At 34.6% G+C, this 57,671-nt stretch carries 49 protein-coding genes (1 of these 49 cut by a window edge); 30 read left to right on the forward strand and 19 right to left on the reverse strand.

Features of this window, described 5'->3' with window-relative positions:
• Positions 1-170 precede the first annotated feature (170 nt).
• Positions 171-1,178, reverse strand: a complete 1,008-nt coding sequence (locus tag LV89_RS14615) for a glycosyltransferase family 2 protein (protein ID WP_109743654.1) — start codon at positions 1,176-1,178, stop codon at positions 171-173.
• 367 nt (positions 1,179-1,545) lie between these two features.
• Between LV89_RS14615 and LV89_RS14620 the strand changes: the two genes are divergently transcribed.
• The 9 genes from LV89_RS14620 (at position 1,546) to mce (ending at position 15,392) form a co-directional block, all read left to right on the forward strand.
• Positions 1,546-3,192: an amino acid permease gene (locus LV89_RS14620; RefSeq protein WP_109743655.1), complete on the forward strand. Its 1,647-nt coding sequence runs from the start codon at positions 1,546-1,548 to the stop codon at positions 3,190-3,192.
• A gap of 341 nt (positions 3,193-3,533) precedes the next feature.
• Positions 3,534-5,279, forward strand: a complete 1,746-nt coding sequence (locus LV89_RS14625; RefSeq protein ID WP_109743656.1) for a GMC oxidoreductase — start codon at positions 3,534-3,536, stop codon at positions 5,277-5,279.
• Between the two features lie 137 nt (positions 5,280-5,416).
• On the forward strand, positions 5,417-6,067 hold the full coding sequence (locus tag LV89_RS14630) for a gluconate 2-dehydrogenase subunit 3 family protein (RefSeq protein ID WP_109743657.1): 651 nt from the start codon (positions 5,417-5,419) through the stop codon (positions 6,065-6,067).
• A 316-nt stretch (positions 6,068-6,383) separates the two neighbouring features.
• Positions 6,384-8,345 carry a glycoside hydrolase family 88 protein gene (locus tag LV89_RS14635; protein WP_109743658.1) on the forward strand — a complete coding sequence of 654 codons (1,962 nt, stop codon included), beginning with the start codon at positions 6,384-6,386 and terminating at the stop codon, positions 8,343-8,345.
• Between the two features lie 94 nt (positions 8,346-8,439).
• Positions 8,440-9,378: a glycoside hydrolase family 43 protein gene (locus LV89_RS14640; RefSeq protein ID WP_109743659.1), complete on the forward strand. Its 939-nt coding sequence runs from the start codon at positions 8,440-8,442 to the stop codon at positions 9,376-9,378.
• An 892-nt stretch (positions 9,379-10,270) separates the two neighbouring features.
• Positions 10,271-10,732, forward strand: coding sequence for an IS200/IS605 family transposase (tnpA, locus tag LV89_RS14645; RefSeq protein ID WP_109743660.1), 462 nt, complete (start codon positions 10,271-10,273; stop codon positions 10,730-10,732).
• Between the two features lie 51 nt (positions 10,733-10,783).
• Positions 10,784-12,460: a GH39 family glycosyl hydrolase gene (locus LV89_RS14650; protein WP_109743661.1), complete on the forward strand. Its 1,677-nt coding sequence runs from the start codon at positions 10,784-10,786 to the stop codon at positions 12,458-12,460.
• A 173-nt stretch (positions 12,461-12,633) separates the two neighbouring features.
• Entirely contained in the window at positions 12,634-14,772 is a 2,139-nt protein-coding gene (locus LV89_RS14655; RefSeq protein ID WP_109743662.1) for a hypothetical protein, read from the forward strand.
• Between the two features lie 221 nt (positions 14,773-14,993).
• Entirely contained in the window at positions 14,994-15,392 is a 399-nt protein-coding gene (mce, locus tag LV89_RS14660; protein WP_109743663.1) for a methylmalonyl-CoA epimerase, read from the forward strand.
• A 58-nt stretch (positions 15,393-15,450) separates the two neighbouring features.
• On the opposite strand, the gene LV89_RS14665 is transcribed toward mce, so the two are convergent.
• The 3 genes from LV89_RS14665 to LV89_RS14675 all read right to left on the reverse strand — a co-directional run bounded on the left by LV89_RS14665 (position 15,451) and on the right by LV89_RS14675 (position 18,029).
• Positions 15,451-16,428: a toast rack family protein gene (locus LV89_RS14665; RefSeq protein WP_109743664.1), complete on the reverse strand. Its 978-nt coding sequence runs from the start codon at positions 16,426-16,428 to the stop codon at positions 15,451-15,453.
• 192 nt (positions 16,429-16,620) lie between these two features.
• Positions 16,621-17,070, reverse strand: a complete 450-nt coding sequence (locus tag LV89_RS14670; protein WP_109743665.1) for a PspC domain-containing protein — start codon at positions 17,068-17,070, stop codon at positions 16,621-16,623.
• 281 nt (positions 17,071-17,351) lie between these two features.
• Complete coding sequence (locus tag LV89_RS14675; RefSeq protein ID WP_109743666.1) at positions 17,352-18,029, reverse strand: hypothetical protein; 678 nt, start codon at positions 18,027-18,029, stop codon at positions 17,352-17,354.
• A 109-nt stretch (positions 18,030-18,138) separates the two neighbouring features.
• Here LV89_RS14675 and LV89_RS14680 point away from each other — a divergent pair, with 109 nt between their 5' ends.
• Positions 18,139-18,720: a nucleotidyltransferase family protein gene (locus LV89_RS14680; protein ID WP_109743667.1), complete on the forward strand. Its 582-nt coding sequence runs from the start codon at positions 18,139-18,141 to the stop codon at positions 18,718-18,720.
• Positions 18,721-19,151: 431 nt separating this feature from the next.
• Positions 19,152-19,955, forward strand: a complete 804-nt coding sequence (locus tag LV89_RS14685; protein WP_109743668.1) for a response regulator transcription factor — start codon at positions 19,152-19,154, stop codon at positions 19,953-19,955.
• Positions 19,956-20,304: 349 nt separating this feature from the next.
• On the opposite strand, the gene LV89_RS14690 is transcribed toward LV89_RS14685, so the two are convergent.
• From LV89_RS14690 to LV89_RS14710, 5 genes are all read right to left on the reverse strand, one after another.
• Positions 20,305-21,630, reverse strand: coding sequence for an ABC transporter permease (locus LV89_RS14690; protein WP_109743669.1), 1,326 nt, complete (start codon positions 21,628-21,630; stop codon positions 20,305-20,307).
• A gap of 61 nt (positions 21,631-21,691) precedes the next feature.
• Positions 21,692-22,615: an ABC transporter ATP-binding protein gene (locus tag LV89_RS14695; protein ID WP_109743670.1), complete on the reverse strand. Its 924-nt coding sequence runs from the start codon at positions 22,613-22,615 to the stop codon at positions 21,692-21,694.
• Between the two features lie 131 nt (positions 22,616-22,746).
• Positions 22,747-23,142: a hypothetical protein gene (locus LV89_RS14700; protein WP_109743671.1), complete on the reverse strand. Its 396-nt coding sequence runs from the start codon at positions 23,140-23,142 to the stop codon at positions 22,747-22,749.
• A gap of 537 nt (positions 23,143-23,679) precedes the next feature.
• The gene (locus LV89_RS14705; protein WP_109743672.1) at positions 23,680-24,216 is read right to left on the reverse strand and encodes an RNA methyltransferase; all 537 of its coding nucleotides are present in this window, start codon (positions 24,214-24,216) and stop codon (positions 23,680-23,682) included.
• Positions 24,217-24,227: 11 nt separating this feature from the next.
• Positions 24,228-25,325 (reverse strand): hypothetical protein, encoded by a 1,098-nt coding sequence (locus LV89_RS14710; RefSeq protein ID WP_146199167.1) that lies wholly within the window; start codon positions 25,323-25,325, stop codon positions 24,228-24,230.
• A 78-nt stretch (positions 25,326-25,403) separates the two neighbouring features.
• On the opposite strand from LV89_RS14710, the gene LV89_RS14715 reads away from it, so the two are divergent.
• The 4 genes from LV89_RS14715 to LV89_RS14730 all read left to right on the forward strand — a co-directional run bounded on the left by LV89_RS14715 (position 25,404) and on the right by LV89_RS14730 (position 28,261).
• Positions 25,404-25,592, forward strand: coding sequence for a hypothetical protein (locus LV89_RS14715; RefSeq protein WP_109743674.1), 189 nt, complete (start codon positions 25,404-25,406; stop codon positions 25,590-25,592).
• Positions 25,593-25,864: 272 nt separating this feature from the next.
• On the forward strand, positions 25,865-26,143 hold the full coding sequence (locus LV89_RS14720) for a DUF2934 domain-containing protein (RefSeq protein ID WP_109743675.1): 279 nt from the start codon (positions 25,865-25,867) through the stop codon (positions 26,141-26,143).
• Between the two features lie 41 nt (positions 26,144-26,184).
• On the forward strand, positions 26,185-27,216 hold the full coding sequence (locus tag LV89_RS14725; RefSeq protein WP_109743676.1) for a thioredoxin family protein: 1,032 nt from the start codon (positions 26,185-26,187) through the stop codon (positions 27,214-27,216).
• A 145-nt stretch (positions 27,217-27,361) separates the two neighbouring features.
• On the forward strand, positions 27,362-28,261 hold the full coding sequence (locus LV89_RS14730; protein ID WP_109743677.1) for an ROK family protein: 900 nt from the start codon (positions 27,362-27,364) through the stop codon (positions 28,259-28,261).
• Between the two features lie 53 nt (positions 28,262-28,314).
• Here the strand turns inward: LV89_RS14730 and LV89_RS14735 are convergent, their stop codons facing one another.
• Positions 28,315-29,535, reverse strand: a complete 1,221-nt coding sequence (locus LV89_RS14735) for an ABC transporter permease (protein WP_109743678.1) — start codon at positions 29,533-29,535, stop codon at positions 28,315-28,317.
• Positions 29,536-29,598: 63 nt separating this feature from the next.
• Between LV89_RS14735 and LV89_RS14740 the strand changes: the two genes are divergently transcribed.
• From LV89_RS14740 to LV89_RS14770, 7 genes are all read left to right on the forward strand, one after another.
• Positions 29,599-29,904, forward strand: coding sequence for a hypothetical protein (locus tag LV89_RS14740; RefSeq protein WP_109743679.1), 306 nt, complete (start codon positions 29,599-29,601; stop codon positions 29,902-29,904).
• Positions 29,901-31,082, forward strand: coding sequence for an exo-beta-N-acetylmuramidase NamZ family protein (locus LV89_RS14745; RefSeq protein ID WP_109743680.1), 1,182 nt, complete (start codon positions 29,901-29,903; stop codon positions 31,080-31,082). Before LV89_RS14740 ends, LV89_RS14745 begins: the two co-directional genes overlap by 4 nt.
• A 48-nt stretch (positions 31,083-31,130) precedes the next feature.
• Positions 31,131-32,084, forward strand: a complete 954-nt coding sequence (locus tag LV89_RS14750; protein ID WP_109743681.1) for a hypothetical protein — start codon at positions 31,131-31,133, stop codon at positions 32,082-32,084.
• A gap of 144 nt (positions 32,085-32,228) precedes the next feature.
• Positions 32,229-33,113, forward strand: a complete 885-nt coding sequence (locus LV89_RS14755; protein WP_146199168.1) for a hypothetical protein — start codon at positions 32,229-32,231, stop codon at positions 33,111-33,113.
• A gap of 4 nt (positions 33,114-33,117) precedes the next feature.
• Positions 33,118-34,593 (forward strand): MBOAT family O-acyltransferase, encoded by a 1,476-nt coding sequence (locus tag LV89_RS14760; RefSeq protein WP_109743683.1) that lies wholly within the window; start codon positions 33,118-33,120, stop codon positions 34,591-34,593.
• 97 nt (positions 34,594-34,690) lie between these two features.
• Entirely contained in the window at positions 34,691-36,247 is a 1,557-nt protein-coding gene (locus tag LV89_RS14765) for a sodium:solute symporter family protein (RefSeq protein ID WP_109743684.1), read from the forward strand.
• A gap of 23 nt (positions 36,248-36,270) precedes the next feature.
• Positions 36,271-37,203 carry a dihydrodipicolinate synthase family protein gene (locus LV89_RS14770; protein ID WP_109743685.1) on the forward strand — a complete coding sequence of 311 codons (933 nt, stop codon included), beginning with the start codon at positions 36,271-36,273 and terminating at the stop codon, positions 37,201-37,203.
• A gap of 308 nt (positions 37,204-37,511) precedes the next feature.
• Here LV89_RS14770 and LV89_RS14775 read toward each other — a convergent pair whose 3' ends face one another.
• The 3 genes from LV89_RS14775 to LV89_RS14785 all read right to left on the reverse strand — a co-directional run bounded on the left by LV89_RS14775 (position 37,512) and on the right by LV89_RS14785 (position 42,120).
• Positions 37,512-37,883, reverse strand: coding sequence for a glyoxalase (locus LV89_RS14775; protein ID WP_109743686.1), 372 nt, complete (start codon positions 37,881-37,883; stop codon positions 37,512-37,514).
• Positions 37,884-38,077: 194 nt separating this feature from the next.
• Complete coding sequence (locus LV89_RS14780) at positions 38,078-40,330, reverse strand: carbohydrate binding family 9 domain-containing protein (RefSeq protein WP_109743687.1); 2,253 nt, start codon at positions 40,328-40,330, stop codon at positions 38,078-38,080.
• Between the two features lie 164 nt (positions 40,331-40,494).
• Positions 40,495-42,120, reverse strand: coding sequence for a sodium:solute symporter family transporter (locus tag LV89_RS14785; RefSeq protein ID WP_109743729.1), 1,626 nt, complete (start codon positions 42,118-42,120; stop codon positions 40,495-40,497).
• 243 nt (positions 42,121-42,363) lie between these two features.
• Between LV89_RS14785 and LV89_RS14790 the strand changes: the two genes are divergently transcribed.
• Together LV89_RS14790 and LV89_RS14795 are read left to right on the forward strand one after the other, a co-directional pair.
• The gene (locus tag LV89_RS14790; protein WP_109743688.1) at positions 42,364-42,972 is read left to right on the forward strand and encodes a DUF4230 domain-containing protein; all 609 of its coding nucleotides are present in this window, start codon (positions 42,364-42,366) and stop codon (positions 42,970-42,972) included.
• 106 nt (positions 42,973-43,078) lie between these two features.
• Complete coding sequence (locus tag LV89_RS14795; protein ID WP_158279591.1) at positions 43,079-43,723, forward strand: transposase; 645 nt, start codon at positions 43,079-43,081, stop codon at positions 43,721-43,723.
• 54 nt (positions 43,724-43,777) lie between these two features.
• Here the strand turns inward: LV89_RS14795 and LV89_RS14800 are convergent, their stop codons facing one another.
• The 3 genes from LV89_RS14800 to coaBC form a co-directional block, all read right to left on the reverse strand.
• On the reverse strand, positions 43,778-45,325 hold the full coding sequence (locus LV89_RS14800) for an NFACT RNA binding domain-containing protein (RefSeq protein ID WP_109743690.1): 1,548 nt from the start codon (positions 45,323-45,325) through the stop codon (positions 43,778-43,780).
• Positions 45,326-45,533: 208 nt separating this feature from the next.
• Positions 45,534-46,463 (reverse strand): type IX secretion system protein PorD, encoded by a 930-nt coding sequence (gene porD / locus LV89_RS14805; RefSeq protein ID WP_109743691.1) that lies wholly within the window; start codon positions 46,461-46,463, stop codon positions 45,534-45,536.
• A gap of 68 nt (positions 46,464-46,531) precedes the next feature.
• Entirely contained in the window at positions 46,532-47,743 is a 1,212-nt protein-coding gene (gene coaBC, locus LV89_RS14810) for a bifunctional phosphopantothenoylcysteine decarboxylase/phosphopantothenate--cysteine ligase CoaBC (RefSeq protein WP_109743692.1), read from the reverse strand.
• A gap of 511 nt (positions 47,744-48,254) precedes the next feature.
• Between coaBC and LV89_RS14815 the strand changes: the two genes are divergently transcribed.
• On the forward strand, positions 48,255-49,028 hold the full coding sequence (locus LV89_RS14815) for a sensor histidine kinase (RefSeq protein WP_211321212.1): 774 nt from the start codon (positions 48,255-48,257) through the stop codon (positions 49,026-49,028).
• A gap of 99 nt (positions 49,029-49,127) precedes the next feature.
• On the opposite strand, the gene LV89_RS14820 is transcribed toward LV89_RS14815, so the two are convergent.
• Complete coding sequence (locus LV89_RS14820; protein WP_109743694.1) at positions 49,128-51,032, reverse strand: beta-N-acetylhexosaminidase; 1,905 nt, start codon at positions 51,030-51,032, stop codon at positions 49,128-49,130.
• Between the two features lie 237 nt (positions 51,033-51,269).
• On the opposite strand from LV89_RS14820, the gene LV89_RS14825 reads away from it, so the two are divergent.
• A complete protein-coding gene (locus LV89_RS14825; RefSeq protein WP_158279593.1) occupies positions 51,270-51,833 on the forward strand; it encodes a methyltransferase family protein in 564 nt (187 codons plus the stop codon).
• A 62-nt stretch (positions 51,834-51,895) separates the two neighbouring features.
• On the opposite strand, the gene LV89_RS14830 is transcribed toward LV89_RS14825, so the two are convergent.
• Positions 51,896-52,534 (reverse strand): T9SS type A sorting domain-containing protein, encoded by a 639-nt coding sequence (locus tag LV89_RS14830; RefSeq protein WP_109743696.1) that lies wholly within the window; start codon positions 52,532-52,534, stop codon positions 51,896-51,898.
• A 269-nt stretch (positions 52,535-52,803) separates the two neighbouring features.
• Positions 52,804-54,459 (reverse strand): OstA-like protein, encoded by a 1,656-nt coding sequence (locus LV89_RS14835; RefSeq protein WP_158279594.1) that lies wholly within the window; start codon positions 54,457-54,459, stop codon positions 52,804-52,806.
• A 142-nt stretch (positions 54,460-54,601) separates the two neighbouring features.
• Between LV89_RS14835 and tilS the strand changes: the two genes are divergently transcribed.
• The 4 genes from tilS to LV89_RS14855 form a co-directional block, all read left to right on the forward strand.
• Positions 54,602-55,933 carry a tRNA lysidine(34) synthetase TilS gene (tilS, locus tag LV89_RS14840; RefSeq protein WP_109743730.1) on the forward strand — a complete coding sequence of 444 codons (1,332 nt, stop codon included), beginning with the start codon at positions 54,602-54,604 and terminating at the stop codon, positions 55,931-55,933.
• Between the two features lie 267 nt (positions 55,934-56,200).
• Positions 56,201-56,701 carry an RNA polymerase sigma factor gene (locus tag LV89_RS14845; protein ID WP_109743698.1) on the forward strand — a complete coding sequence of 167 codons (501 nt, stop codon included), beginning with the start codon at positions 56,201-56,203 and terminating at the stop codon, positions 56,699-56,701.
• Positions 56,702-56,805: 104 nt separating this feature from the next.
• Complete coding sequence (locus LV89_RS14850; RefSeq protein WP_109743699.1) at positions 56,806-57,399, forward strand: hypothetical protein; 594 nt, start codon at positions 56,806-56,808, stop codon at positions 57,397-57,399.
• Positions 57,400-57,424: 25 nt separating this feature from the next.
• A protein-coding gene (locus LV89_RS14855) for a TraB/GumN family protein (RefSeq protein ID WP_109743700.1) crosses the window boundary here: on the forward strand, positions 57,425-57,671 show its start. 629 nt of this gene lie beyond the right edge of the window; only the first 247 of its 876 coding nucleotides appear in the window; it begins with the start codon at positions 57,425-57,427; its stop codon lies off the right edge, out of view.

Raw genomic sequence — 57,671 nt, forward strand, 5'->3', positions numbered from 1 at the left:
AGTTAAGAGTTAAGAGTTAAGAGTTAAGAGTTAAGAGTTAAGAAAGAGTGTGATTTTGCAACTTTAGTTCCTCAAAAACAATTTATTTTTGATTTTTTATTAACTTTTTCTGAAATCCACCCCTATTATTTTTTCTCTATCATCTATTCTCTATCATCTATTCTCTATTCTCACATTTCATCAAATCTTTCTTTTCCTTTAATAAAATGTTGCCAAACGATGTTGTGAGCAAATATTTGCCCTAAATTATCTCGCTTTTTTATCTTCTGACGCTTTTTGTACCATGAGCCAAAATTGGCGTAAAAATTAAAATGGGCTCTGGCTACTGCCCAACAGTCTTCCCAAGTATCAAAAAGTAAGAATTTCACTCCTGCAACACCATCTAAAATCAACCTTGTCAATATCGTTTTAAAAAGCCCTTTGTCTGGATGATTTTTATAGAGCATTGCCAAACCATTTCTAAAATTCAAAAATGTTTTGTGTGGATTTGTCTTATGTAACGTTCCTCCTCCCACATGAAAAACTTCTGATTGTCCACAGGTATAAATCTGATAACCAGCGTGTTTCATTCTCCAACAAAGGTCAATTTCTTCCATGTGAGCAAAGAAATCGCCATCAAAACCATCTAATTCGTGAAAAACATCTGCTCTTACAAACATACACGCACCCGTTGCCCAAAAAACTTCTACATTGTCGTTATACTGCTCTAAATCCTCTTCCAAAGAAAGAAAGACTCTTCCTCTACAAAAAGGATAACCCAAACGGTCAATGTATCCACCTGCTGCTCCAGCGTATTCAAAATGTGTTTTTTCGTGATAAGCTTTTATTTTAGGTTGACAAGCAGCAATGTTTGAATTACTTTTCATCAACTGTAACACAGGTTCAATCCAATTGGGCGGTACTTCTACGTCTGAATTCAACAAAACATAATATTTATACTGACCTTTAATATGTTCCAATGCTTCATTATAACCTTGTGCAAAACCAAAATTTTGATTCAATTTGATAATTTTCACTTGCGGAAACTGGCTTTCAAGAATGGCAATAGAATCATCTTTTGAAGCATTGTCTGCCACATAAATAGCTGCACCAGAAGAATTACTAATGACAGATGGCAAGAAGTCGGATAAGTATTTTTGACCGTTGTAGTTCAGAATAACTACTGCTGTATGATTCATGTGTAAGGATTAAATGAGCTAATGAAGGAATGAGTGCAAAATGCTCATTCTAATCAAGGCAGTCAAAACATTTTTATTGGTTAAGTCTATAATTTGTAAAGTTAATTTGATTTTTCCGAAAATTAAACAAATACAAGCGTTTCGCTTTATTTGAAGTTTTTCAGTAAATTAGCTTTTTAAGTTATAAATTATGAATGATGGGATAAGTAGGGATTGGGATTTAGGCATTAGGATTTACTATTAATCAACCCATGACTGCATAATCAAGCATGACCTGATTTTGCAGACAACTTATATGTAAAATTACAAACAAACTCATTGCTTATTATTCATAATTTATTAACTCATCACTCATAACTCAAACTAAATGCCAAACAATTCTATTTTTAGACAAAAATCTATTTCTAATGTCTTAAAGCAAAGTGAAGACTCGCATGGGTCGGGCTTGGTCAAGATATTAGGAGTACGAGACTTAACTTCATTTGGTATTGCTGCTATTATTGGAGCAGGAATATTCAGTACAATCGGACGAGCAAGTTTTGAAGGAGGTCCTGCGGTTTCGCTCTTATTCGTTTTTGTATCAATTGCCTGTATTTTCACGGCTTTATGCTACGCACAATTTGCTTCAATGGTTCCTGTATCGGGTAGTGCTTATACTTATGCTTATGTTTCTTTCGGAGAAATTTTTGCGTGGATAATCGGGTGGGCATTAATATTAGAATATGCCGTTTCAAATATGGTAGTGGCTATTTCATGGTCAGAATATTTCGTTTCTATGCTTGAAGGTTTTGGTATTCATTTTCCAGACTATTTAACTTTTGACTACGGAACTGCTCACAAAGCCTTTTTAGCCAATCAAGATGGAAAAGCCGTTGGGGGGGATTTAGCTGCTGCCCAAGCTTATGAACACGCTCCTATTATTGCGGGTATAAAATTCTTGATAGATTTGCCTGCTGGCGTTATTACGATGTTGGTAACTTCATTGGTTTATATTGGTATTAAGGAATCAAGAACGGCGAGTAATTTCTTGGTTGTTCTGAAATTAGTAGTTATTTTCTTGGTGATTTCGGTAGGTGCATTTTATGTAAAACCTGAAAACTGGTCGCCATTTGCTCCAAATGGTGCGAAGGGCGTTTTGGGAGGTGTAGCTTCGGTTTTCTTTGCCTTTATTGGTTTTGATTCTATTTCAACAACGGCTGAAGAATGTAAAAATCCACAAAGAGATTTACCACGAGCGATGATTTACTGCTTGGTAATTTGTGCCGTTTTATATGTCTGTATTACATTGGTTTTGACAGGAATGGTAAATTACACCGAATTGAAAGTTGACGACCCATTGGCGTATGTTTTCCAAAAAATCAACCTTGATTTTATGGCTGGGGTCATTTCAGTTTCGGCGGTTGTGGCTATTACGAGTGCCTTATTGGTATATCAAATGGGACAACCCCGTATCTGGATGTCAATGAGTCGTGACGGTTTACTTTGGAAAAAATTCTCAGATATTCACCCAAAATACAAAACACCAAGTTTTGCCACTATCATTACAGGTATTGTGGTTGCAGTTCCATCGTTGTTTTTGGATATGGGTTTTTTTGTGGATTTAACGAGTGTAGGAACATTCTTTGCCTTTATTTTAGTTTGTGGAGGCGTTTTATATTTAGATTATAAAGGAATGTCGAAAGATGCAAAGTTTAAAATTCCGTATCTGAATGGACAATATTTAGTTGGGGGATTATTAATTATCGCTTTGGCTTATTCGGTTTCACAAGGTTTTTTCTTTTCTGAAATTTCTGACAAACCCCTTTTAGTAGTTTTTTGGTTAGTTTGGGGAGCATTAGCTGTTATGGCTTTTAAATTTAAGTTTTCAATGTTGCCAGTTTTGGGTATTCTGACAAACCTTTATTTAATGACAGAATTAGGCATAACCAACTGGACAATTTTTATCATTTGGTTGGCTATCGGATTAGTCATTTATTTCTCTTACGGTTATAAACATAGCAAATTGAGTAAATAATGTTTGAATAAAATATTGGAGGTCAGTCTTGAAAAAGGCTGACTTTTTTTGTTTTTTAACCGATATTAAAAAGTAGGTGATGTTTTCAAAATGATATTCAGTTTCTCTAAAAATAATTAATTAAAAGTAGGATAATAAAGGATATATTTGAGTAACAAAATAAGGAACTTTGATTTTAATCAGGAACTCTCTTAAAGCTAATCCATTAAGAATTTAATCAATTTCTAATCAAAATATATTCAATTTTATTCAAAAATTTAGACATTGATTAATCAGTAATTTTTTAAGTTTATATTACATTTCTTAATAAACGAATATCCTTTAATTTAACCTAAAACACAATGCTTGATTTTCAGATAAAAGAACAGTCAACCGAGTATGATGTAGTCATTATCGGCTCTGGTGCTGGTGGTGGTATGGCTGCATACGAACTCACTAAGGCTGGGGCAAAAGTTTGCGTATTAGAAGCAGGACAGTATTATGACCCTGCCGACCCAAAATATATTACTCAATTAAAAGCTCCTTGGGAATCTCCTCGTCGTGGAGCAAGTTCAACTCGTGCTTTTGGTGACTTTGATGCTGCTTATGGAGGTTGGGACATCGACGGTGAGCCATATACCACTACAAAAGGTACTCAATTTCACTGGTTTCGTTCAAGAATGTTGGGAGGGCGTACCAACCACTGGGGACGTATTTCGCTACGTTTTGGACCAGATGATTTCAAGCGTAAATCTATTGATGGCTTAGGTGATGACTGGCCTATTGGTTATGATGACATCAAACCATATTACGATTATGTTGATAAATTAATCGGTGTTTTCGGGACAAATGAGGGGATGCACAACAATCCTGATGGATACTTTTTGCCTCCTCCCAAACAGCGTTTACATGAATTGATGCTCCAGAGAAGTAATAAGAAATTGGGGATTCCAACCATTCCTTCTCGTTTATCAATTCTTACAAAACCTGTCAATAAAGAGCGTGGACAATGTTTTTATTGTAGTCAATGTAGTAGAGCGTGTCAGGCGTATGCCGATTTTTCTTCGTCGTCGGTTTTGATGATTCCTGCAATGAAAACAGGAAATTGCCATCTGATTACCTACGCAATGGCTCGTGAAGTATTGACAGACCCAACTACGGGCTTGGCAACGGGTGTATCTTATGTGGATACCCAAACGATGACTGAAAAAGTAGTGAAAGGGAAAGTGGTTATTTTAGCAGCAAGTGCGGGAGAAACGGCTCGTTTGTTATTAAACTCAAAATCTGCTCGCTTCCCGAATGGTTTAGCCAATTCAAGCGGTATCGTTGGTCGTTATATCAATGACTCAACGGGGGCTTCTCGTGCAGGTATTATTCCAGCATTATTTGACAGAAAACGTTATAATGAAGACGGTGTTGGCGGTATGCACGTTTATACGCCTTGGTGGTTGGATAACAAAAAATTAGACTTCCCAAGAGGTTATCACATTGAATACGGTGGAGGTATGGGAATGCCAGCTTATGGTTTTGGTTGGGGTATTGAAGGAATCAACGAAAAATATCCAACTCGTGAGGGTATCAAAAAAGCAGCAGGTGGTTACGGAGCATCTTTAAAAGAAGATTACCGTCGTTTCTATGGTGCTTATATTCACATGGCGGGACGTGGAGAACCTGTACCTGACTATAACAATTATTGTGAAATTGACCCGAATGTGGTTGATAAATATGGTATTCCTGTGTTGAGATTCAACTATAATTGGTCAGATTATGAAATTAAGCAGGCAAAACACATGCAAGATACTTTCGAGCAAATTATTCATGAAATTGGTGGTGTGCCATTAGGAGGAAAACCTGACGCTAAAAGCAATTATGGCTTAGCTGAACCTGGAAAAATCATCCACGAAGTAGGTACAGCTCGTATGGGTAACGACCCTAAAACGTCGGTATTGAACAGTAATTGCCAAGCTCACGATGTGAAAAACTTATTTGTAGCCGATGCCGCTCCATTTGTTTCACAAGGAGATAAAAATGCCACTTGGACGATTTTGGCGTTATCAGCACGTACTTCAAATTATATCATTGAACAAAAGAAAAAAGGCTCACTTTAAGCTGATGGAACACGGATTTTACGGATTAGACACGGATTATAACAAATTTTATTTTTCAGAAAAGTTATAGCAATCATTTAATCAAAAAAGAAGAAATCCGTGTCCAATCCGTTCAATCTGTGTGCAATAAAATCATTATGAAAAAGAGAGATTTTCTTAAAAATATAGGACTTTCATCGCTTGGATTGGCGGTAGTTAGTCAAGATGCGTTGGCAGGTGAAATGTTAGATGGTCCAAAGCCGAAACCAAAAGCAGCAGCAGCTCCTACCACAACGCCAAAATACAATTATGGTAGAACAAAAGACGAAATGGCAAGAGACGCCAAACTCTTAGCCGAAAAGTTTTATACAGACCATGAAATGAAAACCATTACCGTTTTGTCAGATATTATTATTCCTGCTGATAAATTCTCGGGAAGTGCTTCTCAGGCGGGTGTTCCTGCTTTTATTGAGTTCATCACGAAAGACAAACCAGAATTCAAAACGCCTATGCGTGGTGGTTTACGTTGGTTAGATTCTACGGCAATCAAGCGTTTCGGGAAAGATTTTGTGGCTTGTACTGCTAAAGAACAAATCAATATTGTTGATGATATTGCGTATCCAGAACAGGCGAAAAAAGAATTTTCACAAGGTGTAAATTTCTTTACATTAATGAGAAATTTAACTGCATCAGGTTTTTATTCTTCTGAAATGGGACATAAAGACATGGATTATCAAGGAAACCGTCCTAACAATTGGGAAGGCGTTCCAGACGATGTTTTGAAACAATATGGATTGAGTTATTCGTAGTTTTGGGCTGTATGCCATAGGCAATAGGCTAATTTTACGAATAGGATTAGAAAAGAGTCGGTAGGAAAAAATTTCTTATCGACTCTTTTTTGCATTGAGGAAGAAGCAGATACGAACGCAGGCAGTGTTGAATCCTGCCTGCATTATAAATTATAGAAGAACATATTTTAAATAGATTCAATACCATAGACCTCGTGCAACTTACTTTTCGTTTACATATACATCATCAATGAGTAAATAAACGCCTGCCTTGTCTTTTCCATACAACTCCCAAAATTGAGTTTTTTACTTTCATTTCCTTAACAAATCCTCATATATGAACCCTAAAAAGTCTATATTATTTCTTCTGCTTTTAGCAAGCCCTTCGCTTTTTGCACAACGCAATTATGCAGAAAAACTGGCAGAAACTATCATGAAAACCTATCAAGATTCGATGGTGGTGATGAAATACGCCAGTCATTTAGAACAAGATAAACAAATTCCTGCGGGTATGACGGTTGAACAAGCACAAAAAGCTCGTCCTGCCAACTGGAACTATGAAATGGGTGTAGTATTAGAAGGAATGGAACGTTTATGGCGTACTTCTGGAGATGCTCGTTATCTTCAATATATGCGTAGAATTGTTGATAAATTTATCTTGCCAGATGGTAACATTCGTACCTTCAAAATGGATGATTATAATTTGGATAATATTCCATCGGGACGTCAATTATTGACACTTTATCAAACTTTCCACGACAATAAATATAAACTTGCCGCTGATTTATTATACAAGCAATTAGGAGTTCAACCACGTAATAAAGTAGGCGGTTTTTGGCATAAATTAAAATATCCATCGCAAATGTGGTTGGATGGACTTTACATGGCTGAACCTTTTTACGCTGAATATTCATTGATGACAGGTAAAAAAGAAAACTTCGATGACATTGTAAATCAATTTGTTTGGATGGAACGCTACGCACGTGATGAAAAAACAGGTTTACTTTATCATGGTTGGGACGAAAGTCGTCAGCAAAAATGGGCGAATCCGCAGAATGGAAAATCTCCAGAATTTTGGAGTCGTGCAATGGGTTGGTACATCATGGGTTTAGTAGATGTTTTGGATTATTTACCAAAAGACCACCCTCGTCGTGCTGAATTAATTGCCGTTTTAGAACGTACCTCAGCAGGAATCGTAAAATATCAAGACCCAGCTTCGGGTGTTTGGTGGCAAGTAACCGACAAAGGAGGTCAAGCAGGCAATTACCTTGAATCTTCTGGTTCATCCATGTTTATCTATGGATTAGCAAAAGCCGCTCGTATGGGTTACATCAGTGATTCTTATTTACCTGCTATCAAAAAAGGATATGATGGTTTAATAAAAACCTTCATTGAAACCGATGCACAAGGAAATACTCACTTAACAAAAGCAGTTGGTGGTGCAGGTTTAGGTGGCACGCCATACCGTGACGGAACGTATGATTATTACGTAAAAGAACCAACAAGAACAGATGATTTGAAGGCAGCAGGACCTTTTATGGAAGCTTGTATTGAGGCAGAATTATTAAGTTCATTAACGGTTGGAAAAGGAAAAACGGTTATGCTTGATAACTATTTCAATAACGAATACAGAAAAGATAACGGTTTGAAATTTCACTATACTTGGGAAGACCGTTTCGACTCTGGTTTTGCTTGGTTTGGAAGTGTTTTCAATGATTTTGGTGCAAAAACTTCAACTTTGACTTCTGCTCCAACCGCTCAAAATTTAAAATCAGCAAATGTTTACATTATCGTTGACCCAGATTCTAAGAAAGAAACGGCTTCTCCAAATTATATGAGTGCGAAGGATGTTCAAGAAATTAGCAATTGGGTAAAAGCGGGTGGAACATTGGTTATGATGGCAAATGATACGTCAAATTGTGAAATTCCAAAATTTAACCAATTAGCTCAGGCGTTCGGAATTGAATTTACTACTAAAAATAGAAATATGGTTCAAGGAGTTCAGTTTGAACAAGGTCGTTTGGATATTCCTGCAAACAATTTGATTTTCAAAAATACGAAATCAATTTATGTGAAAGAATTGGCAACACTTGCTTTAAAAGTTCCTGCTCAGTCAGTTTTAACAGACAAAGGCGATGTTATTATGGCAGTTGCCAATGTTGGAAAAGGACGAGTTTTTGCTATTGGCGACCCTTGGTTGTACAATGAATATGTAAATGCACATAAAATTCCGATGAGTTTTGAAAACTTCAACGCTGCAAAAGACTTAGCAAAATGGTTGCTTGAAGCTAAAAAGTAATTCATTGACTATTTTCAATTATTAAGAATCTAATGGGATGTCGGTACTTAAATCGGCATCCTATTATTTATTAATCTCAAAACTAAATCTATCAATGAAAAACACATTTCATAAAACATTATTTCTCTTCATTTTATTGGTTGCCAATAGCAGTTTGGGACAACAAAAAGACGTTTATTTATTCTCTTATTTTACCAATAACGGACAAGACGGGCTACATTTTGCGTACAGCAAAGACGGGCTTTCTTGGGAAACCGTAAAAGATGGCAAGTCATATTTAAAACCCGAAATTGGCAAAGACAAACTCATGCGTGACCCATGTTTGATACAAGCCAATGATGGCACATTCCACATGGTTTGGACGAGTGGTTGGTATGATAAAATCATTGGTTATGCTTCTTCAAAAGACCTAATCAATTGGTCAGAACAAAAAGCAATTCCTGTAATGGAACACGAACCAACTGCCAAAAACTCTTGGGCTCCCGAAGTTTTTTATGATGATAAGAAAAAAGAATATCTTATTTTTTGGGCAACTACCATTCCGGGAAGACACGGCGATGTAGCAGAATCTGAGAAAGAAAAAGGCTTAAATCACAGAATTTATTATACAAAAACCAAAGATTTTAAGACTTTCAGTAAAACAGAAATGTTTTTTAACCCAGATTTTAGTGCAATTGATGCAACGATTCTGAAAGATGGAAAATCGTATTTTATGTTTGTCAAAAATGAAAATCCGAATCCTCCACAAAAGAACATTCGAGTGATAGAATCTAAAAAGGCAAGTTCGTTTTCTACTAATGTTTCTGCTCCAATTACAGGTAATTATTGGGCAGAAGGTCCAACTTCCATTAGAATTGGCGAATATGTTTATGTGTATTTCGACAAATACCGTGACCACAAATACGGAGCAATTCGCTCAAAAGACTTAAAAACATGGGAAGATATTTCGGACAAAGTTAGTTTTCCGAAGGGTTTACGTCACGGAACAGTTTTGAAAGTTTCGGAGGCGGTTTTTGAGGGGTTGGGGAAATGAAATTTTGAATGAATTAAAATTTCAAAATTTCGGTAGATTAAAATCTACCGCTACAAAATGCTCCGAGCCGACGGCTCTTGTAAAAAACCAAGCTCAACAAGTTCCGTAGGAACGGACAATTGGGTAAAAACGGATTTTAATCCGTTGAATATTTAACATTTCGGTAGATTAAAATCTACCGCTACAAAATGCTCCGAGCCGACGGCTCTTGTAAAAAACCAAGCTCAACAAGTTCCGTAGGAACGGACAATTGGGTAAAAACGGATTTTAATCCGTTGAATATTTAACATTTCGGTAGATTAAAATCTACCGCTACAAAATGCTCCGAGCCTAAGGCTCTTGAAAAATTATGAATAGCAGACCAACAAGTTCCGTAGGAACGGACAATTTGGTAGCAACGGATTTTAATCCGTTGACGATTATAAAATCAGCAGACCAACAAGTTCCGTAGGAACGGACAATTGGGTAACAACGGATTTTAATCCGTTGGTAATTATAAAATAAGCAGCCCTACAAGTTCCGTAGGAACGGACAATTGGGTACCAACGGATTTTAATCCGTTGGTAATTATAAAATAAGCAGCCCTACAAGTTCCATAGGAACGGACAATTGGGTAACAACGGATTTTAATCCGTTGGTAATTATAAAATAAGCAGCCCTACAAGTTCCGTAGGAACGGACAATTGGGTACCAACGGATTTTAATCCGTTGGTAATTATAAAATAAGCAGCCCTACAAGTTCCATAGGAACGGACAATTGGGTAACAACGGATTTTAATCCGTTGACGATTATAAATTAGAATTCCAACGGACAATTTGGTAACAACGGATTTTAATCCGTTGATTGACGATGCAATACATTACAACTCTTCACACTTAATAAAATTAAAAAATGGCAAATACCTATCATCAAATCTATCTACAAACAGTTTTTGCAGTAAAATATCGAAACGCAGTAATTGACAAATCTTGGCAAAGCGAATTATTTGCTGTCATTGGAAATTTAATAAATGAAACAGGATGTAAAACAATCATTGTTAACGGCGTAGAAGACCATGTTCATTGTTTTTTGGGATTAAAACCAGTTGTTTCCGTTTCAGAATTAATGAAAACGGTCAAAGCTAAATCATCAAAACATATAAATGACCATTCCTTAACACCAGAAAGATTTGAATGGCAAGAAGGTTACGGTGTATTTTCTTATGGACAATCACAAATTGACAATGTTTATAAATACATTCAAAATCAAGAAGAGCATCATAAAAAGCAAACCTTTGAACAGGAGTATCTAAATTTTCTTAACAAATTCAATGTGCCTTATGATGAACAATATATTTTTAAAGAATTAGCATAAATATCTTACAGAACTACGGAAGGTTTCAATTTATCATCTAAACAAAACGCTATGAAAAAAATAACCTTAATCTTATTCGCATTGATTGGTAGTTATCAATCTTTTGCTCAAAAAACAAGCACTATCAATGTTGATTTCAATAAAAACATTGGCGAAATGTATCCATTTTGGGCATTTTTTGGAGCAGACGAACCCAATTATGCCTACATGAAAGACGGCAAAAAGTTGCTTTCCGAATTATCGACATTAAGTCCCGTTCCTGTTTATTTTCGAGCTCATAATCTGTTAACTTCTGGACATGATACACTCACTTTAAAATGGGGTTCAACCAATGTTTATACCGAAGATGCCAAAGGAAACCCCATTTATGACTGGACGATTGTTGATAAAATCTTTGATACGTATTTACAAAGAGGTATAAAACCAGTGGCTCAATTTAGTTTTATGCCCGAAGTTTTATCAACCAAACCACAACCTTACGAACATCATTGGCAACCCGGAATGCCTTATAATGATATTTATAAAGGTTGGACTTACCCGCCAAAAGATTATAAAAAATGGGCAAATTTAGTCTATGAATGGGTAAAACACTCTGTGGCACGATACGGAAAAGCGGAGGTTGAAACGTGGTATTGGGAGCTTTGGAATGAACCCAATATTGGCTATTGGAGCGGAACAGTTCAAGAATATTGTAAATTGTACGACTATACTGCCGACGCCGCCAAACGTGCCTTGCCAACTATTAGAATGGGAGGTCCAGAAACCACAGGACCAAGCTGGAATAAAGCCGCTGATTTCTTAAATATTTTTCTAAAACACTGTGTGTCGGATACGAATTATGTAACAGGTAAAATCGGTTCTCCTTTAGATTTTATCTCTTTTCATGCCAAAGGTGCTCCCAAAATTGTGGATGGACACGTGCAAATGAACATGGGAACGCAATTGCGTGATATTTCGGAAGGTTTCAGAATTGTAACTTCTTATCCAACGCTTAAAAACTTGCCCATCATCATTGGCGAGTCTGACCCAGAAGGTTGTGCGGCTTGTGGTATGAAAACGAACCCACAAAATGCTTACCGAAATGGCACCATGTATTCAAGTTATACGGCCGCTTCTTTTGCCCGAAAATATGCCCTTGCCGACTTCCACAAAGCCAATCTTTTAGGAGCAGTCAGTTGGTCTTTCGAGTTTGAAAATCAGCCTTATTTCTACGGATTCCGTGATTTGGCGACCAATGGCATTGATAAACCTGTGTTGAATGTGTTCCGAATGTTCGGAATGATGTCGGGAAAAAGAGTAGAAGTTAAAGGCAATCAAAACTATAATTTCACGATGGTCAGAGATTCAAGCGTTCGAGGTAAAAACGCTGATATTGACGCTCTTGCCAGTAAAGATGCACATTCGGCAGCAGTTATGCTTTGGCATTATCATGATGATGACGTGCAAGCTCCTAATGCAAATATTGAGGTAAATTTGAAGGGATTTCCAGCTAAACAAGTCAATTTTCACCATTACAGAATTGACAACGAAAACAGTAATTCTTACGAAGTTTGGAAGAAAATGGGTTCACCCGAAAACCCAACGAAAGAGCAAATTGCAATCTTAGAGAAAGCGGGACAATTAACTTTATTGACTTCGCCAAGCTACGTAAAAACACAAAATGGCGAACTAAAAATGACTATTTCTTTACCAAGACAAGGCGTTTCATTGTTGAAATTTGACTGGTAAATATCAATAATGTAAGTACCAACAATAAATATTTAATAGTATTGATTTCGTTTATTTGGTAGTGGCGTATAGCATACGCCAATGTTATGGCGATGTTGGCGTATGCTATACGCCACTACCAAATGTCAAATAATATATTGCTAATATTTATCCTAAAATAAAAATCTATTTTAATGAAGAAAAACATTTTCAAAGCACTTGCTTATTCAGCTTTTTTATATTTCCCCCTGTCCATTTCTGCTCAAAAAATTGACAGAAAAGCAGTTGTAGAACGCCATCAAGTTCATGTCAATAAACTTGATACTTTGTCATCTTTATCCGTTGGAAATGGCGGTTTTGCGTTCACGGTTGATGCTACGGGTTTACAAACTTTTCCTGATTTTTATGCCAATGGAATGTCACTCGGCACACAGTCGGAATGGGGTTGGCATAAATTCCCAAATGTGGGTAATTACAAAATCGAAGAAACACTAAAAGACCTTGAATCTCACGGACGAAAAGTGCCTTATGCTGCACAATGGAATGAACCTAAACGTAAAAAAGAGGCTTCTGATTTTCTTCGTCAAAATCCGCATCGTTTGCAATTAGGAAATCTTGGTTTTGAGTTATTCAAAAAAGACAATTCAAAAGGTCAACCTTCTGATATTCAAAATGTTTCACAAACATTAAATCCATTTACGGGAGAAATAAAAAGTCATTTTACTTTTGATGGTGAAGCAGTTGATGTTCAAACTTTTTGTCATCAGCAAAAGGATATTATTGCGGTAAAGGTAAAGTCTAATTTAGTGAAAACAGGACAGTTGAAAATTCGTTTACGCCTGCCCTACCCTACCGATAAATTTGTAGATGCAGGAAATAATTGGAAGAATTCGGAGAAACATAGTTCAAAAATTACGGCTTATTCTCAAACCCAAGCAACGGTTAATCATACTTTAGACCAAGACCAATATTTCGTTCATTTATCGTGGAACAATAGCGGAAAATTACAAGAGACAGAACCTCATTATTTTGTATTTGAGCCGTCAAAATCTTCGGATATTTTGATGTTAAATTGTCAGTTTTCAGAAAAGAATATTGCTCAAAAAATCAATTTTAGTGCTGTTCAAAACAATAGTATTTTCAGTTGGTTTAACTTCTGGAATTCGGGCGGAGCAATTGACTTTACAGGAAGCACCGACCCACGAGCGAATGAATTGGAACGTCAAATTATCCTTTCTGAATATCTTACTAAAATACAATGTGCAGGTTCTGCTCCTCCGCAAGAAACTGGGCTAACTTATAATTCATGGTTTGGAAAACCGCACCTCGAAATGCACTGGTGGCATGGGGTACATTTTGCCCTTTGGGGACGAGTAGATTTATTAGAAAAAAGTTTAGCTTGGTATAAAAAAGCATTGCCAACTGCCCGAACAATAGCCAAAAGACAAGGTTTTGCAGGAGCAAGATGGGCTAAAATGACGGATAATGACGGCGGAGAAACATCGTCGTCGGTGGGTTCTTATTTGATTTGGCAAGAACCACATATTATTACGTTTTCAGAATTGGTTTATCGTCAGAAACCCAACCGCCAAACCTTAGAAAAATACAAACAGGTTGTTTTTGAAACCGCTGATTTTATGGCTTCATTTGCGTATTTTGATAAAGATAAGGGAAAGTATATTTTAGGAAAAGGGATTATTTCGGCTCAAGAAAGATTTAAACCTGAGGATACTTTTAACCCAACTTATGAGTTAAACTATTGGTATCAGACTTTAACAATTGCCCAAAATTGGCGTAAAAGATTAGGCTTGAAACCTAATGAAAACTGGCAAAAAGTGATTGACAATTTATCGCCGTTACCCACTAAAGACGGCGTTTATTTAGCCACTGAAAACGCTCAGGATTCTTATACAAATCCTAAATATTTGACTGACCACCCAGCGGTTTTATGTACACTCGGAATGTTGCCAGAAACGCCAATGCTTGACAAGCCAACGATGAAAAGAACTTTTGAAAAAGTTTGGGAAATATGGGATTGGCAAGACACTTGGGGCTGGGACTTCCCAATGGTTGCTATGACTGCCACACGTTTGGATATGCCCGAAAAAGCTATCGACGGATTGATGATGAAAATTAGAACAAATACGTATTTAGCAAATGGTCATAATTTTCAAGATGGTCGTTTACGTCTTTATTTACCGGGAAATGGGGGACTTTTAACCGCCGTTGCCTTGATGTGTGCAGGTTATGACGACTGCAAAACACAAAATCCCGGTTTTCCAAAAGATGGTTCTTGGAAGGTTAAATGGGAAGGTTTGGAGAAGTTTTTTTAGAATTAAAAGGTCTTAGGTTTTAGGGATTAGTTGTTAGTAAAAAACGCATGATTCATAAAAACACTAACATAAATTACTAAAACCTAAAACCCAACCCCTAAAACCCAACCCCTAAAACCTCAAAATATACTCTTTTACAAAATTTACATGAACAAATATTCTTTGTGATAAATCGGGCGTAAAGTTTTATATAACTTTATGAAAATATAGCAAACAAAACCATGCAACACGTAGAACATATTGGCATTGCCGTTAAGAGTTTAGCATTTTCAAACGATTTATTCACGAAATTATTAGGCGTTGCTCCGTACAAGCAAGAAGGCGTTGAATCGGAAGGAGTTATGACTTCTTTTTTTCAGACGGGACAAACCAAAATTGAGCTTTTAGAAGCCACAAATCCTGATAGTCCCATTGCAAAATTTATTGAGAAAAAAGGGGAAGGCATCCATCATATTGCCTTTGAGGTAGCAGATATAATTTCGGAAATGGCAAGGTTAAAATCAGAGGGTTTTACGCTTTTGAACGAAACGCCTAAACCTGGAGCAGATAATAAATTAGTGTGTTTCCTGCACCCTAAAGGTACAAATTCGGTTTTGATAGAACTTTGTCAGGGAATGTAACACGATGCTTCCGCATCGAAACTTTAATAAGTTCGATGCGGAAGCATCGTGTTACATTTTAATATCTTCTAACTTTCAAAGACTGTAAACCGCCTTCAAATTTTAGGTTGATTTTCTTGGTTGACTTGTCAAAATTTGGTGTTTCCCAATGACCATTTTTCTGAATAAATCCGTCAAAATCTTTGTCATTCAAACCTCCATCAATATCAATTCTACAACCAACAGATTCTGGAACTTGAAATTCAATATCGGTCAAACCTGATTCAATTTTAACGTCTAAATTATCCGTTTTATCACCCAATTTCACGTCCGTTTCAGTCAAACCTGTTTTGATAGAGAGATTTTTGATTTTATACTGACTTAAATCAAAATCTGCTTTCCCTGCTCCAAATTCAAAATTCATATCCCAAATTACTTCAGGATTCAATTTCAAATTTACCTTGTTGTGGTTATCTTCATCAATATTGATGTTATTGGTTTTTCCTTTCAAGGCAAAATCTACTTTCGGACTATCGGCATCACCTGTTTTTTTCAAAGAAATATTGCCAAAATTAAGCTCTGCATCTGCTTCAACTAAATCTTTTGACGTTTCTTTAATATCAAACTCAGCAGCCCCACCCGAGAAATTCAAAGTTGCACTTTTAATGCTTGCATTCATGGGTTCTACCAAATTTTGTTTAGAACCTTTAAAGGCATAATCTTTATCATCATCGTCATCGTCGTTATTGTCATGGTCATCATCGTCGTCATCCATGTCAATGTGGATTCCGTTATGGTCAAAAGCATCACCAACTTTTTCTTGACAACTTCTCACAATAACCGTTGGAATGGCAATACATAAAAGCACAATAGTAATAACTGTTGCCGAACGATTTGTCTTTCCTAACAAAGCTACCAAACCAAGATATATCAACAATAAAGGCCATAATCGAGAGATTTCGTGCCAATTGATATGAAACCAGCCCCATTCTTTACCCAAGAACAAGATACCGAGCAGAATCAAAAATCCACCCGCAAAAATATTTTTAGAGTTCATGTTATTTCAGTGAACAGTTAGCAATTAACAGTGAACAATTAACAGGTACGTAATCACAAAAGATAGAATAAGCTGAAAAGGATACAACAGTTTGATACATAACGAGTTTCAATACTAAATACCCAAAACTTAACTCTTACTTTAAAGTATGACGAATATCTGTTAATTGTTCACTGATAACTGTCAACTGATTTAGAGGTTACTATTATTACTATCGTTATGAAAATCAATTTTGTCTTTATCCTTGAAGATGATATAACCACCTACTCCGATTAAAATTAGCGGCCAAAATTTACCAAAATCAAAATCTGGAATCCATTCATCTAAAAGGAAAATTGTACCGAGGATGATTAAGACAATCCCCCAAACTTTGCTTGAATCTTTTTTCATGTTTGTTAGTGTTTCGTTAAAAGTAAATTCGTTAGAGGCATCTGCTCCGTTAGCGGTTTGCCATTGTTCTTGTACGGGTAATGTTGCCCACAAGATAATATAAATCCAGAAAAAAATACCGTGTGTAAATATTAATCCGAGAAACAAAATGATTCTCATCACTGCGATGTCAATGCCAAAACGTTCTGCTAATCCTGCGGCAACACCTCCTAATTGTCCTTTTGAAGGTATGCGATATAAGTTCTGATTCATGGTTACTGTTGTTTAAAATTTGAATAATCAATTGATTTAGAGAAATTCATTTCTTAAAACTTGATGCTAATATCTGAAAGTTTTCGCTACTTTACAATACATAGTACCTTGTTTTATGTCCGAAAGGTATCATGACTTTTACAAACGGCAACTTGGAATTAAATAAACGGTAACGTAGAATTAAGAATGGATTAATTTTCATTTGAGATTAAGAACCTGTTTAAACAAAAAAGGGTTAAAAGGACTTATATCCTCTTAACCCTTTCCTTTTACTTCTTCTACTACTGTTTAGGAACTTTTGCTTTTGCTTCTTCTACTTTCTTCAGTTGTACATTAGTATTTTCTCCTGCCGAAATTTGGTCTTTTTTATTTTGCTCAACATCAGTCAAAAGTTTCTCTAATTCTACCTTATTCTCTTCAATTTTCTTTAAAAGCTTTTCTTTCTCTCTTTTATTGTCTTCAATGGCACGGACTAACTTATCTCCTGTTTTGATAACTTTAGTCTGCTTGTCCTTCACATCTTCTAAATTTTTCTCTTCCACTCTTACTCCTTCTTGAAGATTAATTACCTCCACAAAATCATTCAAAATCTTTTCTGCCGAAGCATATTTTGGGTGAGTTGCTCCTACATAAGCCTCATCGCCTAAGCCTAAAGATAAAAATATTTTTGTGCGTCCTTTCTCAGATGAAATACGACTTACCAACATTACAGGGTCACCAGAGATAGTCGGCATATTAGCTCCTGTTACTTTATAAGCACCACTTTTCCCAGATTCCACTTTACCATATTTGGCCAATTCTGCTTGCCAAGCTTGTTTTACATATTTATCATCAATGGCAACTGATGTGTAAAGTCCTTCTTTATTTGCTTTCTCTACTTCCTGAGTTCCTGAGAATACCTGAGCGTTAACTGACTGTAAACCAGCCAATAGCATAGCGGCTAATAATAGCTTTTTCATAAATTTCTTTTAAATTTTAGATTTAATGACTCAAAATTGATTTATTGCAAGTTAAATAACAATACTATGACTGCCAAAGGTTTCAAAAGTAACTTAATCAACATTTAAAATGACATTTTCCATTCTTATTCTCGCCGCTGGTAATTCCAGTCGTTTAGGGCAACCCAAACAACTCATAGAATTTCAAGGTGAAACTTTAATCCGAAGAATTACAAAAACGGCATTAACCATTTCAAAGGATGTTTTGATAGTATTAGGAGCAAATGCAGAATTGATTGAAGCGAATTTGAAACCATTTACAGGACAAGTAAAAACGGTCTTTAATCCTGATTGGCAAGAAGGTATGGGAACTTCCATTAACATTGGGGTTCAACAATTAGCTAACAATACTGATGCTATTATGGTTTTATTGTGCGACCAACCTTTTGTTACTGCTGAAAAACTACAAGAAATCTTGCAAAGATTTGCAAACTTTCATCAGCCAATTATAGCTTGCCAATATAAAAACCAATTGGGCGTACCCATGATATTTGATAAAACAATCTTTCCTGAACTACTAAAGCTAAAAGGAGATAGAGGTGCAAGAGCATTTTTGCATAAATATGAAGGTAAAATTGGAGTTATCGATTTTCAAGAAGGCAGTTTTGATATAGATACCTTAGAAGATTTAAAGCAACTAAATACGTTTTAAAGCAAAAAAACCGAAAGAAATTCTTTCGGTTTTTTGCTTATTAACTTTTGATTATTGAAATGGCGGTTTCACAAAAACTAATAACTGATAAAGTAATGTATAAATTGTGGTTAAGTATTCCGAAAACTGTGTGATTAGTAATATTTCAAATTTCGAAATAATGTAATAACATATAATATATCTTGCAAAAGACACATTTGTTACTTTGCAAATATCTGCATAACCCCAACAAAAAGAAATAGCCAATTTGTCTATTTTATAAGTAAAATCACCTTATATTTGAAAACCACTCGCACATTCCATAAAAAATTATACAAATCTCCGAACCCTCATCAGTAATCCTACACAGTACGCAATTTTTAACAGGTAAAACTCAAAAAAAACAAGCAATCGTATTAACCAATCACTATCAATATATTTTAGTTTATTTTATGCACAATATTCCTACTTACACGTTAGAGCAACTTTATCGTAAATGTTTGGAAGCTGTTAATCATATTTCTGGGGTAGCTTCTGAAAAATCAATAGAAAAGTATTTACAAGAAATGGGGTTTTTCAATAAAGATACTACTTATCTAAATGCAGTTTATGGCATTATGGATATGAGTAATCTGTCTTTTAGGTACATTGCTAATACAGAAATCTCTTTGGGAATTTCCGAAGAAGATTTTATGCAGAAAGGGTTTAGCCAGTTTTTAAAAACAATGACTCCTGAGATGAAAAATATCTCTGCAATTCCTACGCTTTTTAGTTATATGATTGATTCCATTAAAGAAGCTCCTAAAGAAATCCAACAAAATTTTGTTGCCTACGGATACGGAATGAAACATTTTAGACCAAGCGGAAAAGCTTTCCATACAATGGTGCAAATATTTGGTTTAGAATATGACAGCAATGGTTTTCCTACTTTATGCTTTATTGTTGACCAAGATATTGACCATCTTATCAAACCTACCGACCAATATTGGGGAAGAATCAGTTTTAATAATGGCGACTTTATAACCACCTTTTCTTCAAAAGAAATGGAGATGAAAAAACAAGATATTTTTTCAAAAAGAGAATTGGATGTTCTTAAATTATTACTGAAAGGGCAAGAATCTAAACAAATTGCAGACAAACTTTTTATCAGCCCAAATACGGTGGATAATCATCGAAAAAATATGATTCGGAAATTGGACGCCCGAGATACTACGGCATTGGTACAATTAACAAAGCAATTAGGAATTTTGAGGTGAGTTGTGAGTTGTGAGTTGTGAGTTGTGAGTTGTGAGTTGTGAGTTGTGAGTTGTGAGTTGTGAGTTGTGAGTTAAAAAAAATGGCTTTTCTGGAAATGAGTTCCTGAAAAGCCATTTAAACTTATAAATTATTTGACATTATGTTTGATGTATGCTACGCCACTACAAATCAATGACATTAATATTATTAAATAATTTATTCTTGGTACTTAATACACTGTTTAATAAGTTTTCTAAATAATTTTTATCCTAAAATCTTTGATTGTGGGAACTTCCCGAAAGTTTAACCCACAATGGAATTGTTTCGGGAAGTTGAAATAACTTATTAAACAGTGTACTTAATTTCACCTTAGCCTTTATAAAAAACCCATTTTGAGATTTCTTTCCAAGATGGCTTTTTACCGTACATTAAAATACCTACACGATATACTTTTCCAGCTAACCAAGTTGTTCCTAAAAAACCAAGAATGAGCAAGGTTAAAGAGAGTGCAATTTGCCAATTGGGAACGCCAAATGGTAAGCGAACCATCATGTCAATTGGTGATGTAAGTGGAAACATAGATGCCCAAAATGCCAACTGACTATCTGGTTCTTGGATAATTACTTGTCCTAAAACAAAAGATAAAATAATGGGAATGGTGACGGGAAACATGAATTGCTGAGCCTCGGATGCGTTTTCTACGGCTGAACCAATCGCTGCAAATAGCGAGCTATAAATCATGTAGCCACCAATATAAAACATTAAGAAACAGAAAATCAATTTTGCTAATGAGATATTTTCTACTGTTTGGGAAATACCCGAAAGTGGATTTTTTTCTTTAAAGTCTTTTTTGAACTTTGTAATTTCTTCCTGCGACTTTCCTGTTTTCTGCATGGTTTGTACTTTCTCCTCAATCTTGCCCGACATTAATTTGGTCGTTGCCGTCGAAGCCGTGAAAGTCAGAATACCCCAAAGAAGAAACTGCGTAATACCCACCAAACCAACGCCAATAATTTTGCCCATCATCAACTGAAATGGTCTTACCGACGAAATCATTACTTCAATAATACGGTTGCTTTTCTCTTCAATAACACCATTCATTACTTGAGAACCGTACAAAAGTGCCGAAATATAAAGAATCATTCCGAAAACTCCTGCCAAAATCATTGCTCCGATAGAATTGCTACTTTGTTCTTTTCCATCTTCCTGCAAAGTATAAGTTTCAGCATTGACACTAACTTTATTATCTTCCAAAACTTTTAAGTCAATATTGGCTTTTTCAAGTTTAATATTGCGTAATTCACTTTGAATTGCCCCTTGAATATCCATTTGAGTACCCATTCCAATACTCTTTTTACCAACCATTTTTACCCCATTGGGGTCTGAAATAATATCTTTCGGAATGTTTACCAAAATATCTGCATCACTTTTCAAAAGCCCTTTTTTAGCTTGTGCAAAAGGTTGATTAATAAATTGATACACAATGTCTTTATCAGACTTTATTCTATTTTTAAACATCCCGCTTTCATCAACAATTTCAACGGTTTTGGTATCATTAGAATTAAGAATAAAATAAAGCGGAATTGCATAAACACCTGCTATCAAAAATGGTACAACGATAGAGGCAATCCAGAATGATTTTTTACGTACCCGTGTAAGGTATTCTCTTTGTATAATTAGTAATATTTTGTTCATGGTTATAGCCCGATGTTTCGACATCGGATAAAATGTTTATGACCAATTTAGAAGCGTCAATTTATAATAAGGCATTGGCTTCTCCGCCAACAACTTTAATGAAAATATCGTTAAAAGAAGGAATATTCTCATTAAATGCTTTCAACTCTACTTGTTGAATCAAATTCCCAATCAATTGATTTACAGGCAATTCATTGATATTTCGAATATGAGCTTTCGTAATTCCGTCTTCTAAAGGATAGGTATCTAAAAGTTCAAAAACTCCCTCTGTATTGGTTAAATTTCCAGTAAATTCTACGGTATAAGAATTGTCTTTGAAACGATTTTTCACTTCTTTTTTTGCACCATGAAGCACTACTTGCGACTTGTTTATGAGAGCAATATGGTCGCAAAGTTCTTCTACCGATTCCATTCTGTGAGTAGAAAAAATAATGGTTGTGCCACGTTCTTTCAACTCCAAAATTTCGTCTTTCAACAAATTAGCATTGATAGGGTCAAAACCAGAAAAAGGTTCATCTAAAATTATCAGTTTAGGTTCATGAACGATGGTTGCGATAAACTGTGTTTTTTGTTGCATACCTTTTGAAAGGTCTTCCACATTTTTATCCCACCAATCTTTAATATTGAACTTAATAAACCACTTTTTTAGCTTTTCAAGAGCTTCGGCTTTGTTCATTCCTTTGAGCTGAGCAAGATACAAAAGTTGTTCGCCTACTTTCATTTTCTTGTAAAGCCCACGTTCTTCGGGTAAATACCCGATGTCTTCAATGTGTTTGGGTTGTAGTTTTTCACCAGCCAAGATAATTTGTCCTTCGTCGGGAGCTGTAATTTGATTGATGATACGGATAAGAGAGGTTTTGCCAGCACCATTTGGACCTAACAGTCCAAAAATTGAACCCTGAGGAACTTCAATACTGACATCATTGAGTGCAGTATGCCCAGCGTATTTTTTCACAACGTGCTGAGCTTCTAAAATATTGGACATAATTTAAAGGTTTTGGTTTATGTAACCTCTGAGCGTATGCGAGTTACATTTCGCTACAAAACAAAAAGAGTTTGTCAAAAATGATATTTATTTTTGACAAACTCTCTATTTGATTGATAATCGGTAGTTTTTTATGCTTTCGTTTCTTCTGCAGTTGCAACTTTAGCTGTTTCGGCAGTTTTTTTAGCAGATGTCGCTTTCGGAGCTACTACTTTTGGCGTTTCTTCTGCTCTGTCATTAGTAACAATTGCAATTTTAGCATCTAAAGCTGCTTTTTCTGTGGCTTTTTCTTTTGCTTTTGCTACTTTTTTAGCTTTTTCAGCAGCTTTTTTTAATGCTTTTTTAGCATCTTTTTCCTGCACATCTGCTTCATCTTTCTGTAATTTTGCAAATTTCTTTACAATATCTTTCGATGCTTCATCAACTGCTTTAACTAATTTCTTAGCACTTTTAGCATTTAAGCCATGTAATTTTCCTAAAACTACAGATGATATTTCGTTGGCGAGGCTCTTGTTATCTGATTTCATATCGAGGATTAATTTAATATTAACAAATTGTTATGTTTATGCAACGAAAGTATGAAGAAGCATTTACTCTAAAAAATTTTTCGTGTTAAGTTTTCAATAAGAATGAGGAAAGTCAGGGAAATGAGGGGATGAGGATTTGAGTTTATGAGGATATGAGTGATGAGTCTATGAGTCTATGAGTCTATGAGTCTATGAGTCTATGAGTATGTGAGGATATGAGTGATGAGTATATGAGTCTATGAGTATTTGAGTGATGAGGATATGAGTATATGAGTATATGAGTGATGAGTATATGAGGATATGAGTGATGAGTATATGAGGATATGAGTGATGAGTATATGAGTATATGAGTATATGAGTGATGACCTCCTCCATCACCCCTTAATCCTTAATCCATAAACTCAAATCCTCACATACTCAAATCATCAAATCATCACATACTCAAATCATCACATACTCAAATCCTCATAGACTCACATACTCAAATCTTCAAATACTCAAATCATCAAATACTCAAATCATCAAATCCTCATAGACTCACATCCTCCCTAAAACCTTACTCACAAAATCCCAAGAAACGACACCTGCCGTTACCGAAATATTTAATGAATGCTTTGTGCCATATTGAGGAATTTCTAAACAAAAATCTGATTGCTCAACTACACTTTGATTTACGCCAAAAACCTCATTCCCAAATACAAAAGCATATTTTTTATTAGCTTCGGGCTGAAAATCAAGTAATGAAACGCTATTTTCTACCTGTTCAACGGCTGCGACAGTATAACCTTCTGATTGTAAGTTTTTCACTAATTGTAAAACATCTTCAACGTGTTCCCAAGCTACGGTTTCGTCTGCTCCGAGTGCCGTTTTTTGAATTTCTCGATGTGGTGGCGTTGCCGTAATTCCACACAAATACACTTTTTCAACCTTAAAAGCATCACTCGTTCTGAAAACTGAACCGATATTATTCATACTTCGTATATCATCTAAAACAAGTACATAAGGAAATTTATCCGATTCTTTAAACTCTTCAACTGAAAGACGATTCAATTCGTCCATTGATAATTTTTTCATTTATATTTAATTTATCTAATTCCTAAATTTCGCATTTCTTCCATCGTTTTATTTTGCCATTTCTGCTGACTAAAAGTATTTATGCTATGGTTGCTTTCATCATCATATTCTTTCTGAACACGATTCATTTCTCGGTACATTTCGATAAATAGCATTTGTAGTTCGCTATCATAATTATCGACCGTAAGAATTTGTTTTGCCTTCTCTTTAAAGCGTTCAGCGATAAGTTTTGTCAAATCAAAATGCAGTTGTTCATGAGCTATACTATAATCAGAAAGGCTCGTGGAAGAAGTCCAAGAAGCACTTTTCAACATATACACTTTCATTTGCAAATCTATGGTCAATATTCCGTCTTCCAATTTCAGCGGGGCAGAATACTCAAAATTATTAAATATTTGGGCTGAATATTTGGTACTTTTAGGCATTTGACCTTTAAAATCACTCCAAGTCATTTTTCGGTTTGGCGACCAAAATATGGTATCTCCTTTTTCAGGATTATCCAATAAATAATCTGGCTTAACAACCAAATTAATAGATTTTATCAGTTTGGGATTTTTATCATAATTTTCCTCCATCCATTCATCAAAATAATTAACGGATTTTTCGAGGACTTTACTCAACAAAATTTCATAATTATTGTATTCACCCAATGAACGAGTGTAAGTAATTGCCGTTTGGAAATCTGTCAATTCAACCTCCGTAGTATCTCTAATAAAACTATACGCAATTTTAATTTTACATTTCCCCTTAATTTTTGAATTATCCAGATTTTCATCAACAAATAACTCTTTGATTTTAAATACAATCGAATATTCATTGGCATTTTTGAAAAAGGCTTTTGATAAATAAGATTGAATCGTTTTTACGGTACCTCCGCTCAATTTCAACTGCTTTTCAAGTTGATTAGCTCCATAAACCTCTCCTATTTTGGTTCTATCTTTTCGTTCATCAATAATTTTAGAGAAATAAAAATGGTTGGGTCTATGTCTTACAGATTCGTACTTCAGTGAAATCCATTTATCGGAATATTGACCCAATACATTTACAGAATGATAGAAAAAAATAGATAGAAAAAACAAAACAAGCTTGGAATTTTTACATTTATTCATATCTTAGTGTAATTTATAACAATTGAGTGTGTTAAATATAAAATTGAACATTATCCTTTAATTCTTAAATCAAAAACTATGTCAGCATCACAACAAAGTCACCAAGACAATAACGAACTTACTACTTTTCAACTTGTTGCTTTATTTTGCGTATTTGCATTTATTCTCATTTGGTTAGGCGATACATTTACGGCAATTGTAGGCATCCTTGGCGAAATTATCATATTTGCCGTTGCATACAACGAAAAACATAAATTAGTGGATTGATTTACAATAAGCGATAAGTGATTTGCGACAAGCGAAAAACATAAATCACTAATAAACAAACAGTTAACGTTTTATAAATTATTAGTAGCCAATAGCTAAAATTATTTATAGTAGAAAATAAACTAATAAAAAAGTGAGCTAAATAGACAAATTATTTGGCTCACTTTTTTTATTGACCAACATCTGAATTTAAATTGAAGCATACAGCTTTTTAGAATTTATTGATTTTATTTTGTTAATTCGCACCGATGAAAAACTAACAAAACCTCCTTATGCCTTACGATATAACCATGTGCGGGGGCGGTGATTGCCCAATAAAAAAGCTTTGCTACCGTTATACTGCCGAAATTGAAGGGCGACAAGATTTTTTCGGAAATATTCCTTTTGATTTTGCCTTAAATAATTGTGAGCATTTCTGGAAAGATGCCCAAATTGATGCCAAAATTCGTTTGAGAGCTTACCAAATTTGGGAATCATCAGGACGAAACTCTCAGACTGATTCAGTGGCTCATTGGCAACAAGCAGAACGGGAGTTTTTGGATTCAGAATAAATCTTTCGCTAAGTTAAAAACATTAAATTTTATCATATATCATGTTAAAAAACATAACCTTATTCATTGCTATTTTATTAACTCAAACGCTTCAAGCTCAAATAAAAGGCGTTTCTTTTGTAAAAACAGGACTTAAAAGTGCATTTGAAATTGCCAAGAAACAAAATAAACCCGTTTTTATAGAAATCTACGCAAATGGTTGTCCCCACTGTGAAAACTTCAAGAAAACGTTTGATAGCAATCCGAAAGTAGCAGCGTATTATAACCAACGTTTTGTGTCGTACCAAGTAGAGGTTAACTCTCCAGAGGGGCGTGCTTTACGTCAAAAACACAATATTTATGTGGTGGCAACGCCAACAATGACGTTTTGGGATAAAGACGAAAATCTGCTTCACATTCAACCTGCGGGCGACGAACAGAACAACGAAGCATATCTAAAAACAATGGCTGACCGTGCCGTTGACCCTACCAAAAATACGGCTTCATACAAAGGATATTTTGAGCAAGGTGTTCAAGAAGACAATTTTTTGATTGAATATGGCTATATGTGCCGTATGATTTGTGATACAACGCACAACATTGCAGCCATGAATGCTTATGCAATAAAACAAGAAGCAGCAGGATTCAGTAATCCAAGTAATTTTTTGGTATTACAAAAAGTGGTCATCGACGACGAGAATCCACTATTCAAACACGTAGTAAATAATTTGGAAAGTTATTATGCCAAATACGGTAAAAAAGACGTGGTTTCTACCGTAGAAAATATCGTAATGTACAGTTTGTATTGTAGTCGTGCCAGCAATTATTCTTTAGAAAAACTGGCAACAATGAAGGAGAATTTACGTAAAATTGGCGTTGATAAACAATCTATTGCAGGACGCTTTTTATTGATTGAAACTCGTGCCTTATTCAAAGCAAATCAGCCCGAAAAAGCCATTGATTTAATTGATGAATTTTATAAAGCTGTGAAAAATATCGACAAAAAAGATGCTGAATTTATTGAAAAATATGTGCGTGGATATGTACAAGACAATACACAATTGAGCAAAATTAATTGGATATTTAAAAAATAAAGGTTTTTCTACAATTTATAGTTGAACCAACACAAATTGAGTTTATTCCTCAAGGAGTAAAGCAATTAATTTATTGATATTTAACACTTTACACAAACCAATAAACCAATTAACCAGTAACTAATTTCCAATAACTACTTAAAATATGAAACTTTGGGGTATAGATTTAGGCGGAACAAAAATTGAATGTGCCGTATTAGACAATGAAAATAATTTATCAGTAATTGCCAGAAAACGTTTACCAACTGAGGCTGACCAAGGTTATGAACACATCATTAGCCAAATTGTAAAATTGGTAAATTTAGTTTCAGAAGAATTAGGCGAAAAACCTGCTAAAATAGGTTTTGCCACACCGGGTGTTCTCGACCCTGAAACGCAAACCATGAAAAATTGCAATACGGTTTGTATGAATGGGAATCCGATGCACAAAGATTTAGAAGAAGCATTGGGTATTCCTGTAAAAATTGCCAACGATGCCAACAGTTTTGCTTTGGCAGAAGCATTGATGGGTGCAGGTAAAAATTATCCAAATGCTGAGTTAGTTTTTGGCGTAATTATGGGAACGGGCGTTGGTGGAGGTTTAGTTGTTCACGGAAAAGTAATTGGTGGACATCATGGAATCGGTGGCGAATGGGGACATAATATTTTGGAAGAAAATGGCGACGCTTGTTATTGTGGGAAATCAGGTTGTGCCGAGAAAGTAATTTCTGGAAGTGGTTTAGAAAATTTCTACGAAAAACAAACAGGTACTCGCTTAAAATTGAAAGAGATTTTAGAAAGATACGAAGCCAAATCTGACGTTTATGCAGAAGCAACCATAGACAGAATGTTGGAATATTACGGTCGTGGGATTTCAACTTTAATTAATGTGCTTGACCCAGATTTAATTGTGATTGGTGGTGGCGTTGGCAATATTGATTTGCTTTATACTGAAGGTTATGAGCGTATTAAAAAATACATTTTCAATAATAAAAAAGTAACTACGCCAATCGTAAAACCGCTTTTAGGGGACAGTGCAGGCGTTTTTGGAGCTGCGTTGTTGTAGTAGTAACACAGACTTTAGTCTGTTTACATGAACAGACTAAAGTCTGTGTTACTCTATTTCCGAAACACAATTGCTTTGACAGGCTCAATTCTGGTGATAACAAAAGTTGGAATCACTAAGACTAAAATCACTAATGAAACCGTAGCGAGATTGAGCAAGAAAATTACTCGCCAATCTAACATAATCGGAACGGTATTCATGTAATAATTAGCGGCATCCAAAGGAATGATTTTATAATATTTTTGAAGTAAACAAATACCAATTCCTAAGATATTTCCATAAGCTAATCCTCTGAAAATCATTGAAAATCCACTCCACAAAAAGACTTTTCTGATTTGCCAATCACTTCCTCCCAAAGCCTTCAAAACACCAATCATGGGCGTGCGTTCGAGCATCAAAACCAAGAGAATCGAAATCATATTGAAGCAAGCAACGAATAAAATCAAAGTTAAGAAAATGACCATGTTTCTATCCAACATTCCGAGCCAATCAAACAAACCCATAAACGTATCTGTGATTTTCTCCAACTTCATATCGGGCTGTAATTTATCTTGAATGACTTTAGCCGAAGCATTTAATTGGTCAAAATCTCTTACATAAATTTCATAACTTCCAACAGAATCCACTCCCCAACCGTTTATTCGTTGAATCAAACCCATATCGCCAATAATTAGATTTTTATCAAACTCCTCCAAACTGGTTTCATAAATGCCTTTTACATTCAATTTTCGGGGACGGTCAGGAGCATTCAAGAAATAAATAATCGGGGAATCTCCTACTTTCAGTTGTAGTTTATTGGCTATAATTTTACTTATCAAAATGTCTTTTGAATAAGTTGTATCTGAAAAAGAAATTTGTTGTCCTTCAATAATATTAGGCTGAAAACGCTCAAAATCGAAATCTTTACTAATACCTTTCATCACAACGCCCAAAATATCCTGACGAGTTTTTAGAATCCCTGCTTTTTGAATAACAGTCTGTAAATGAACTATATCAGGGATATTTTTATAATTTCTGAATAAATCTGTTTGCTTCGTAATCGGGTATTCTTCGTAAGATTCGTTGGCAGAAAATTTCGCTACTTTAATATGCCCAGAAAGACTAAATAACTTCTGATTAATGGCATCTTTAAAGCCAAACAAAACGGCAAAAGCAAGAATCATCACCGCTAATCCGACCGCAATACTACCCACGCCAATTTTGGTAACAGTACCCGAAAAAGAGGAAGTTTTAGTATTTTGAATACGTTGAGAAATGAAATAGGGAAAATTCATGCGGTATTTTGTAAATTTGTTTTATCGTACAAATGACGTTTATTTCATGTAAAAATCAAAAAGATGCTTAAAGATAAATATATTAACCCTTTCGATTTTTCAAAACAAGAATTTGAACAATATGAGAGCAGCTTAAAATATTATCGAGATTTAACCAATGTAACAAACACTGCTTATTTAGAGGGAGAAAAGAAAGGGAAAGAAGAAGGAAGAGAAGAAGGAAGAGAAGAAGGAATAATAGAGGGAATGAAGTTGAAAAATATTGAAATTGCCCAAAAAGCAATTTCTGAAAATGTACCTGTGAATATTATTGCTATTTTAACAGGGCTTTCAGATGATGAAATAATCAAACTAAAAAATAATCTATGAAATTTCAAAGCATCAAAAACATTATCATCGCTTTCGTGTGCTTTATGGCTTCTGCCTGTGCATCGAGCCAAACTGAAACTAATAAAACCCTTAAAACTGGAGCAGAGCAAACCAATCTTTATGTTGCTAATTTAAAAGGAAAAACGGTTGCTTTGGTTGTCAATCATACTTCTACAATTGGCAAAACACATTTAGCAGATTCTCTAATTTCTTTAGGCGTAAAAATTAAAACAATTTTTGCACCAGAACACGGTTTTAGAGGAACGGCAGATGCAGGAGAACACGTAAAAAATGGCATTGATAAAAAAACAGGATTACCGATTGTTTCTTTGTATGGCTCAAACAAAAAGCCTTCTGCGGCTCAACTGGATGGTATTGACGTAATAATTTTTGACATTCAAGACGTTGGAGCGAGATTTTACACATACACTTCTACCATGCACTATGTAATGGAAGCCTGTGCGGAACAATCGAAAGAATTATTGATTTTAGATCGCCCAAATCCAAATGGACACTATGTTGATGGAGAGGTTTTGAACAAAAAATTTGCTTCATTTGTGGGTTTAAATACTATTCCAGTTGTACACGGTTGTACAGTTGGCGAATTGGCTCAAATGATAAATGGCGAAGGCTGGTTAGGGGGCAACAAAAAATGTAACTTAAAGGTTATCAAGTGTTTAAACTACAAACATTCAACGCCTTACTCCCCTCCTATTGCTCCATCGCCAAATTTACCAAACTTACAATCTATGCTTTTGTATCCATCAATTTGCTTTTTTGAAGGTACAGTAGTGAGTGTTGGTCGTGGAACAGATAAACAATTTCAAGTAATTGGTTCGCCAAATCCTAAAAACGGGAACTTTACTTTTACACCCGAAGATAAACCTGGAGCAAATAATCCTCCGCAAGAAGGAAAATTATGTTATGGCTTAGACTTATCAAAAATCAATGCTCAAAGCACTGAAATTAACTTAAAATATCTGGTTGATTTTTACAATAAATCAGAAGATAAAGCAAAGTTCTTTAGTAATATTTCATCTTTTGATAGATTAGCAGGGAGTGATTCTTTACGCAAACAAATCATTGCAGGGGTTTCGGAACAACAAATTAGAACTTCTTGGAAAAATGATTTAGATAAATACAAAGCTATTCGCAAAAAATACTTGATTTATGAATAACTAACAATAAATCAACAACTTACAGAAAGAAAATAACACAATTTCATTTTGAAACTTATTCGTTTTTTTACAAAAATATTACTCATTGCCATTGTTCCTTTATTAGCAATTGATGGACTTCGAAAGGCGGACTTAGCACTTGACCCACGTTCTGGAAACGCTTATTTGGCTACTTTCATTGATAAAATGCACTTGCTTGATTCTGTGCCTTCGCCACGACTTATATTAATGAGTGGCTCAAGCATGGCTTTTGGCGTAGATAGCGATTTATTGTCAAAAGAATTAGAAATTCCAGTTGTAAATGCCGCCTTACACTTCAATTTGGGCAGTAAATTTATGATGGAGCAACTCAAATCAACTGTAAAAAAAGGCGATATTGTGCTGATTACCTTAGAATATATTACCACTTCACAAGGTCAGCATGAAGAGCAATTGATTGTTTCAGACTTTTATCCTTCCGCAAAAAAATGGGTTCATTTCAATTCAATTTCCAATGAAATTGGGGCTTATACTACCCACAGACTTTCTGATTGTCGTTTATTAATCGGTGAATTTTGGGCAGGAACTCGAAGCAAACCTATCAGCATTGAAGATACAACTTCTGTATTTTTCAGAAAATGTTTTGATAAAAATGGTGATTTGATTGGGCATTTAAACAATGCTCAGCCTACTTTTATTAACCCAGAATTATCAACTGCCACAGATTTTTCGGAACAAATTAAGGACTTAAACGATTTTGCAACTTTCGCAAAACAAAAAGGTGTTACCGTACTCTTTACATTTCCGAGTTATATCGAAGCAGGTTATGAAAAAAACATGGCAGTTGTTAAAAAAATTGAAAATCAATATAGAACACAGTTAAAGTTTCCAATTTTAGGAAGTCCAGAAAATTCTGTTTTAGACGATAGCTTTTTCTTTGATAATGTTTACCACTTAAATTCTCAAGGACGCAAAATTTTCACTTCCAGACTCATTCAACTATTAGAACAAGAAGGAGTATGAATAATTGATAATTGGCAATTAATAATGAACAATTATTAACTGCCAATTATCAATTGTAGATTATCAATTAAAAATTATCAACTGTCAATTATTCTCGTTTTGCTTAATTTTTCTCTTAAAATAACTTTATTAACCATTTTGGTAGTGGCAACTATCATTGGCGTTATCCATTTTAGGGGCGACCTTGAAACGAATTATTTTGCTTCAATTGCCGACAAACATAATTTTGCTCAAACAATTAAAAGTCCTAAAATTATCTTAGTGGGCGGTTCAAGTTTAGCGTTTGGAATAGACTCCGACTCCATTCAAAAAGCAATGGGAATGCCCGTCACGAATCTGGGTTTATATGCTGGTTTCGGACTTGAATTTATTCTTCGTGAAGCCCTAAAAGAAGTCAAAAGTAACGATATATTAATCCTCAGCCCAGAATATTATCTCAAAAAAGACGGAGATGATTATTCAAAAGAAATGGCGGCGTTTGCGTATCCTCCAGCTAAGGAATTTATCAATTATCCCAACTATTTTGACAGAGTGGAGAAAGAAAGTATCTTTTATGTAAGATACGCTCGCAACATGATTTTCTTTCCGAATCGTATAAAATCACCACAAATTAATGATACCATTTCTGATTATTATCGGAAAGGTTTTTCTGAAAAAGGTGATTTATTGGCTCATTTGAATAATCCACCAATCAGACCACTTGGCGATTTGGTTTCTATTCAAAATGAAGACTACTCGACTGAAATACAATTAATTAACAATTTTATTGCCGATATTAATACAAAAAAAGCAAAAGTATTTTGGTACTTCCCTGCCTTTTCTGAAACTGGTTTTCAGTCTAATAAAAAAGCTTTAAGCATTTTTGAGCAACTTATTCAAAAAGAAGTTAACTGCCACAAAATCAACCGTTTAGCTGATGACATTTACCCCGATGATTGTTTTTATGACACTCATTTTCATCTTTATAAAAATTGTAGAATTGAACGTACCCAAAAACTCATTAAGTCATTAAAGAACACTATTCATTAATATTATGCTTTTTAATTCCATCGAATTTTTAATTTTCTTCCCCATCGTTACGATTCTGTACTTTGTGCTTCCGTTTCGTTTTCGTTGGGCTTTATTATTGGCAGCGAGTTGCTATTTCTACATGGCATTCGTACCCATTTATATGCTCATTTTGGGTTTCACGATTGTTGTTGACTACTACGCAGGAATTTACATTGAACAGTCCGAAGGGAAGAAACGAAAATTCTATCTTACCCTTAGTTTAATTGCGAACATCGGAGTTTTAGCAATCTTCAAATATTACAATTTTTTAAATGATAATGTTACGTGGCTTTTGAAAGGTTTTGCTCTCGAAAACCCAATTCCATACTTGAAAATATTATTACCAATTGGTTTGTCATTCCATACGTTCCAAGCGATGTCTTACACCATTGAGGTTTATCGAGGAAATCAAAAAGCTGAACGTCATTTCGGGATTTATTCTTTGTATGTAATGTTTTATCCGCAATTGGTAGCAGGTCCAATTGAACGACCGCAAAATGTACTTCATCAATTCTACGAAAAACATAGCTTTGATTATCAACGTGTTACAGACGGATTAAAATTAATGGCATGGGGAATGTTTAAGAAAGTAGTCATTGCCGACCGTTTGGCAGTAATGGTAAATCAGGTTTATAACGACCCTTATCACCAAACAGGAATACCTTTAATTGTGGCTACTGCCTTATTTTCAATCCAGATTTTTTGTGATTTTTCGGGATATTCTGACATTGCTTTAGGCTCGGCACAAGTGATGGGATTTGAGTTAATGAAGAACTTTGACCGACCATATTATTCAAAAACAATCTCCGAATTTTGGCGACGTTGGCACATTTCACTTTCCACTTGGTTCAGAGATTATTTATATTTTACGATGGGTGGAAACCGAGTGTCAAAATGGCGAAGAGAATATAATCTTTTCATTGTTTTCTTAGTTTCGGGTATTTGGCATGGAGCAAGTTGGAACTTTGTAATTTGGGGAGCAATTCACGGTTTTTATTTAGTTTTTGCCAATCAAACGGCAACATTCAGAAATAAAATTGTAAACGCCATCGGACTACCGAAATTTCCCACACTTTATAAAATTGTTCAAGTTATTACCATTTTCTGCTTGACTTCCTTTGCTTGGATTTTCTTCCGTGCAGTTGATTTCAAATCAGCATCTTACATCGCTACGCACTTGTTTACGGGTTTAGGCGAGCAATTGCAACAAATTGGTACTAAAGCATTTATTGAGAAAAATATCTTTTTGGGACAAGGCATTACCAATTTTGCAATGATAGTTTTTGCCTTATTCGTAATGGAAGTTGTTCACTTTTTTCAACGTGGTCAAAGTCTTAGAACTGTCATTAATCAAAAACCATTATTGGTACGTTGGGTTTTGTACTACGGCATTATTTTAGCCATTTTATTTTTAGGAATGTACGACGCACCTTCACAGTTTATTTATTTTCAGTTTTAGGAAAACATCATAATATCGTATAATATATCAGAAAAATACTATAAATTATTAATACATTCGTATGCTAATTTTGTAGAAAAACCTGATATACTTAACGATGAAAAACTTGCCAATTCTTGATATTTCAATCATTGTCCTATACTTATTGGGCATGATATTGGTTGGTTTTTATTTTTCTCGTACCAACAAAAATTCAGAGCAATTCACTACCGCTTCGGGTAAAATTCCGGGCTGGGCAATTGGAGCATCTATTTATGCCACTTTTTTGAGTAGCAATACATTTTTGGGAGTCCCAGGAAAGGCTTACGGAGGCAATTGGAATGCCTTTGTCTTTAGTTTATCCATGCCTTTAGCCGCTTGGATTGCCTCAAAATCCTTCATTCCTTTTTATCGAAATACGGGCGAAGTTTCAGCTTATACCAATCTCGAAAAACGTTTTGGTACTTGGGCAAGAACTTATGCGGTCGTTTGTTTTTTATTCACTCAATTGGCTCGAATGGGGTCAATTTTCTTCGGAATTGCCCTCAGTTTACAAGCATTAACGGGTTTCTCCATGGAACTCATCATGTTAATCATGGGAGTTTGCATCATTTTCTACACGGTATTAGGCGGAATTGAGGCGGTTATTTGGACGGAAGTTGTCCAAGCAGTTGTCAAAACTTTTGGAGCTTTATTGATTTTTTATTTAATCATTGAAGAAATGCCAAACGGTATTTCAAATGTTATCGAAATTGGACAAGCTAATGATAAATTTAGTCTCGGAACATTCAAGCCAAACTTTGTAGAATCTTCTTTTTGGGTAGTGCTTTTGTACGGTTTTTTTATCAATCTCAACAACTTTGGGATGGACCAAAACTATGTTCAACGCTATCATACTACCAATTCAAACAAAAAAGCTACTCAATCTCTTTGGCTTTGTGTGTGGTTATATATTCCTGCTTCTTTGCTTTTTTTCATTATAGGTTCTTGCCTTTTTGCTTACTATCAATTACATCCAGAATTGATAGATTTACTCAAACATCAGGTTGCTTTAGAAAAACTACCCAATGGCACACCCGATGAATTAAAAGCAATTATGGCAACGCTTCAACCTGTGGATTATGGAGATAAAGTGATGCCTCATTTTATGGTGACAAAAATTCCAGCAGGATTAATGGGCTTAATAGTTTCGGCAATTTTATCGGCGGCTATGAGTACCATTAGCTCTGGAATGAATGCTTCGGCAACGGTATTTTCGGTAGATATTTATCAACGTTATTTCAAAAAAGACCTTAACGAAAAACAACATTTACGCTTGTTACATTTAGCTACGGTCGTTTTTGGTTTGCTTGGTATGGGTGCTGGTATTGCCATGATTGGCGTAAAAAGTGTTTTGGATGTTTGGTGGCAATTATCAGGCATTTTTGCGGCAGGAATGTTAGGGCTTTTTCTTTTGGGAATCATCAGTAAAAAAACGCAAAATCACGAAGCAATTTTAGCCACTATTATCGGCATTTTAGTCATTATTTGGATGACATTTTCAGTCGCTTTACCAGACGAATACGCTTATTTACGTAACCCTCTCCACAAAAATATGATTATTGTCGTTGGCACACTGACAATATTTTTAGTGGGTATCCTATTAACAAAATTCAGAAAAAGTAACTCAAAATAAGCTCACTGCTTATTGAATCTATCATGGAAAATACAACAAAAAAGGGGTTTATTCCCGTAATGCTCACGCCTTTTAAAGACAATGGAGCAATAGATTTTGACGGATTAACTCGCCTCACAGAACTTTATTTAGAAGCAGGAGCAAGTGGTTTATTTGCCAATTGTCTTTCGAGCGAAATGTTTGAATTGACTGAAAATGAACGTCTCCAAACCATCGAACATATTATAAAAACTACCAATGGAGCGGTTCCTGTGGTGGCAACAGGGACTTTTGAAGGAAGCATCGAAACTCAAGCCGATTTCATCAAAAAAGTACATAATACAGGTACACAGGCGGTTATTTTGTTAGCAGGATTGATAGCGAAAGAATCAGATTCGGATGCAGTTTTTAATGATAACGTGTTTAGTTTATTAGACAAAACAGAGAATATTCCTGTTGGCTTTTATGAATGTCCTGTACCTTATAAACGTCTATTATCGCCAGAGCAATTACAGTTATTTGTCGAGACGGGTAGAGTAATTTATCACAAAGATACTTGCTTGAATCTTGATACTATCAAGCAAAAATTAGCCGTAACTGCCAATGCTCCTGCATTTGGTTTATACGATGCTTATATGGTTCATGCGGTAGATACGTTAAAGGCAGGTTCGGCAGGGTTATCGTGTATTCAAGGCAATTATTTTCCAGAATTAATCGTCTGGTTATGTGACAATTACAACAATTCTGACTTACAAGAAGAAGTTGCTAATGTTCAAAAATTCTTGATTGAAAATATGGATGTGATGCACCATGTTTATCCAACAGTCTCTAAGTATTTCTTACAAAAAAGAGGCTTTGACATCTCAACTTTTACTCGTCGAGAAGTGGGAGTTTTTACGCCAAACATTGCAAAGCAAATTGAACAACTTTATGATTCATATACGCAATTACAGAATACTTTGGAGTTGGTGAGTTAGTTTTGTCTGAACTATGATTTGTTGGATTGGATGATTTTAGGAGTATTTATCTATCTGAACTATAATTTGTTGGATTAAATAATTTTAGGATTTTAAAAAACAGAAATCCAAAAATCTTTAAATCTAATAAATCATAGTTCTAATATTTACTACTTTGATGATGAAAGATTATTTTCAAAAAACAGAAATCCAAAAATCTTTAAATCTAATAAATCATAGTTCTAATATTTACTACTTCGATGAAAGATTATTTTCAAAAAACAGAAATCCAAAAATCTTTAAATCTAATAAATCATAGTTCAGAGAATTTACACCCCACTCTGCAATCTCTGCACCAACAAATTCACCATTCTTTTAGTCAATTCTTCTTCATTTTTCAGAAAATTTTGATATTCTTCCAAAGTAAAAACCCCTGTAATGATACCTTCAAGATAATGCTTAAATTTCATGTCTTTTCTAACGGCTTGGTCGATGTAAATGAGCTTATCTTTATCGGAAAGTTTGTAAAATGTACCTTTTCGTTTATCGCAATAGGTTTTAAAAATTTGTTTTAATAATTCATGTTGAAGCTTTAAAATTGGTCGTAAAACTTCGTTCTGAAATTTCTCTAATTCGCCTTCCGCTTCAATCTCAAAAGTTAATATTGGGCGAATGTTTTTTATGTCGGTTTCTCTATTCATTAATTTGTTATTGGTTATTGGTCACTGGTGTATTAGTTATTGGTAACTGGAAGCTTCGTATGCAATGCAAACAGTCTGTTTTTGAGAAAGTTTGTAAAGACTTTTAAATAAATACATATTAGAATGTGTAAAATCACCAATAACTATTTAACCAATAACCAATCAACCACCTTAACCAATAACTAATCAACCACCTAAAACTGTTTTAAATAGGAAACTTTAATAATGCTTTGTTGTTCATTTTGACGAGATAATTCATTGGTTTTTATACGACTTAAACCGTCATTTGACAAATACGTGCGATAATCGTCGTATCCACGTTTATTAAGAACCAAATATATGAATGAAAGCGGGCGATATTCCCAAGAAAAACGCACATTCCAAACATCAAAATTATTGATAGAATTATGCTGATAAAATCCAATCAACTGTACTCTTGGGTTTAGTGCAAATCGTCCAGAAATAGTGTATAATTGTGTACTTCCAGACTCAGACTTTAAGCCTAAACCACTATAACTATTATTAGTGATGCGTCCATCTAAAGCAATATGAGGAATTGGGGCAATCCTTATATTCGCCGAAATGGTCGTTAAATCTCCGTTGTAATATTTCCCTGTTTCTGCAATTAACGAATATGAAACCTTTTTCGACCTATCACTAAACCAAGCTCCGCTGTAACGGGTGTAATTATATTTGCCTTGTGGAATGGCAACATTGAAAAATGAAAGCGGACTACTTCCATCCGAATAATCTAATAACTGATAGTATGTATCCGTAAAAACGCCAATTCCTGCTCCGCTTTGTAAGCCAAACCAAATAGGGTTAAAATTCAGTCGTTCTTCTACTAACTTACCAGTTGTGACAGCATAGTAATTATTATAATACCCGCCCGGTTCAAAACTTCTAACAAATTTTGGCAACCATTTTCCACGATTTAACCAATAAGCTCCTATTGAATTTTCAACTACATCGGGACGAGAAACAAAGCCCATTTCTGGGTTAAAATCTTTGGTATTGATATTTTGACTTAACCAATAAATCCAATTAATTCCTTTATGCAATAATTGATAATGACCTGCAAAACCCATGTTTTGGACAGTTCCACCCGAAAACATCGCCATTGTATTAAGGTTTGTACTTTCATTTATTCTAAAAAAACCATCAGCCGAAGCAGTTGCGTTATTATGAAGTGCATCGTTTTTCCAAGTACCAATTAAGCCGATTCTGTTTTGTTTACCGATGTTTTTAGAGTAACGACCCACAAAAAAATTAGTCGCCAAATTAGCATCAACCTCACGCTGACGAACATATAAAAATCCAGAATTACTTTTTAAAGAGCGATTTACCAATCTAAATCCAACATCAATTGGAATGGGAGTTCCATTGCTATTCAAACCAATACTTCTACTAAAAAAGGGTTGGATAATTTGTTGTCCGCCAAAATTATCATCAATTGGAGAAATTCCTGCGGCAAATAAAGAGGCATTTTCCAAGAAAAATTGACGACGTTCTGGGAAAAACACAGAAAGTCGGCTCAAATTATTCACTTGTCGGTCGGCATCGGCTTGAGCAAAATCAGTATTATACGTCAAATCCATTACGGTATTTGGCGTAACTGCCCACTTAATTTCACCGCCTACTTTTACGGAAGAACCGTCCTTTTTCTCGTATAATTCTGAACCATTATAACGATTATCTGATACCAAAAAATACGGTTGAACTCTAATGTTTGTTGAAGGTGGCGGAGCTTGTAAATTTGTCAATTTGCCCGCATACTGCATTCTTGACGGTGAAAAAGCACGTGGCAAGGCTGACCAAACAGTTTGTTCATTGGTCATTCTTCGTAAACGGAAAAAGTTAATACTCCACGTTTGTAAATCTTTATTGGGCTGATAACGAAGCGTTTGCCACGGAATGGCAAATTCTGCTATCCATGCAGTGTCGGTACGAGTTGTACGCACACGCCAAAGTCCATCCCAATTGGTATCAAAAACTTGGTCATCAAAGCTCAATAAATCTCGTTGTGAGCCATACGGATTTGCCATAAAAATCATGGCATTTCGTTCGTCATTAAAACCGTCGATGGTAATACCGATTTGGTCGCTTCCTCCATAATCAAAGTCACGTTGAAGATTAGGAACACGAAGTGCTTTTTTCCCTTCGGGTTCATACATAATTGCTCCAACGTACAAATAATCAGCATTATAAAGAAGTTTAAAAACTGTTTTTTGGTTTGCAGGTTCTTTTTGTTTGGGTTCAACTTGTACAAAATCTGTAATCATTTTTGCTTGATTCCAGACAGATTCGTCCAGTTTTCCATCAACTTTTAAATGAGTGTCAATACGAGTAGCTTCAACATTTTTTTTGATTGAATCAGGCAAGAAAATATCTTGAGCAGAAATTTTAAAAGTTAACAAGAGGAAGGTTAGAAGGTAAAATTTATTCATAATTTATCGATGATTATAGTTTTGATTAACAAAGTTAACAATTTAGACAAGTCTAAAAAAAGCAAAAAACGATAAAGTAATGTTAATGGCAGAAAATTTATTGTAATATAAAAAAAATAGCATCGAAAAATTCGATGCTATCTATCTTTTTGAAAATCAGATTTTTACCAGAACACAGTATAAAGTGTTACAATTGCAACTAAAACGATAGCGGCACCAATAGCAAAACCTCTTGTAGTTTTAAACATTGAAGCGTCAATTTCTAAACCTTTGTGTTCTTCAGGCAATACAAAACTTAACACAAACATTACTGACACACAAATTACAAATACCCAACCCATACGGTCAAGGAATGGAACTTGCGTCCAATCTGTTCCCGGTAATAAGTTTAAGTGCATCGACAAAGCGATTAAGAACCCGCCCACGATAGCAAAAAATGCTCCTGCCGAGTTTGTTCTTTTCCAGAAGAAACCCATAATAAATGCCGCAAAAATACCCGGAGAAAGTAAACCTGTCATTTCTTGAATGAATTGGAAACCACCTTTTTTGTCAATACCCATGAATGGAGAAATAACAATTGCCAAAATCATTGACACGATGATAACGATTCTTCCTGTCCAAACTAATTTTTGTTCACTCATATCTTTTGCAAAATATGGTCTGAAAACATCCAAGGTAAAAATGGTAGAAATACTGTTTGCTTTACCCGCTAATGAAGCCACAACTGCCGCCGTAAGAGCTGCAAATGATAAACCTTTTAATCCCGCAGGTAATAAATTTAACAATACTGGATAAGCTCTATCTTGATTAAATTGCCCAGTTGCATCTAACATTTCTTGTTGGAACAATCCTTTTTGATATAAAGCGTAAGCCGCAATACCCGGTAGGGTTACAATAATTGGCATTAATAATTTCAAGAAAGCGGCAAATAATAAACCTTTACGAGCAGTGTCCAAATCTGCACCTAATGCACGTTGGGTAATGTATTGATTACATCCCCAATAGTTAAGGTTTACAATCCACATACCGCCAAAAAGAACTGTTAAACCTGGCAAAGCCATATAATTAGAATTTCCTTTTGGATAAATCATGTGGAAGTGGTCATCGTGATTTTGAGTCATTAATTTAAATCCATTCACTAAACCTTCCATTTCGTATTTTTCAGATACTAAATTGACTGCCAAATAAGTAGCTGCCAAACCTCCAATTACTAAGAAAAACACTTGAATAACGTCCGTAAAACCGATAACTTTCATACCACCAATAGTGATAATTACGGCAAAAACAGCTAAGAAAACCATACAAGTATAAAAATCAATACCAGAGATTCCAGAAACTGCTAACGCTCCTAAATACAAAATTGACGTTAAATTCACGGCAATGTAAAGTATCAACCAAAAAATTGCCATAATCAAACTCACCGTTTTGTTATAACGTTGACTCAAAAACTGAGGCATGGTCGAAATTTTATTTTTTAGATAAATTGGCATGAAAAACACTGCAACAACAATAAGTGTAGCCGCTGCCATCCATTCGTAAGTTGAAATACCAAGTCCCATCAAAAAACCATTTCCCGACATACCAATCATTTGTTCTGCCGAAATATTTGATGCAATCAATGATGAACCAATTGCCCACCAAGTAAGTGAACCTTCAGCTAAAAAGAAATCTTGTGTATTGGTCTCCTTTGATTTTTTCTTGTTATAAATCCAGTAGCCGTAAAATGACACCACCACGAAGTAAAATAAAAATACTCCATAGTCAAGTGCTTGTAAACCTTGTTGTTGCATGGGGTTAATGTGTTTTAAATTAGTTTTAGGGAACGATATGAAATAATTGCTTAATTTCGACTTCGAAATTACCATTTTTTTACAATTTTTTCTAATAAAATACACATTTCAATTTCTGTAAATTTTGATTTCAAAAAATTATATTTCGTTTTATCATTTCTAATCAAAATATTTTGTCGTTCTGTAAAAACTTTACAGTATATTTTATAAAATTGCTCTTGCTAATTTCAAAAACGTTCTAAAATGTTATCAATCTTAAATATCGTCTTTTGTCTAATCGGAATCGCCGCAGGTTTCGGGATTTTTTCTGTCTATAATAAATTCACTAATAAAGAAGGAATGCTCATCAAAAATGAGTCAACCGTTTTGTTAGAGAAGATAGAGAAAGTTTTTAAAATCGTTTTGGCAGAAGGACATTTCTCTGAAATTTACGACCATACTTCTGAAAAAGAAGTCTTATTTGGCTTGCATACACTCAACAAAAAAGCCCTAATTGTAGCAAAAGCGAAGGTTTTGGTAGGATTTGACTTTGCAAAAGTGAAAGTGCGTTGGGAAGAAGGTTCTCGTAAAATGATTATTGAAGAGTTTCCAGAACCTGAAATTCTGAGTACCGATTCGGACTATAAGTTTTATGACATCGACCAAGGACTTTTTAATAAGTTCAAAAATGAAGAATATACTGCCCTCCTCGCCGATGCAAAACAGACAATGCAAAACAAAGCAATTGCCAGTGAATTACCCAAAATTGCCAAGAAACAAGCGGTGGTAATGCTTACGCAAATGGCAAGCTCAATGGGTTGGGATATTGATTTTCGTTTACCTTCGGCTGAACAAAAATTGTTAGAATTGTAACCCGATGCTGGGCGGCACTCCGCTTCCGCATCGGATAATAATAATAAGACTACATAATTTAAAAAGTATTTACACAATGCCGATGCGGAAGCATCGGGCTACATTTATGATGAAACTTGAATTTAAACCGTTCTACGAGAGAAATCTGCCTCATTTTCAGAAAAATGATGTTTATTATTTCATTACCATGCGATTGAGTGGTAGTTTACCTCTTGAGGTTATTTTGCAACTCCAAAAAGAGCAAAGAGAGAGATTAAATGAGATTTCAGAGCTATCTGATAAATCGTATGTTGAAAAACGACAATTAGTAGATGAACAACATCGACGATATTTTGGAAAATTTGACAAGCTTCTTGATAACCCTAAATCTGGTCCAACTTGGCTAATTCTTCCTGCCATTGCCAAATTAGTTAAACATTCTATCCATTTTTATGATGACAAAAAGTATGAGCTTCTGTGCTATACCATTATGTCAAATCATGTTCATCTTGTTTTCAGAATTTTGCAAGAAGATTATCCTTTGCACCAAATCCTGAAGTTTTTAAAGGGATATTCTGGCAAAAAAGCAAATGAAATTTTGCGAAGAAACGGAGAGTTTTGGCAACACGAAAGCTACGATAGAATTGTGAGAGATGGTAAAGAGTGCGAAAGAATTATTACTTATATTTTGAACAATCCAGTGAAAATTGGTTTAGTTGAAAAATGGCAAGATTATGAATATTCTTATGTAAATGAAAAGTATTATTTGTAACCCGATGCTTCCGCATCGGACTGCTATATTTTGTTCCGATGCAGAAGCATCGGGTTACAATTGTGGCTCAATCATAATCACCTCTTCTTTCTCAACAATTACTTGTCCTTCGCCCAAATCACGAGTTTTTCTGACGAATTTTTTGGGCGTTACAATCACAGGGCAAAGCGTATCATTTCTACGTTTTGAGTAATAAGCTGCCAAACCCGCCGCCCGTTCAATGACTCTTACGGGAAAATTCTTGCCTGCTTGCTTACGTATAACTACATGAGAACCAGACACATCACGTGCGTGAAGCCATAAATCTTCTTTACGTGCATAGCGTTGAGTGAGTAAATCGTTATTTTTAGCATTGCGACCGACCAAAATTTCATACCCTTCAAAATGATAATATTTAAACAAATCTTGTACAGTGTCAATCGCTTTTGGAGAAACTTCCAACTGATTTGCTTTTTGATATTTTCTAAATTCTTTGAGTGTTTCTATTTGTTCGATAATTAAAATTTGTTGGTCTATTTCTGCTAAATCTTCTTCTTTTGCCGAAATATTTTCCATCAATTTCTGGATTTCTATCTTTTCATTTTTTGATTTTCGATAGTAATTTTCGGCATTTTTTTGTGGTGATAAATCCGATTTTAATCTGACCTTCAAAGGCTTGTCACGATAAAAATCATAAAGTTCTATTACTTCCGTTCGCTCTGGAATTGCATGAAGATTTGCCATGATGATATTGGCAATTTCATCGTGTTTTACTCCTGAATCTAATCCATTTAATTGCTGATAATTTTTCTCAATATACGTCTGAGTTCTACTTTTTCGCTTCAAAAGTGCTTTAATGACTTGCCCTTTTTCTTTGTCAAAAACATTGATTCGGGTATAAGCATAGTAAAAATTATTGCTTGCTTCTATCGCATCATCAAATGTTTTTTGAACTTCCTCTCCTGTATCAATCAAAGATAAAACTGGCTGATAATCAATCGTTTTTAAATAATAAATCGGGTTATCTACTTGCGTTAAAACTGCTTGAATATCTTGCCAAGTTACGGTCGATTTTGTCTGTAAATAAGAAGCTATTTCTTTCCCGAAAGTTGGGAAAAGTGCCTTCCAACCTTTTTCACTAAAAGCCGTTTCAGATTGGTCAATTGGGCGGTCGAGATTATCAAGGTCAAGATTATTATCTACCACCAATTTATTATGCAGTAAATCAATCACCTTATTTTCATGGAGTAGAATAACGTTTGAGCGATTGCCATACATTTTGAAAAGCAACACAAAATCATTTTCAAAATAAAGTCCAAATGCACGCTCATTTAAAAATTGACGAACACTAACTACTTTCAAATCAATCAATTCTTTGAATAAATCCACCGAGTTTCGCCCTGCTCTTCTGAAATCATTAGGGAAATTTAAACAGGCAAAATCAGGATGTAATGCCGCTTTGATATAGAAATCTCTTTTCTGTCGCCATTGTTTTCCATCGTTACAAAAACCCAATAAAAGTTCGTCTTTTTCTTGCGAAAAACATTCCGCCAAGACCATTCCAACTAATTCTTTTTCAAGACGTTTTGATAATTGACGAAGAAAATAATAATTGTTTTGCACGTTATTAGCGATTAGATTTTAGAGGATAAATTACAGAAAATAAATGAGGCATTATGACCATATAAAATTTAAAAACATGCAACATTTGAAAAATCTCTATGCTACATATTCACAAATTTATCCTGTTTAAAGTACAGAAGATATAGCTTGAATGAGCAGATAGATTAAATTCTAACCTTTATGCTCTTATTACTATCCTTGATAAAATCTATTTTCCTAATTTTCGATATGCTTCCGAATTGGTTGGGTCAAGTGATGTAAGCAATGAAACGATTTTTTTACGTTCATCTAAAGGAGCGTCTCCGTAGATATTCAATAATTCTGGCGATTTTGCTTCAAAGAAAAGTCGATACCAAATTTGTCCAGGGCGTGACTGGCTGATTTGTTTTATTTGATTCAAATACTCCGTAATTTTCTTGCGACCATCAGCAGGATTGGTAACGTAATTGTCCATCGCTAAACGATGATACGTATAAAAACCCTCACGAAGTGGCTGTAATTGCTGATTAAGTAAGTTTTCAGAAACCCAATAACGATTACGAATGTCATTGGTAGAAGCCCAACCTCCACCTGCTGTCTGTGCGAGATTTACGACGTTTAAGGCTTTTTGGGCAAAATTAGTCCCTCCCATTTTCCCGAAAGAATCATAGTCGAATGCCAACGCTACATAAGCGTAAAATGCCAACATTTGGGTCAAATTATCATTGAAGTTATTGTCATTATAAGTCAAAGGTGTGCCTGCTACGTACTTGAAAGTGAAGTTTTTATCTACATAATTTAACAAAACTGTTTCGTAAGCTGTGCCATAAACGGGTCTTCGTACTTGAAAGTTAGCCGTTCCTTCATAGTCTCCACCTGACGAAGCTTTGGTAAGAATTACCGATAATGAACAGTTTATTTTCTCTTCGGTAGAAAAATTATCATTCGACCAACGACGGTTATTTAAAAACTCCTGCATCACGTTCTGAATCTCATTATAGACATTTGAGCCACGTTGTTCATTCACTTGCAATTGGTCGGTCGATAAACTAACCTTACAATTAAGTTCTTGAGCTTTGATACAGTTACCAGTTATCAGTAAACAGTAAGCAGTAAATAGAAGGAATATTTTATTTGTAAACATTTGATATTTTTTCATAAATCAATGAGTGTTTCTATAAAAATCAAGTATGCGTTAATCCAACACTAACCCCTAACAACTAAATCCTAACCCCTACTTACTGATAACTGTGAGATAATTGCCTCCATAATATCTTGGGCTACGTCTTGTTTCGACTTCAAATCAAAGTCAATCATCGTGCCATCACGTTTGATAATACTGATTTTATTGGTATCATGCCCAAAACCTGCTCCTGCATTTTGCAAAGAATTGAGAACAATCATATCCAAATTCTTTGATTTTATTTTGCCTAAAGCATTTTCAACTTCATTATCAGTTTCTAAAGCAAAACCAATCATTAATTGGTCTGAACGTTTTTGTTGCCCTAAAGTTTTGGCAATATCAGTCGTTTTGGTCAGTTCTATATTAAACGTATCTTCTTTCTTCTTTATTTTCTTGTCGGCAACTACGGCAGGAGTATAATCAGCAACGGCTGCGGCTAAAATGATTACATCGGCTTGTTCAAATGCTTTTTGCGAAGCTTCGTACATTTCTTTGGCAGAACGTACTTTTACCAAATTAATACTCGAATCTGGAGATTTTAAAGCTACGTGTCCGCTCACAAGTGTCACATTTGCCCCTGCTTTTGCTAATTTATTGGCTATGGCATAACCCATTTTCCCTGTTGAATGATTACTGATAAAACGAACAGGGTCAATTGGTTCTTGGGTTGGTCCCGCAGTTATCAATACATTTTTGCCTTTTAAAATAGCGTTTTCAGAAAAATGCTTTGTCAAAATCTCCACTAATTCTTCTGGTTCAGCCATACGCCCTTCACCAACCAAACCACTTGCTAATTCTCCAAAATTCGACTTTACAATCTGATTTCCAAATGAGTGTAATTTCCTCAAATTTTCCAACGTACTCGGATGTTGATACATATCCAAATCCATCGCAGGGGCAAACATCACGGGGCATTTAGCAGAAAGATAGACGGCAGTTAATAAATCATCACAAATACCATTAGCACATTTTGCGAGTGTATGTGCGGTTGCTGGGGCAATCAAAATAACGTCTGCCCAAAGTCCCAAATCTACATGATTATTCCAAGTGCCAGTTTGGTCTTTCACAAATTCAGCAAGAGCAGGCTTTTTTGATAGCGTCGCCAAGGTTAAAGGTGTAATAAATTCTTTGGCGACTTGGGTCATTACAATTTGAACTTCAGCTCCTTCTTTTACCAAAAGTCGGGTTAAACTTGCCACTTTATAGGCAGCAATACTTCCTGTTACTCCGAGTATTATTTTTTTATTTTTAAGCATTGAGACGTTATCTATTAAAAACAGGTCAAATTTAATAAGCAAAAAGTAAAAACTGTTCAAATGCTTTAAACATAAAGAATTGGTATAACAAAAAACACGCTAATACTTGCATTCAAACGTTCAACCTAAAAGCAAAATTTGCTTAAAAAACACTCAAAAAAAAACCTACTTTTACTGATAAACCATGCTTTTTAGCTCCTATATTTTCCACTAACGCATTAATTTTATGATAGTAAATCTGGTATCAAAAAAACAAGAATCCATTTTTTGGAAATTACATCTCACATGGTGGGTTATTTATATTGCCTACCGCACCCTACCAACCTGTAAACTCCCTGAAGGCTCAGCTACAACCATAATCTTTTTTTATGTGCTAAATTTTAGCTCAATGGTAATTTTAACTTATATATACAGGGTTTTTTATTTGAAAGTCGATTTAGATTCTCAGGAAAAATACTGGCAATTTTTATCTCTTCTAATAGGTGTTATTATATGCGGAAGCATTTTTTTCTTGATAAATTCTCATGGTTTTATCTATCATTATAAACTTTGGGAACATCAAAAAATCACCACCGAAATGCGTTTTGACTATCTCTTAGAATGTATTTGGAATGCTTTTCCGTGGTTTTTGGGATTTCACCTTTTCAGATATGGACACATTTTGAAGGAACGAGAAAGCAATTTATTACAATCTTTACACGATTCTGAACTTGACCGTTTACGAAAACAATTAAATCCTCATTTTCTTTTTAATGCCCTCAATGGAATTAGGGCTTTGGTACTGATTGAACCCCATTCTGCACGAGAAGCTATTGCTCAACTTTCTGATTTACTGCGACTTTCTCTTAAAACAAAATTAGATGAAAACATTCAACTTAGTGAAGAAATTGAAATTTTAGAAAATTATCTCTCTATCGAAAAAATTAGATTTCATGAACGTCTGAATGTAGAAATCAATATTCCTAACGAACTGCGATACTATAAAGTGATGCCATTCTGCTTACAAATATTAGCAGAAAATGCAATTAAACATGGAATTGGGCAACAAAAAAAAGGAGGAATCATTAGAATTTTGGGTGATAAAACCGCAACTCACTTACAATTAAAAGTTATGAATGAAGGAACTTTAGAAAACAAATCAAATTCCTTAGATGAAAGTACAGGAATAGGGATAGAAAATCTCCAAAAACGCTTAAAAATTAACTTTGGAGAAAAAGCATACTTCAAACTTGAAGAACAAAATTTTATGGTAACGGCTTCTTTAGGATTTCCTTTAGAAAATTAACGAGTATCCGAAAAGTCTTTAAGTTGTAAGTCGCAAAAAAATATTATTTCGTTTAAAATTCTTGCGACTTATGACTTTTCGGACACTCTTTTTAAATTCTTACTTTTTTGCCCTTTTCTCCAATTCTGCTCTCGGAATACTCAACATTCTTCCTAAAGGTTGTCCATTACGTAAAGTGATTACTTTCAGAGTAATATCTCCTTTCGGAACTTCAAATGTCGTTGTATATTTTGTAGCAAATTTATCTGGGAAAGAATCGTCCATCGAATAATAAATTTCTGTATTTGGAATGTCACAAGCCATTTCACAAATGATTTTATCACCATCTTTTTTCGTCGTAACAATGGCATCATAAACGGCTTTGCTCACTTTCAAATTGGCAGCATCAAAACGAGCAAAATGATTTTCTGTTCTTTCTAAAAAGTTCGTATAATTTTTCTTCTCTTTCGGACTCCAAACTGATTCTGCAATTGCCCACGCTCTTGGGTATGTCATATACAAAGCATGGCGGTAGTTTTGTACTTGTTCTGTCCATAAATTGCCTTGTCCCCCCAAAATATATTTAGCGTCCGTACTATCTGGAACAGGCTCAAATTGATATGATTTTCTCAAAGACAAACTGGCATAAATTGGCTTTTCAACCGTTGGGTCGCCCTGCACATAGTCTAAATACGCAAAAGTTGTTGGGGTCATTACCACATCATGTTTTTGACGAGCAGCTTCAATACCGCCTTTCATTCCTCTCCAACTCATTACAGTTGCATTTGGAGCAAGACCTCCTTCCAAAATTTCGTCCCAACCAATCATGGTTTTACCTTTTTTATTGATAATTTTCTCAACTCTTTTCACAAAATAACTTTGCAATTCATGAACATCTTTTAAGTTATTTTTCTTCATAAAAGCCTGACAACCTGCATCTTCTTCCCAATAGCCATGATAACATTCATCACCACCCATGTGAATATATTTATTCGGGAAAAGAGCCGCAACTTCTGTAAAAACTTTATCCAAAAACTCATATACTTTTTCATCGGAAGGATTCAAAGTATTTTCAATTTTCATTTTGAAAGTTCCGTTCGGAAACCAATCGGCAAACTCAGTTCCGGGATTTACATATCGCTTTACATCTTTCTTGGTTGAAAGCTCAGGATAAGCCGCTAACACCGCCATACTATGCCCCGGAACATCAATTTCTGGAACAATCGTAACGTTTCTTTCATTCGCATATTGAATTACCTCTTTTACTTCTTCTTGGGTATAAAAACCGCCATAAGTAGCTGCTTCGCCTTCTTTTGGGTCTTCACGTTTTCCAAAACCACCTACTCTTGGTACACGCCAAGCTCCGATTTCTGTCAATTTTGGCAATGATTTTATTTCCAATCTCCAACCATTATCGTCTGCTAAATGCCAATGTAAAGTATTGAATTTATAGCGAGCCATTAAATCAATATAGCTTTTCACTTCATCTTTCGTAAAAAAATGACGACTAACATCTAACATCAACCCACGCCATCCAAAACGTGGATAATCCGTAATCTTACATCCCATAATAGGAAACATTCCCATTGAAAATTCTTTATTTTCTGCTTGTGGTGGCATCATTTGACGAAGCGTCTGAATGGCATAGAAAAGTCCCGCAGGTTTGTTTGCAGCACATTTAATGGTTGTTCCATCTACCTCCAATGTATAACCTTCATTACCCAACTTTGCATCAGCATTTTTATTGATGGTAAAAATCATCACTTTATCTTGCATCGTTGGCGTTGCTACTTTTTTGAACGCTGGTTTTTGTCCAGCCATAAATCCCAAAGAATTAACAAAATTCTCTGCAATTCTTTTCGCATCAGGATTATCATCGGTTACATCAATACTTGTACGAGAATCAAGCATAAACATATTCATACCCGAAGATGTTGATACTTCATAACTCACAGGAGCAGGAATAATATTATTTTGGGCAAATACCGAAAAGGAACTGAGTAACAATAAAAAGATTTTCTTCATGGTTTTGTTGATTTGGGGCAATTTTAAAATTTCAGAAAATTAAAGTTAGTCAAATTTTCAAATTCAATTATCCTGTTTTTTTCATTTAACGTCTTAAAATTAATTATTCGGAATTATGCTACCGATATCATAACAATTAGATAAGTAATGATAGATTTTACCTCCTTGTCAATCACTATTCTCTCGCTATATTTCCTTAAACATTTGTATTTTTACATCTCAATTTTAGATACTTATATGCAAACTAACATTTACTTAGGAATCGCTTGGCTCATTTATGGTGCAATCCATTCTCTTTTAGCAACAGAAATATTAAAAAAAGCCTTCCCATCAAAATATTATAGACTGATTTACAACTCATTAGCGATAGTATTAATCATTCCTATACTTTATTTACAAGTAACCTTACCATCTGTAAATATGATGCAAAGTTCTCTTTTAAGCCAAATCCTTAGTGGAATGATGATGTTATCAGGCATTTATTTGGTGTATGTCTCTTTCAGAAATTATGATTTAAAAGCGTTTTTAGGAATCGATTTTAACGACGCAAAGAAAAAAAGTGATTTACAGATTGAAGGCGTTTCAAGCGTAGTTCGCCATCCAATTTATACAGGTATTTTGTTGTTTTTATGGGGAACATTCGGATATTTCACCACAGAATCTTACTTGGTAACAGCCATTGCGTTAACTCTTTACATAAGAATTGGAATCTATTTTGAAGAGAAAAAATTAGTACAAGAATTTGGAAAACAATATGAAAAATATCAAAAAGAAGTACCCATGTTAATTCCAAAGTTTTAAAAATAAAAGAGGCTACATTCGTTATGAACATAGCCTCTTTTAGTTTCGTTAAATCTTACTTATTATTGATGTCTTACTAATAACTTCTTTGTAACCAACGACTTACCGTCTGCTGATAATTGATAAAGATAAATTCCATTGTTCCAGTCTTTCGTTGATACTCTTACTTTTCTTTGGTCTTTCTCTAAAACTTCCTCTTTCATTTCATTTCCCAAAATATTGTAAAAAGTAATTTTTGCCTCTCCAACTTGCGACGAAATCACATAATCAATATCAGCGTGGTCATCGGCAGGGTTTGGATAAATATTTGAAACGGTCAATTTCTCGTTTGAAAATAATCTATCTTCCGAAGAAATAAATTCATCAACCTTGCTTTCTGCATTCACAACAGGCTGAGCCACTGCTTCATTTCTGATAGCCTGTGTTTTGGCAGGTTGTAATAAAAATGAATTCGTAAAATATTGATTAATATAAGCCGAACGTTGATAATTGATATTTCTATCCAACGTTAAAGATGATGGCTGAAAAAGCGAAAAAGATGTTTTCTTAAACAATACCGACGACGATAATGTCGTTTTAGCCTTAGGTTTTATATCCAAACGGCTTTTATGTTTATTGTCTGTTTGTGCATGAGTCGTTAAGCCCGATAGCGTAACTATCGTCATTAAAAACATCAGCGTATTTCTTAGTATAGGTTTCATTGCATTGTAAATATTCTCTTCAGATATTCTTATTTTACGCCTCTTAAATAAATTAATTAGCTTGTTTATACTTTACAAAAATCGTGCGAAGATTATCTTTTACTTCGTTTATATTCTTTAGACTACAAAATTACGTAAAAGGTTGCACCTCGGACTCTTAAAAATTGTTAATTATTTTTAATTAATCACATAAGTATTTGATTATATGCTGATTACCAAATACTTATTTTTCAACATTTGAACAAAAATATATTAAAATTATTCAATTTTCAAAGTTTTGACCTTAATTTTTTCTTAGAATTATTTAATGGGGTTTTCTTGACTTCTTTTTCTTCTTTTTTAATTATTACCGAATCTTTCTTCACTTGTGGAATTTTTACTTCAATTGGCGGAGCAACCACTTTCATAATCATTTCTTTGGTTGGTCTTTCTGCCAATCGCCATCTGAAACCGTCCAATTCTTTATCATCAGGTTTTATTTCTTTGGGAGGAATAAACTTGCCGTCTGGCTTGGCTAAAAAGGCAATTCGACTCACTTTATTTTTGGCAAAATTAAGATTCATCTTTCCGCATTGTACCCGATTCATGCCTGTAACGGTATTTTTTTCGTCAATGGCATAGTAAATACTTTCTCCATTTCCTTCAACAGTTACCTTTTCTACTCGTGAACTATCGGTAAAATTCACCACCATTTTACGTCCTTTTATTTGGTTATAATTCACCAAAGTATCAATCGAAATCACGAAAGATTTACCTTTCATATTCATGATTTTGATTTTATTATGTCTCAATCCAATATTAATTGAATCGGCTTCTGACTGATTTTTGGTATTCCAGAGAATCGGCTTTTGGTAGAAATAAATCGTGGAATCTGACACATTGTAACTCAAAGAATCACACTTTGCCGACATATCAGATTTGTACATCAGCACCTTTTTGTAGGCATATAATTTCTTGACTTTCGTTTCTTTATTGTCCAATGAAACCAAGGTATCAGCGTTCAAAAAGAGCGTATCATTTTCAAAAATATTCTTCAATAAGGCATGACCAAATACTCTTGTGATGCCTGTTTTTTTAGAATAACGACCTTTATCGCCCGTCAAAATGGCTTTATCTTTCTTTGAAATAAATAAAATATTACCGTTTGCCACGCCAATTTCGGTGGGTGGGTCATAAATCATGGTATCGGCAGTCATGACGTAATCTTCAGTTTTTACCGTTGAACGTCCTTTCAAATTAGAAATCTTGGTGAGGGTATTATACTGACTTCCAGGATTGGCGTAGGTTGTATCCTTTTTATTAACAATGAGCGTTGGAGCTACAAAAAACGCCTCTTTTGACAATGTACTATATCGAAGTGAATCCGCCGATAAGTTTCCGTCTTTATCCAAAACTTTTACATTGGTCTTGAAATTTACCAATTTTGTAACTGTATTGTAATAGGCTTCTTTACTGGTCAGGGTACTTTTTTTGTCTAAAACTTTTCCGCCTGTATTATAAAAAGCTACGCTTGAATTAAGGTCGTAATCTAATTTATTGGTATTCAGAATAATTGTTTTATCATCTAATTTCACTCGACCATTAATTTTGGCTTTTCTTTCATTTCCAAAATAATAGGCGGTATCTCCAGTAATGGTTACGGTATCAGCTTGAATAATTTTCACTTTTCCATACGCTTCCAAAATATTGGTTGTCTCATTTAAAATTGCCAAATTACAGTAAAGAAGCGTTGTTCCTTGTCGCAAACCAACATTTCCCATGAGCTTTCTGATTTGCATAAACGGCAAATTCATTCCAACTAAACTATCCGCTTTGATAATTTCTAATTGATTAGGATTGGTAGGCATTGCGGGTACTTGTGCCTGTGTATTTAGCGAAAAAAACAGCAGAAATAAGGCAAAGCAACTCAATAAATATCGAGACATATTTTTGGTAATAAAGCTCAAAAAAGTACACCCAACTTTGGTCTGTAAAACCAGAGTGTTATCTAAAATTGATTTTATTTGATGTATTTTTGTTGAATATTTCATAATAATCATTGTGGTACAAAATTACCTAAATAAAACGATGCTCGACGAGTTTTTAACCTTTATTAACAAACAAAACCTGATTCAACCTACGCAAAAAACGCTTTTGGCGGTAAGTGGTGGCATGGATTCGGTTGTTATGTGCGACCTTTTTAGCAAAGCAAAACTTGATTTTGTGATTGCTCATTGCAATTTTGGACTTCGTGGCGAAGAGTCTAATGAGGACGAAATGTTTGTTAAAAAGTTGTCTATCAAATATAAAGTTCCTTTCATTACAACGACTTTTCAGACGTCTGATTTTGCGGAAAATGAAAAAATTTCTACGCAAATGGCTGCCCGAATCTTGCGTTATGAATGGTTTGAAAAAATCAGAAAAGAACAAAATTGTGATTATATCGCAACAGCACACCATCAAAATGACGTGTTAGAAACGGTTTTATTGAACCTCACAAAAGGCACAGGCATTGCAGGTTTGCACGGTATTAGAGCGAAAAATGGATTTGTTATTCGTCCGCTGTTATTTGCTGAAAAAGAAATAATTTTTGATTATGTTGTTGAAAATCAAATTATTTGGAGAGAAGATTCTTCTAATGAATCTAATAAATATCAACGTAATTTGATTCGGAATGAGGTGGTGCCTTTATTGAAACAAATTAATCCAAATCTGGAAAATACCATTCAACAAACCGTTGAACGAATTTCGGCAGTTGAAGATATTTTTGAACAAGAAATGGAAATGTTGCGTAAACAAATTACATGGTCAGACGCTCAGGCGACTTTTGTCAATTATAAAGCTATTCAAACGCTTTCGCAGCCTGTTATTAAATTGGCGGAATTGTTGAAACCGTACAATTTTACGTATCAACAAAGTCAAGATATTTTTGAGGCTTTCGACAAAGAAGCTGGACGTTGTTTCCTGACGCCTACGCATACGTTGGTGAAAGACAGAACGGAGTTGGTTATTACGCCAAAAAATCTAAAAACATTTGAAAGTCAAATCATTACGACCGAAGATGAGCTTTTAGAAATTAATCATTTGAAATTATCATTCGGGAAACCATTTGATAAACCTGAAGATTTTACTGTGCCAACGGCTAAAAAAATAGCGTGTTTAGATGCTACTAAAGTTCGCTTTCCGTTACAGATTAGAAAGTGGAAAGAAGGCGATTGGTTTTGTCCTTTGGGAATGAATAAAAAGAAATTAATTAGTGATTTTCTTATCGACCAAAAAGTACCGTTAAACCTCAAAAAAGACGTTTATTTATTAACTTCAAATGGCTCGGTGGTTTGGGTTATCGGCATGAGAATCGACGATAGATTTAAAGTGACGGATAAAACCGAGAAAGTAATTTTGTTTGAAAATATTAAGTAAATTTTTAGACCACAGATTTTACTGATTAAACAGATTTACACTGATTTTTATGTGATTTTATATTTTTGGAGATGACCTTTAAACAGGATTACGAGTTATTTTAACTTAAAAAATCATGAAATTATCTTCATTCCTACAAATCATGGTTCTGACTAAAATATCAAAAATCAGTGTAAATCCGTCTAATCTGTAAAATCTGTGGTCTAAAATATTATTTTGTAATTCTACGCCCTTCTTTACGACTAATCTCCTAAAAACCTCAAGAAATTGAATCAATCCACTGAAAATCAATTTATTGAAATCTTCAAAACGCATCAAGGTATCGTACATAAAGTGTGCGGTATGTATCGGCATGACCCTGATGATAAAAAGGATTTGTTTCAAGAAATTGTAATTCAATTGTGGCGTGCCTTCCCAAAATTCAGACAAGAATCCAAAATCTCTACTTGGATTTATCAAATTGCGTTAAATGTTGCCATTTCAGATTTCAGAAAAGAAAGTCGCCGTCCCCAACGAGTTGAATTAAGCGAAAATATCCTTAATATTTCTGATGAAAGTTATGACAATACAACCGACGAAAAACTCAAAACTTTACATCATGCTATTGCTCAACTTTCAGAAATTGAAAAGGCAATTGTGATGCTTTATTTTGAAGAAAAAGACAATGAAGAAATCGCTGAAATTGTGGGTATTACGCAAAATAATGTACGAGTAAAAATGACCCGAATTAGGGAGAAATTAAGAACGATGTTAGTTAAAAATGAATAACTAATAGAGAATAATTATAACATATCTGTTTATTATTCGTACTTAAAATTTCAGTAAATCAATTCAAGTATTAATTATTACATCTTCATTTTTAATTAATAAATATGGAATTAGACGATTTAAAAAATATTTGGCAAGAGTCGCAAGTTATGTATCAAGAAGACCTTGATAGTAAAGAAATTGAGTCTCTCACTCAACAAAAATCAAAAGCAATTTCTGATAAATTATATCAAAATTTAAAATTTGATGTAATGGTTAGTTGCTTGCTAATTTTGCCATTATTGTACATCATTTTTGGAACAAATATTCAATTTTATCATAAATCAATTGCCTTTTTGTTTCTGGTTTCCACAAGTATTGGGATAATTTTCTATTTGATTAATCAGAAAAAATATCAAGAATTTTCCACAAAAAACGATTTAGTTTCTACCTTAAATTTCACCGTTAAAAAGTTTGAAAAACAAATCAAAACGATTACTATTCTGAATAATATTTTGCTATTACCTTTGATGTTTTATGGAACAGTTGTAGCTGCCGAAATAGCCAAAATAGAAATTGAGTTGCGAGAATTGGTAATTTTGCCTTTAATAATCAGCCCGATTGCTTATTTTTACAATAAATATTTAATTAAAACTTTGTATAGAAATCATCTCGAAAAGCTAAAATCTCACCTTTCTGAATTACAAATCCAATCTTAAACCAATAGTATAATCCTTACATAAAATGACCAATCCTATTAAATTTTTCATCATCTCGCTGATTTTCAGCTCCTTGTATTTTACCAAAATTTACGCTCAAAAAGAAGACAAGTCTTTGCTTTATGAAATTTCGGGCAATGGACTTTCTCAGCCTTCTTATTTATACGGTACGATTCATGCCATTTGTAAAAAAGATTTTATCATGACGGAAGCTACGAAAAAAGCTTTTTCTGAAAGTCAGCAGATTTATCTTGAATTGGATATGGACGACC

It is taken from the genome of Arcicella aurantiaca (assembly GCF_003148625.1).
Lineage (GTDB): Bacteria > Bacteroidota > Bacteroidia > Cytophagales > Spirosomataceae > Arcicella > Arcicella aurantiaca.

Coding starts and splice junctions, on each gene's coding strand:
- LV89_RS14705 (WP_109743672.1), bottom strand. CDS start 24,216: ATGAAAAAATTATCAATGGACGAATTGAATCGTCTTTCAGTTGAAGAG.
- LV89_RS14785 (WP_109743729.1), bottom strand. CDS start 42,120: ATGCAACAACAAGGTTTACAAGCACTTGACTATGGAGTATTTTTATTT.
- LV89_RS14760 (WP_109743683.1), top strand. CDS start 33,118: ATGCTTTTTAATTCCATCGAATTTTTAATTTTCTTCCCCATCGTTACG.
- LV89_RS14795 (WP_158279591.1), top strand. CDS start 43,079: ATGATGAAACTTGAATTTAAACCGTTCTACGAGAGAAATCTGCCTCAT.
- LV89_RS14720 (WP_109743675.1), top strand. CDS start 25,865: ATGCCTTACGATATAACCATGTGCGGGGGCGGTGATTGCCCAATAAAA.
- LV89_RS14685 (WP_109743668.1), top strand. CDS start 19,152: ATGCACAATATTCCTACTTACACGTTAGAGCAACTTTATCGTAAATGT.
- LV89_RS14730 (WP_109743677.1), top strand. CDS start 27,362: ATGAAACTTTGGGGTATAGATTTAGGCGGAACAAAAATTGAATGTGCC.
- LV89_RS14640 (WP_109743659.1), top strand. CDS start 8,440: ATGAAAAACACATTTCATAAAACATTATTTCTCTTCATTTTATTGGTT.
- LV89_RS14635 (WP_109743658.1), top strand. CDS start 6,384: ATGAACCCTAAAAAGTCTATATTATTTCTTCTGCTTTTAGCAAGCCCT.
- LV89_RS14715 (WP_109743674.1), top strand. CDS start 25,404: ATGTCAGCATCACAACAAAGTCACCAAGACAATAACGAACTTACTACT.
- LV89_RS14675 (WP_109743666.1), bottom strand. CDS start 18,029: ATGAAAAAGCTATTATTAGCCGCTATGCTATTGGCTGGTTTACAGTCA.
- LV89_RS14745 (WP_109743680.1), top strand. CDS start 29,901: ATGAAATTTCAAAGCATCAAAAACATTATCATCGCTTTCGTGTGCTTT.
- LV89_RS14650 (WP_109743661.1), top strand. CDS start 10,784: ATGAAAAAAATAACCTTAATCTTATTCGCATTGATTGGTAGTTATCAA.
- LV89_RS14710 (WP_146199167.1), bottom strand. CDS start 25,325: ATGAATAAATGTAAAAATTCCAAGCTTGTTTTGTTTTTTCTATCTATT.
- LV89_RS14850 (WP_109743699.1), top strand. CDS start 56,806: ATGGAATTAGACGATTTAAAAAATATTTGGCAAGAGTCGCAAGTTATG.
- LV89_RS14690 (WP_109743669.1), bottom strand. CDS start 21,630: ATGAACAAAATATTACTAATTATACAAAGAGAATACCTTACACGGGTA.
- LV89_RS14665 (WP_109743664.1), bottom strand. CDS start 16,428: ATGAACTCTAAAAATATTTTTGCGGGTGGATTTTTGATTCTGCTCGGT.
- LV89_RS14825 (WP_158279593.1), top strand. CDS start 51,270: ATGCAAACTAACATTTACTTAGGAATCGCTTGGCTCATTTATGGTGCA.
- LV89_RS14680 (WP_109743667.1), top strand. CDS start 18,139: ATGACATTTTCCATTCTTATTCTCGCCGCTGGTAATTCCAGTCGTTTA.
- coaBC (WP_109743692.1), bottom strand. CDS start 47,743: ATGCTTAAAAATAAAAAAATAATACTCGGAGTAACAGGAAGTATTGCT.
- LV89_RS14765 (WP_109743684.1), top strand. CDS start 34,691: ATGAAAAACTTGCCAATTCTTGATATTTCAATCATTGTCCTATACTTA.
- LV89_RS14835 (WP_158279594.1), bottom strand. CDS start 54,459: ATGTCTCGATATTTATTGAGTTGCTTTGCCTTATTTCTGCTGTTTTTT.
- LV89_RS14620 (WP_109743655.1), top strand. CDS start 1,546: ATGCCAAACAATTCTATTTTTAGACAAAAATCTATTTCTAATGTCTTA.
- LV89_RS14830 (WP_109743696.1), bottom strand. CDS start 52,534: ATGAAACCTATACTAAGAAATACGCTGATGTTTTTAATGACGATAGTT.
- LV89_RS14625 (WP_109743656.1), top strand. CDS start 3,534: ATGCTTGATTTTCAGATAAAAGAACAGTCAACCGAGTATGATGTAGTC.
- tilS (WP_109743730.1), top strand. CDS start 54,602: ATGCTCGACGAGTTTTTAACCTTTATTAACAAACAAAACCTGATTCAA.
- LV89_RS14615 (WP_109743654.1), bottom strand. CDS start 1,178: ATGAATCATACAGCAGTAGTTATTCTGAACTACAACGGTCAAAAATAC.
- LV89_RS14775 (WP_109743686.1), bottom strand. CDS start 37,883: ATGAATAGAGAAACCGACATAAAAAACATTCGCCCAATATTAACTTTT.
- LV89_RS14700 (WP_109743671.1), bottom strand. CDS start 23,142: ATGAAATCAGATAACAAGAGCCTCGCCAACGAAATATCATCTGTAGTT.
- LV89_RS14770 (WP_109743685.1), top strand. CDS start 36,271: ATGGAAAATACAACAAAAAAGGGGTTTATTCCCGTAATGCTCACGCCT.
- LV89_RS14820 (WP_109743694.1), bottom strand. CDS start 51,032: ATGAAGAAAATCTTTTTATTGTTACTCAGTTCCTTTTCGGTATTTGCC.
- LV89_RS14695 (WP_109743670.1), bottom strand. CDS start 22,615: ATGTCCAATATTTTAGAAGCTCAGCACGTTGTGAAAAAATACGCTGGG.
- LV89_RS14740 (WP_109743679.1), top strand. CDS start 29,599: ATGCTTAAAGATAAATATATTAACCCTTTCGATTTTTCAAAACAAGAA.
- LV89_RS14790 (WP_109743688.1), top strand. CDS start 42,364: ATGTTATCAATCTTAAATATCGTCTTTTGTCTAATCGGAATCGCCGCA.
- LV89_RS14670 (WP_109743665.1), bottom strand. CDS start 17,070: ATGAATCAGAACTTATATCGCATACCTTCAAAAGGACAATTAGGAGGT.
- LV89_RS14735 (WP_109743678.1), bottom strand. CDS start 29,535: ATGAATTTTCCCTATTTCATTTCTCAACGTATTCAAAATACTAAAACT.
- LV89_RS14780 (WP_109743687.1), bottom strand. CDS start 40,330: ATGAATAAATTTTACCTTCTAACCTTCCTCTTGTTAACTTTTAAAATT.
- mce (WP_109743663.1), top strand. CDS start 14,994: ATGCAACACGTAGAACATATTGGCATTGCCGTTAAGAGTTTAGCATTT.
- tnpA (WP_109743660.1), top strand. CDS start 10,271: ATGGCAAATACCTATCATCAAATCTATCTACAAACAGTTTTTGCAGTA.
- LV89_RS14655 (WP_109743662.1), top strand. CDS start 12,634: ATGAAGAAAAACATTTTCAAAGCACTTGCTTATTCAGCTTTTTTATAT.
- LV89_RS14630 (WP_109743657.1), top strand. CDS start 5,417: ATGAAAAAGAGAGATTTTCTTAAAAATATAGGACTTTCATCGCTTGGA.
- porD (WP_109743691.1), bottom strand. CDS start 46,463: ATGAAAAAATATCAAATGTTTACAAATAAAATATTCCTTCTATTTACT.
- LV89_RS14725 (WP_109743676.1), top strand. CDS start 26,185: ATGTTAAAAAACATAACCTTATTCATTGCTATTTTATTAACTCAAACG.